The organism is Desulfosarcina variabilis str. Montpellier (assembly GCF_048565275.1).
Lineage (GTDB): Bacteria > Desulfobacterota > Desulfobacteria > Desulfobacterales > Desulfosarcinaceae > Desulfosarcina > Desulfosarcina variabilis.
Map to the genome: position 1 here is coordinate 9,570,446 of NZ_CP159846.1, position 57,671 is coordinate 9,628,116.

Annotated in this window: 55 protein-coding genes (2 of these 55 running past the window's edge); 42 read left to right on the plus strand and 13 right to left on the minus strand. The window is 54.1% G+C overall.

All coding sequences use genetic code 11. The features are described 5' to 3' along the window. The 8 genes from Dvar_RS42965 to Dvar_RS43000 form a co-directional block, all read left to right on the plus strand. A protein-coding gene (locus tag Dvar_RS42965; RefSeq protein WP_419659611.1) for a PAS domain S-box protein crosses the window boundary here: on the plus strand, nucleotides 1–2,322 show its 3' portion. 939 nt of this gene lie to the left of the window's left edge; only the last 2,322 of its 3,261 coding nucleotides appear in the window; its start codon lies off the left edge, out of view; its stop codon occupies nucleotides 2,320–2,322. A gap of 3 nt (nucleotides 2,323–2,325) precedes the next feature. Beyond that, nucleotides 2,326–3,726, plus strand: coding sequence for a sigma-54-dependent transcriptional regulator (locus Dvar_RS42970; RefSeq protein WP_419659612.1), 1,401 nt, complete (start codon nucleotides 2,326–2,328; stop codon nucleotides 3,724–3,726). Between the two features lie 247 nt (nucleotides 3,727–3,973). Continuing rightward, nucleotides 3,974–4,342 carry a hypothetical protein gene (locus Dvar_RS42975; RefSeq protein WP_419659613.1) on the plus strand — a complete coding sequence of 123 codons (369 nt, stop codon included), beginning with the start codon at nucleotides 3,974–3,976 and terminating at the stop codon, nucleotides 4,340–4,342. Between the two features lie 117 nt (nucleotides 4,343–4,459). Continuing rightward, the gene (locus Dvar_RS42980) at nucleotides 4,460–6,160 is read left to right on the plus strand and encodes a methyl-accepting chemotaxis protein (protein WP_419659614.1); all 1,701 of its coding nucleotides are present in this window, start codon (nucleotides 4,460–4,462) and stop codon (nucleotides 6,158–6,160) included. 83 nt (nucleotides 6,161–6,243) lie between these two features. Continuing rightward, entirely contained in the window at nucleotides 6,244–6,657 is a 414-nt protein-coding gene (locus tag Dvar_RS42985; protein ID WP_419659615.1) for a hypothetical protein, read from the plus strand. Between the two features lie 114 nt (nucleotides 6,658–6,771). Then, complete coding sequence (locus Dvar_RS42990; protein WP_419659616.1) at nucleotides 6,772–7,422, plus strand: PAS domain S-box protein; 651 nt, start codon at nucleotides 6,772–6,774, stop codon at nucleotides 7,420–7,422. Nucleotides 7,423–7,551: 129 nt separating this feature from the next. Then, nucleotides 7,552–8,361 carry a substrate-binding periplasmic protein gene (locus Dvar_RS42995; protein WP_419659617.1) on the plus strand — a complete coding sequence of 270 codons (810 nt, stop codon included), beginning with the start codon at nucleotides 7,552–7,554 and terminating at the stop codon, nucleotides 8,359–8,361. A gap of 792 nt (nucleotides 8,362–9,153) precedes the next feature. Further along, the gene (locus tag Dvar_RS43000; protein ID WP_419659618.1) at nucleotides 9,154–9,951 is read left to right on the plus strand and encodes a substrate-binding periplasmic protein; all 798 of its coding nucleotides are present in this window, start codon (nucleotides 9,154–9,156) and stop codon (nucleotides 9,949–9,951) included. A gap of 452 nt (nucleotides 9,952–10,403) precedes the next feature. On the opposite strand, the gene Dvar_RS43005 is transcribed toward Dvar_RS43000, so the two are convergent. Next, on the minus strand, nucleotides 10,404–11,849 hold the full coding sequence (locus tag Dvar_RS43005) for a PLP-dependent aminotransferase family protein (protein WP_419659619.1): 1,446 nt from the start codon (nucleotides 11,847–11,849) through the stop codon (nucleotides 10,404–10,406). A 104-nt stretch (nucleotides 11,850–11,953) separates the two neighbouring features. Here Dvar_RS43005 and Dvar_RS43010 point away from each other — a divergent pair, with 104 nt between their 5' ends. Further along, a complete protein-coding gene (locus Dvar_RS43010; protein ID WP_419659620.1) occupies nucleotides 11,954–12,139 on the plus strand; it encodes a hypothetical protein in 186 nt (61 codons plus the stop codon). A 48-nt stretch (nucleotides 12,140–12,187) separates the two neighbouring features. On the opposite strand, the gene pyk is transcribed toward Dvar_RS43010, so the two are convergent. Together pyk and Dvar_RS43020 are read right to left on the minus strand one after the other, a co-directional pair. Next, entirely contained in the window at nucleotides 12,188–13,615 is a 1,428-nt protein-coding gene (gene pyk / locus Dvar_RS43015; protein WP_419659621.1) for a pyruvate kinase, read from the minus strand. Between the two features lie 32 nt (nucleotides 13,616–13,647). Continuing rightward, nucleotides 13,648–14,997 carry a glycerate kinase type-2 family protein gene (locus Dvar_RS43020; RefSeq protein ID WP_419659622.1) on the minus strand — a complete coding sequence of 450 codons (1,350 nt, stop codon included), beginning with the start codon at nucleotides 14,995–14,997 and terminating at the stop codon, nucleotides 13,648–13,650. A gap of 687 nt (nucleotides 14,998–15,684) precedes the next feature. On the opposite strand from Dvar_RS43020, the gene Dvar_RS43025 reads away from it, so the two are divergent. From Dvar_RS43025 to Dvar_RS43045, 5 genes are all read left to right on the plus strand, one after another. After that, nucleotides 15,685–16,113, plus strand: coding sequence for a hypothetical protein (locus tag Dvar_RS43025; RefSeq protein WP_419659623.1), 429 nt, complete (start codon nucleotides 15,685–15,687; stop codon nucleotides 16,111–16,113). Between the two features lie 30 nt (nucleotides 16,114–16,143). Continuing rightward, nucleotides 16,144–17,115: a TAXI family TRAP transporter solute-binding subunit gene (locus tag Dvar_RS43030; RefSeq protein ID WP_419659624.1), complete on the plus strand. Its 972-nt coding sequence runs from the start codon at nucleotides 16,144–16,146 to the stop codon at nucleotides 17,113–17,115. A gap of 6 nt (nucleotides 17,116–17,121) precedes the next feature. Further along, the gene (locus Dvar_RS43035) at nucleotides 17,122–17,658 is read left to right on the plus strand and encodes a DUF1850 domain-containing protein (protein ID WP_419659625.1); all 537 of its coding nucleotides are present in this window, start codon (nucleotides 17,122–17,124) and stop codon (nucleotides 17,656–17,658) included. Between the two features lie 139 nt (nucleotides 17,659–17,797). Then, nucleotides 17,798–19,765, plus strand: coding sequence for a TRAP transporter permease (locus tag Dvar_RS43040; protein WP_419659626.1), 1,968 nt, complete (start codon nucleotides 17,798–17,800; stop codon nucleotides 19,763–19,765). A 131-nt stretch (nucleotides 19,766–19,896) separates the two neighbouring features. Beyond that, nucleotides 19,897–21,303, plus strand: a complete 1,407-nt coding sequence (locus Dvar_RS43045) for an amidophosphoribosyltransferase (RefSeq protein ID WP_419659627.1) — start codon at nucleotides 19,897–19,899, stop codon at nucleotides 21,301–21,303. 148 nt (nucleotides 21,304–21,451) lie between these two features. On the opposite strand, the gene Dvar_RS43050 is transcribed toward Dvar_RS43045, so the two are convergent. Continuing rightward, nucleotides 21,452–21,721 (minus strand): response regulator, encoded by a 270-nt coding sequence (locus Dvar_RS43050; protein ID WP_419659628.1) that lies wholly within the window; start codon nucleotides 21,719–21,721, stop codon nucleotides 21,452–21,454. 271 nt (nucleotides 21,722–21,992) lie between these two features. Between Dvar_RS43050 and Dvar_RS43055 the strand changes: the two genes are divergently transcribed. From Dvar_RS43055 to Dvar_RS43075, 5 genes are all read left to right on the plus strand, one after another. Then, on the plus strand, nucleotides 21,993–22,604 hold the full coding sequence (locus tag Dvar_RS43055; RefSeq protein ID WP_419659629.1) for a TetR/AcrR family transcriptional regulator: 612 nt from the start codon (nucleotides 21,993–21,995) through the stop codon (nucleotides 22,602–22,604). Between the two features lie 50 nt (nucleotides 22,605–22,654). After that, a complete protein-coding gene (locus Dvar_RS43060) occupies nucleotides 22,655–23,713 on the plus strand; it encodes a DUF362 domain-containing protein (protein ID WP_419659630.1) in 1,059 nt (352 codons plus the stop codon). A gap of 92 nt (nucleotides 23,714–23,805) precedes the next feature. Next, nucleotides 23,806–24,234: a ubiquinol-cytochrome c reductase iron-sulfur subunit gene (locus Dvar_RS43065; RefSeq protein ID WP_419659631.1), complete on the plus strand. Its 429-nt coding sequence runs from the start codon at nucleotides 23,806–23,808 to the stop codon at nucleotides 24,232–24,234. 9 nt (nucleotides 24,235–24,243) lie between these two features. Continuing rightward, on the plus strand, nucleotides 24,244–25,359 hold the full coding sequence (locus tag Dvar_RS43070; RefSeq protein ID WP_419659632.1) for an NADH:flavin oxidoreductase: 1,116 nt from the start codon (nucleotides 24,244–24,246) through the stop codon (nucleotides 25,357–25,359). Nucleotides 25,360–25,700: 341 nt separating this feature from the next. Beyond that, the gene (locus Dvar_RS43075; protein WP_419659633.1) at nucleotides 25,701–27,509 is read left to right on the plus strand and encodes an acyl-CoA dehydrogenase; all 1,809 of its coding nucleotides are present in this window, start codon (nucleotides 25,701–25,703) and stop codon (nucleotides 27,507–27,509) included. Between the two features lie 76 nt (nucleotides 27,510–27,585). Here Dvar_RS43075 and Dvar_RS43080 read toward each other — a convergent pair whose 3' ends face one another. The 4 genes from Dvar_RS43080 to Dvar_RS43095 form a co-directional block, all read right to left on the minus strand. Next, nucleotides 27,586–28,068 carry a PaaI family thioesterase gene (locus Dvar_RS43080; protein WP_419659634.1) on the minus strand — a complete coding sequence of 161 codons (483 nt, stop codon included), beginning with the start codon at nucleotides 28,066–28,068 and terminating at the stop codon, nucleotides 27,586–27,588. A gap of 271 nt (nucleotides 28,069–28,339) precedes the next feature. After that, nucleotides 28,340–28,828, minus strand: coding sequence for a GGDEF domain-containing protein (locus tag Dvar_RS43085; protein WP_419664242.1), 489 nt, complete (start codon nucleotides 28,826–28,828; stop codon nucleotides 28,340–28,342). Next, entirely contained in the window at nucleotides 28,720–29,679 is a 960-nt protein-coding gene (locus tag Dvar_RS43090; RefSeq protein WP_419659635.1) for a 7TM-DISM domain-containing protein, read from the minus strand. Before Dvar_RS43090 ends, Dvar_RS43085 begins: the two co-directional genes overlap by 109 nt. A 140-nt stretch (nucleotides 29,680–29,819) precedes the next feature. After that, entirely contained in the window at nucleotides 29,820–31,013 is a 1,194-nt protein-coding gene (locus Dvar_RS43095; protein WP_419659636.1) for a hypothetical protein, read from the minus strand. 264 nt (nucleotides 31,014–31,277) lie between these two features. On the opposite strand from Dvar_RS43095, the gene Dvar_RS43100 reads away from it, so the two are divergent. From Dvar_RS43100 to Dvar_RS43185, 18 genes are all read left to right on the plus strand, one after another. Then, nucleotides 31,278–31,559, plus strand: coding sequence for a DUF5818 domain-containing protein (locus Dvar_RS43100; RefSeq protein WP_419659637.1), 282 nt, complete (start codon nucleotides 31,278–31,280; stop codon nucleotides 31,557–31,559). A gap of 234 nt (nucleotides 31,560–31,793) precedes the next feature. Further along, nucleotides 31,794–33,332, plus strand: coding sequence for an aldehyde dehydrogenase family protein (locus Dvar_RS43105; protein ID WP_419659638.1), 1,539 nt, complete (start codon nucleotides 31,794–31,796; stop codon nucleotides 33,330–33,332). A 175-nt stretch (nucleotides 33,333–33,507) separates the two neighbouring features. After that, nucleotides 33,508–33,870 (plus strand): winged helix-turn-helix domain-containing protein, encoded by a 363-nt coding sequence (locus Dvar_RS43110; RefSeq protein WP_419659639.1) that lies wholly within the window; start codon nucleotides 33,508–33,510, stop codon nucleotides 33,868–33,870. A gap of 192 nt (nucleotides 33,871–34,062) precedes the next feature. Next, the gene (locus Dvar_RS43115; RefSeq protein ID WP_419659640.1) at nucleotides 34,063–35,067 is read left to right on the plus strand and encodes a P1 family peptidase; all 1,005 of its coding nucleotides are present in this window, start codon (nucleotides 34,063–34,065) and stop codon (nucleotides 35,065–35,067) included. A gap of 43 nt (nucleotides 35,068–35,110) precedes the next feature. Next, nucleotides 35,111–36,610 (plus strand): ABC transporter substrate-binding protein, encoded by a 1,500-nt coding sequence (locus tag Dvar_RS43120; RefSeq protein WP_419659641.1) that lies wholly within the window; start codon nucleotides 35,111–35,113, stop codon nucleotides 36,608–36,610. 18 nt (nucleotides 36,611–36,628) lie between these two features. Next, entirely contained in the window at nucleotides 36,629–37,576 is a 948-nt protein-coding gene (locus tag Dvar_RS43125; RefSeq protein WP_419659642.1) for an ABC transporter permease, read from the plus strand. Further along, nucleotides 37,573–38,397: an ABC transporter permease gene (locus tag Dvar_RS43130; protein WP_419659643.1), complete on the plus strand. Its 825-nt coding sequence runs from the start codon at nucleotides 37,573–37,575 to the stop codon at nucleotides 38,395–38,397. The genes Dvar_RS43125 and Dvar_RS43130 overlap by 4 nt, the downstream gene beginning before the upstream one ends. Nucleotides 38,398–38,434: 37 nt before the next feature. Then, entirely contained in the window at nucleotides 38,435–39,721 is a 1,287-nt protein-coding gene (locus tag Dvar_RS43135) for a M20 family metallopeptidase (RefSeq protein WP_419659644.1), read from the plus strand. Further along, nucleotides 39,714–40,685 carry an ABC transporter ATP-binding protein gene (locus tag Dvar_RS43140; protein WP_419659645.1) on the plus strand — a complete coding sequence of 324 codons (972 nt, stop codon included), beginning with the start codon at nucleotides 39,714–39,716 and terminating at the stop codon, nucleotides 40,683–40,685. Before Dvar_RS43135 ends, Dvar_RS43140 begins: the two co-directional genes overlap by 8 nt. Next, nucleotides 40,675–41,658, plus strand: coding sequence for an ABC transporter ATP-binding protein (locus Dvar_RS43145; protein WP_419659646.1), 984 nt, complete (start codon nucleotides 40,675–40,677; stop codon nucleotides 41,656–41,658). Before Dvar_RS43140 ends, Dvar_RS43145 begins: the two co-directional genes overlap by 11 nt. A 51-nt stretch (nucleotides 41,659–41,709) precedes the next feature. Continuing rightward, on the plus strand, nucleotides 41,710–42,621 hold the full coding sequence (locus tag Dvar_RS43150; RefSeq protein WP_419659647.1) for a ketopantoate reductase family protein: 912 nt from the start codon (nucleotides 41,710–41,712) through the stop codon (nucleotides 42,619–42,621). 230 nt (nucleotides 42,622–42,851) lie between these two features. After that, entirely contained in the window at nucleotides 42,852–43,712 is an 861-nt protein-coding gene (gene panB / locus Dvar_RS43155; RefSeq protein WP_419659648.1) for a 3-methyl-2-oxobutanoate hydroxymethyltransferase, read from the plus strand. Nucleotide 43,713: 1 nt separating this feature from the next. Continuing rightward, nucleotides 43,714–44,352, plus strand: a complete 639-nt coding sequence (locus Dvar_RS43160) for a YceH family protein (RefSeq protein ID WP_419659649.1) — start codon at nucleotides 43,714–43,716, stop codon at nucleotides 44,350–44,352. 10 nt (nucleotides 44,353–44,362) lie between these two features. Beyond that, the gene (locus Dvar_RS43165; RefSeq protein ID WP_419659650.1) at nucleotides 44,363–44,593 is read left to right on the plus strand and encodes a hypothetical protein; all 231 of its coding nucleotides are present in this window, start codon (nucleotides 44,363–44,365) and stop codon (nucleotides 44,591–44,593) included. Between the two features lie 241 nt (nucleotides 44,594–44,834). Continuing rightward, the gene (locus tag Dvar_RS43170; protein WP_419659651.1) at nucleotides 44,835–45,557 is read left to right on the plus strand and encodes a flagellar brake protein; all 723 of its coding nucleotides are present in this window, start codon (nucleotides 44,835–44,837) and stop codon (nucleotides 45,555–45,557) included. Between the two features lie 15 nt (nucleotides 45,558–45,572). Further along, nucleotides 45,573–45,962 (plus strand): YebG family protein, encoded by a 390-nt coding sequence (locus Dvar_RS43175; protein WP_419659652.1) that lies wholly within the window; start codon nucleotides 45,573–45,575, stop codon nucleotides 45,960–45,962. A gap of 9 nt (nucleotides 45,963–45,971) precedes the next feature. Then, nucleotides 45,972–46,172, plus strand: coding sequence for a YebG family protein (locus Dvar_RS43180; protein WP_419659653.1), 201 nt, complete (start codon nucleotides 45,972–45,974; stop codon nucleotides 46,170–46,172). Nucleotides 46,173–46,235: 63 nt separating this feature from the next. Then, entirely contained in the window at nucleotides 46,236–46,583 is a 348-nt protein-coding gene (locus Dvar_RS43185) for a phenylpyruvate tautomerase MIF-related protein (RefSeq protein WP_419659654.1), read from the plus strand. A gap of 76 nt (nucleotides 46,584–46,659) precedes the next feature. Here Dvar_RS43185 and Dvar_RS43190 read toward each other — a convergent pair whose 3' ends face one another. Next, nucleotides 46,660–47,061 carry a hypothetical protein gene (locus Dvar_RS43190; RefSeq protein WP_419659655.1) on the minus strand — a complete coding sequence of 134 codons (402 nt, stop codon included), beginning with the start codon at nucleotides 47,059–47,061 and terminating at the stop codon, nucleotides 46,660–46,662. A 242-nt stretch (nucleotides 47,062–47,303) separates the two neighbouring features. Between Dvar_RS43190 and Dvar_RS43195 the strand changes: the two genes are divergently transcribed. Then, nucleotides 47,304–48,107 carry a CheR family methyltransferase gene (locus Dvar_RS43195; RefSeq protein WP_419659656.1) on the plus strand — a complete coding sequence of 268 codons (804 nt, stop codon included), beginning with the start codon at nucleotides 47,304–47,306 and terminating at the stop codon, nucleotides 48,105–48,107. Between the two features lies 1 nt (nucleotide 48,108). Beyond that, entirely contained in the window at nucleotides 48,109–50,058 is a 1,950-nt protein-coding gene (locus Dvar_RS43200; protein ID WP_419659657.1) for a Clp1/GlmU family protein, read from the plus strand. An 85-nt stretch (nucleotides 50,059–50,143) separates the two neighbouring features. Here Dvar_RS43200 and Dvar_RS43205 read toward each other — a convergent pair whose 3' ends face one another. The 3 genes from Dvar_RS43205 to Dvar_RS43215 form a co-directional block, all read right to left on the minus strand. After that, nucleotides 50,144–50,548: a pyridoxamine 5'-phosphate oxidase family protein gene (locus Dvar_RS43205; protein ID WP_419659658.1), complete on the minus strand. Its 405-nt coding sequence runs from the start codon at nucleotides 50,546–50,548 to the stop codon at nucleotides 50,144–50,146. A gap of 153 nt (nucleotides 50,549–50,701) precedes the next feature. Further along, entirely contained in the window at nucleotides 50,702–52,513 is a 1,812-nt protein-coding gene (gene pepF / locus Dvar_RS43210) for an oligoendopeptidase F (RefSeq protein ID WP_419659659.1), read from the minus strand. 23 nt (nucleotides 52,514–52,536) lie between these two features. Beyond that, nucleotides 52,537–53,592, minus strand: coding sequence for an ADP-ribosylglycohydrolase family protein (locus Dvar_RS43215; RefSeq protein WP_419659660.1), 1,056 nt, complete (start codon nucleotides 53,590–53,592; stop codon nucleotides 52,537–52,539). A 98-nt stretch (nucleotides 53,593–53,690) separates the two neighbouring features. Between Dvar_RS43215 and Dvar_RS43220 the strand changes: the two genes are divergently transcribed. The 3 genes from Dvar_RS43220 to Dvar_RS43230 all read left to right on the plus strand — a co-directional run bounded on the left by Dvar_RS43220 (nucleotide 53,691) and on the right by Dvar_RS43230 (nucleotide 57,137). After that, entirely contained in the window at nucleotides 53,691–54,998 is a 1,308-nt protein-coding gene (locus tag Dvar_RS43220; RefSeq protein WP_419659661.1) for a hypothetical protein, read from the plus strand. Between the two features lie 526 nt (nucleotides 54,999–55,524). Continuing rightward, nucleotides 55,525–55,887 carry a hypothetical protein gene (locus Dvar_RS43225; protein ID WP_419659662.1) on the plus strand — a complete coding sequence of 121 codons (363 nt, stop codon included), beginning with the start codon at nucleotides 55,525–55,527 and terminating at the stop codon, nucleotides 55,885–55,887. Between the two features lie 47 nt (nucleotides 55,888–55,934). Continuing rightward, entirely contained in the window at nucleotides 55,935–57,137 is a 1,203-nt protein-coding gene (locus Dvar_RS43230) for a Tm-1-like ATP-binding domain-containing protein (protein ID WP_419659663.1), read from the plus strand. 45 nt (nucleotides 57,138–57,182) lie between these two features. Here the strand turns inward: Dvar_RS43230 and Dvar_RS43235 are convergent, their stop codons facing one another. After that, nucleotides 57,183–57,671, minus strand: the 3' portion of a protein-coding gene (locus Dvar_RS43235; protein WP_419659664.1) for a Tm-1-like ATP-binding domain-containing protein. Its footprint extends 711 nt past the window's final position; 489 of the gene's 1,200 nt are visible here — the last part of the coding sequence; its start codon lies beyond the right edge, outside the window; the stop codon is at nucleotides 57,183–57,185.

The window sequence follows — 57,671 nt, forward strand, 5'->3', positions numbered from 1 at the left end:
AAGGTGGTGCGGCTGCAAAAAGCACAGGACGTAATCACCAAAAGCGAAGCCCGCTACCGGTCATTTTTCGAAAACGCCCCGTTGCCGATGGTCGAGTTGAACACAACCAACGGGCAGGCCCTTTTAAACAGAAGTTTTACCAACACGTTTGGCTATTCCGAAGAGGATATAGCCACGCTTGAGGACTGGCGACTCCTGGCCTATCCTGATCCTGAATACCGGGAAGAGGTCCATCGGGAGTGGGAGCAACTCGTACAGGAAGCGATTCAGTCCGGTACGCCAATAAAGGGCAAAAAATACAAGGTGACCTGCAAAGACGGAACCGTTCGTACCATAAGCGTCCGGGCAACCCTTGTCGACGAAAGCATATTGGTCAACCTTATTGATCTCAGCGATATCATCAAAACGAAAGCCGAACTGAGAGCCAGCTTGGAACGATTCCAGGCGCTCTTCAACCTTCTTCCGTTCTCGTGTGTGATCAGCGACATGAACGGACGCTACCTCATGGCCAACCAATATTTCTGTAAGAAAGCAGGCAAAACTCAAGAGGAGCTTGCTGGCCGCACCTTGGAGGAGTTTGGCCGGATAATCAATCCGGACGACAAAAAGAGGATTACCGCAGAATTGATAGAGAAAGGCGAGATACATGACGTTGAGATTGCCGTGACGCAGGGTCAAAAGCGCGAACATATTCTTTTTTCCAGTCGGATTATTGATTGGGAGGGAGAAAAAGCCATATTGACAGCAACGCTCGATGTCACGGATCGTAAAAATGCGGAGGCGCAGTTACGACAATCCGAAGAAAAGTTTTCAAAGATTTTTGCCATGGCCCCGTCCATCGTCGCTATCTCCCGGATGGAGGATGGATGTTTCGTTGATGTCAACGACGGCTTCGAAGAAATTACAGGGTGGGAAAAAAGCGAGGTTATCGGATTGACGTCCACAGAAATTCGTTTCTGGGCGAAACCGACGCTTCGGTCGGACTTGATAAAAGAGCTGGAGGCCGGGCGGGATCTGTTGAATTTGGAGGTGAATTTTCGGCGCAAGGACGGCACCGTTCGTATGGGACTGTATTCAGCGCGGCCCATCAACTTATCGGGTGAATTGTTTATCCTCTCTGTCGTGCAGGACATCACGGAAATAAAAAAGATAGAAAAGGAACGGCAAGAATTACAGAAGCAGCTTTTGCAAACCCAGAAAATGGAAGCCATCGGTGTGCTGGCCGGCGGGATCGCTCACGATTTCAACAATATCTTGTCCGCCCTAATGGGGTTTACCGATTTGGCCAAAATGGAAGCGGAAGGGAACGACGCGCTTATGGGATATCTGGATGAAGTCAGTGCTGCGAGTTTTAGGGCCAGGGATCTTGTCAGGCATATCCTGACCTTCAGCAGAAAAGCTGATTCAAAGACGCAAATTTTCTCCCTGAATCCCCTGGTTAAGGAAACTCTGAAATTCATCCGGGCGTCCATACCGGCCAACATTGAAATTCGATCGGAGCTGAATACCAAAGCCGACCAGGTGCTGGGAGACCCGACGTTTTTCCACCAGGTCCTGATGAATTTGTTTACCAACGCCGCCCACGCCATGAAAAAAAAAGGCGGGTTACTTGACGTCAGCCTGGACGTCATCAATATCACGATGGATGAGTCAGCCCAATCTAAAAGCATAAAACTCGGCAAATACCTTCAACTCATCGTTTCGGATACGGGCTGCGGCATTCCCAATGCCTTGGTAGACAGGATTTTTGAACCGTTCTTTACCACAAAGGAGCGCGGCGAAGGCACCGGAATGGGCCTTTCGACCGTTTATGGAATTCTTAAAAAAATGGGCGGCAGCATATCCGTTTACAGTGAAGAGGGGCTTGGCACCACCTTTAAAATCCTGTTGCCGTTACAAGAGGGCGCCGCTGAACGCAAAAAAGCCAAAACAAAAGAACCGCTGGTGAAGGGGAGTGGAAGGGTTTTGGTCGTGGACGATGAAGAATCCATCGTCAAGGGAACATGCGGCATCCTAACCAAGCTGGGGTATGAGACAAGGGGCATGATTTCAAGTACCGAGGCCTTGGAGCATTTTACCAGCGCCCCCTCTGGCTACGACCTGGTTTTGACCGATATGACCATGCCGCAAATGACCGGACTTGATTTTTCAAAGGAGATTAAACGACTCAACCCGGATATCCCCATTATCCTTTGCACGGGGTTCAGCCATGGTTTGACCAAAGAGATCTGCCGTTCGATAGGAATTGTCGATTTGGTAATGAAGCCCATAATAGCCAGTCAGCTATCCAGAACCGTGCACCGTGCGCTGAATAAAGAGTAAGCTATGGCCCGAATTTTAATTATCGATGACGATTCGAAAATATGCCTTTTTTTAAAAACCCTTCTTCATAAAATGGGGCATGAGACCTTCATGGCAAACCGGATCGACAAGGGGAAAAAACTAAGCCAAGCCAACAAATTCGATCTTGTGTTGCTGGATCTTGAACTTCCGGACGGTAACGGGCTGGATATCATGGCGGATCTTATCAACGCCCCTTATTCCCCTGAAGTGATTATCATAACCGGGACCGGGGACGTCAGGGGCGCGGAGATGGCATTCAAGTACGATGCCTGGGACTATGTTCAGAAGCCCTTCAATATGGATGAGGTGGCATTGCCCATAAAACGGGCACTGGCATACCGGAGAGAAAAATTATCGAGCCGCCAGCTGGTACCCCTGGTTCGGACTGGCATCGTTGGCGAATCAGCGGCCATTAGAAAGTGTCTGGAGGAAGTTGCCAATGCCGCATCAACGGATGCCAGCATCCTGATCACCGGAGAAACAGGGACCGGCAAAGAGCTCTTTTCAAGGGCGATTCATGAAAACAGCAGAAGAGTCTCCGGGCCGTTTATTGCTGTGGATTGTGGCGCACTTCCCGACACGTTGATCGAAAGCACCCTGTTTGGTCACGAAAAAGGCGCTTTTACCGGTGCCGCTGCCAGGCAGGATGGCCTTGTGGTCCAAGCCAATGGTGGGACACTGATGCTTGATGAAGTCGGCGACATGCCCCTATCCGTCCAAAAAACGTTTTTACGGACGCTTCAGGAAAGGAAAGTCCGACCCATCGGCGGAAAAAAGGAAATCGCAGTCGATATCCGGCTGGTGGCCGCGACCAACCTCGACCTTGATCAGATGGTTGAAAATAGCTTGTTCAGGGAAGATTTATTATACCGCATCCGGGCGATTGAAATTAAACTGCCGCCTTTACGGGAACGCGGGGAAGATATTAAAGAAATCGTTTATAAAAAAATCCATGAACTTTCTAATCATTACAACATTGAGGCCAAGGCCGTTTCACCGGATTTTATGGCCATGCTTACCAATCACGAATGGCCGGGCAATGTGCGCGAGCTGATCAACGTACTGGAACATTCATTGGCTTCAGCCGGTAAGGTCCCCACATTGGTACCCAAACATTTGCCACCTCAATACCGGCTTAAAAGTATTTCCTTCAAATCCCCTCAACAGGATAATGCCGCCACGTTGCCCGATGTCGCACTAAATAGTGAAAGCAATTTTCCAAAGCTGTATGATCTACGAGAGAAACTTGAAAAAGAGTACCTTACCGAGCTACTTGATCTGGCTAAGGGGGATCGTAAAAAAGCGTCTCGCCTGTCTGGTGTCTCTCAGTCCAGGCTGTATTCCCTGCTAAGGAAATACAATCTTCCTGGTTTTGGTTCCTGAAAAGCGATTTTTAAACCCATCGCGCTGCTACCGTTCTTCATTCCTGTAATGAGGAATGACTTGCGTTCCCGGATCCAGTAACACCTTCCAACAGCCCTCACTGCCACAACTCCGATATTACCTCAACCTTCAGAATTAATTAAAAAAAAATGAATTTGTTTTTTTGGCATTCTTTCTGCTGTCCATTTTCGCAATCAGTCAAATTGAAAACAGCAAATTCATTAGAAAGGCCTTAAAGGCGGATACAATGAAGCTTTTACTTTTCGGGGATACACCAACCGGACAGATCAGACGGCTCCAAAGCCTGGTAAACGATCATCTACCAGGTATCCAGACACAGACGATCATCTCATTTGAGCATTTATTACAGCATCTGCGCAAGCCGTTAAATCGAACCGAAGCAATCGTCATGTTTCTTTCGTCTCAGGAGGCAATCGGCCAAGCGCTTGGTTTGAAACCATTTTTGTATGATACCCGGCGGATTCTGGTGCTGCCCAACAACTACCAAACAACTTTTTCGATGGCCGTCCATTTAATTCCAAGTTTCATCACATACCCAGAGATGGGCTTGAACGATATTTTAGCTGTATTAGAGAGAATACTTATTAAAACTTAATATTTATCAAAACTACAGGGGGTAAAGAACAAAAAAAAGAGTCGCATAGGAAATATTAAGCACTGAGAACAGTTTTGCTGACTGAAGATTGAATAACTACTGATTTTGGAGGCGATAATGAAGTTCAATTTTATTAATAATTTGTCTATTTATAAAAAAATTGTGGGTGGCTTTCTGATCACCACCCTGATCACAGCAATCGTGGGCGGAATCGGCTACCGGATCATATCCAGCAACATGACAACCTTGGATGCTCTGGTCGCTGAAGATTTGCATTTCCTGGAAGATACAAACACCCTCAGCATCAAGGCCCTGGAGCATCGCCGATACGAAAAGGACTTTTTCCTCAACATCGGCAACCTGGAAAAGCAGAACGGCTATGTAGATCAGTTCAAAAAGGTCGCGATCGAAACATCCGAGAAAATAAAAATCTTAGCCGAAACTGTGGCAAAGGATGCCCACCTGTCCAAGGATGTTAAGACGGCAGTGAAAGATGTCTCCCTCGCCCACGAAAAGTACGTTGCCGGTTTTCTGAAACTGGTGGCCGAGGTGCAGGCCGATGATTCCGTCACCCCCCAAAAGGGCAACCAGCTGATGGGCCCGTTCAAAGACAGCATCTATGAATTAGAAGCCAATGTTAAAAAAATTGAGGAAGCGGCCGTAGAGATGATTGAATCATCGTCTCAAACCGCAATCGCCAAAGGAAACACCTCTCGCACCGTGATTCTGGTGCTGCTGGTCGTGGGTGTCGTAATAAGTGTTCTGCTGGGCATTTTAATTGCCCAAATGATCGTTGCTCCCATCCGAAAGGCTGCCACATTTGCCGAAACCATGGCCACCGGTGATTTTACGCACACCGTTGATGTCGATCATAATGACGAGATCGGTCGTTTTTTGAAATCCCTGAACAAGATGGGCATACAGCTCAAGAAAATGATCACCGAAGTGATTCAGGGGGTCGATACTCTGACGGCTTCTTCAACCGAGCTTTCCGCCATTTCCAACCAAATGTCTTCCAGTGCCGAAGAGACCGCGTCCAGATCCAACCAGGTGGCGGCGGCTGCGGAAGAAATGAGCACCAACATGAACAGCGTAGCGGCGGCATCCGAACAGGCCTCCACGAACGTCCAAATGGTGGCGTCGGCATCGGAGCAGATGAGCGCCACCATTAACGAGATCGCCGGCAATACGGAAAAGGGCCGCCTGATCACCGGGGAGGCTGTCGATCAGGCCAAAACCGTATCCATTCGGGTAGCCGAGCTCGGAAAGGCCGCCACGGTTGTGGGCAAAGTTACCGAAACCATCAATGAAATTTCTGAGCAGACGAATTTGCTGGCCCTCAACGCCACCATCGAGGCGGCCCGGGCTGGCGAGGCTGGCAAAGGATTCGCTGTCGTCGCCAACGAGATCAAGGAATTGGCCAAGCAGACCGCCGAAGCCACTCAGGACATCCGGCTTAAAATCGAGGGCATTCAGGGATCTACCAAAGATACGGTTACCGATATCAGCCGAATCGAGAAGGTGATAGCGGATATCAACGACATTGTCGCCACCATCGCCACGGCTGTCGAGGAACAGTCTACCGCGACGAATGAGATTACGCTCAGCGTCAATCAGGCGGCACAGGGGATTCAGGATGTGAATCAGAACGTGGCCGAAAGTTCCACGGTATCGGCAAGCATTGCCAAGGATGTGGTGGGAGTCCACCAGGCCGCCTCAGAAATTTCCAGCAGCAGCGAGCAGATCAATATCAGCGCCCAGGAACTGTCCAGGCTTTCAGAAAGCCTGAAGCGAATGGTGGGTCAGTTCAGAGCATAACACTAAATGCGGGCAGCGTGGACTTGCGTCCTTTATTTCTGCTGCCCATTTCAATTTCGGAGTGTCCGATTTGGGAGGCCGTCATGTTAGAAGAAGCTTTGAAGCTTTTGCATCCGAAACTTTTGACAATCCTCGACACTACACCCTCCAGCATCGCCATCTGGCTGGATACAAGAGGCCGCTGGAATGTTGAGGATTGTGAAGTCCTGTGGGCAAACAAACGAATGATCTCGATGCTGGGCCATGCGATGAATCGAGGAAGATTTACGCCCCACACCAAACAGACCCATCGCATAGGGCAGGCGATTCTGGACACGATAAAGCAGTGCTACGAAAACACGGGTTGTCATGATGGCTTCCATGGACCGTTTCCTATCGGTTCAGACGTTGAAGATGATAAAATAAAAAAAATGGAGATAAGTGCGATGCTGGCTGGCTTCATCGGCAACAGTCTACCGGTGCTTCTTCAGGTAATACATCAGAAAGCGAATGGGTGAGGAATGAAGACGAAACGTCAGCAGAACACTGTGCAGGCTTACCGTTCGAGAGCACCGGAAACAGATACGGAACCATCTATAGCGGCCTTCCAGAACAAATCAAGGAGAACAGATATGTCCGATATTGAAACAAGAATCAAAAAGCTTGAAAACATCAATCAATTATTGACCGAAAATATATTTGACGCCGTATGGGTGATCGATATTCAGACGCTGACATTCAAATACATCACCCCCTCCATTGAACGGCTCAGTGGTTATCGTGCAGATGAATACATCGGTATGGCGCTGAAAGAACGAATGCCAATAAAAGTTTATGAAGAATTGGTGAACGAACTGAACCAGTCGCTGCTGCAGTTGAAAAAGGTACCCAAACCTATTCATGCCATCGAAGTTGAGATGATCCATAAAAATGGAACGGTCTATTGGGTTGAAATATTTGCCAAACTGATAATGGAAAAGGATGAACCAATAAAGATTGTTGGGGTTAGTAGGGATATTACTGAGCGGAAAAAATTAGAGTTCGGCCAGGAAGAAATGATTCAGCGACTGAACGACGCTCTCATCGAGAAACAAAAGCTAACGATCGAAAACAAACTCCTACGCGAACTTCTGCCCATTTGTAGCGGGTGCAAACGTGTAAGGGACGAAAATGATAGATGGTGGCCCTTGGAAATATACGTTGAGTATCACACTAACTCAAAAATAACCCACACCATTTGTCCGGACTGTAAGGATATAATATACAAAGATTTTAGTAGATAACACGGTTACATTAGAGGGGTTGATAACCGCGATAGAAAAATGAAAATTTCAGCTTCAGCTTCAGCTTCCATGGTAACAAATTAGTGGATCTTTAAGTCACTTAAACGTCATTCTTTTGGAGAGTAAACATTGTTTTTAGAAGTACAATATTTTAAAATACAGCTTTGCGGATCGAGACAAAAAGAATCAGTGGTTCACTGCAGAGCGGCTGGAGTGATCTTTCTATTTTTATTATTGTTTCCAATATTTGTTTTGGCTGAAGAGCAAATACGTTTCGTTTACTATAACGATTATCGACCGCGTTCGTGGATTGAAAATGGTAAAGTTCGTGGCATCCTTGTTGATATTGTTGATGAGGCCGTCGGTACGCGGTTAGGTATTTCTGTTTGCCATTCTGGATATCCATGGAAGCGTGCTCAGCAAATGGTAAAAAATGGTCTGGCAGATGCCTTTGTCACGCTGCCAACGACGGAACGTCGCAGCTACACCGTTGTTGGGAAAGAACCAATTGTCGTATTTACACTTAACATTGCTACCAAACGAGATCATCCAAGGATGAATGATTTAGAAAAAATAGCAAACATCGATCAACTTAAAGACTATACAATCGCAGACTATCTTGGGAATGGATGGGCTCAACAGAATTTAATAAATATGAATGTCCAATGGCTTCCAAATATCGATAATATCATTCCCTTTTTAATTAACGGTCGGGCTGATATATCTATTGTATCCAAACGGACTATTTTTGAAATGCACCGGCAAGGATATGATTCTCAAATTAAAATTCTCCCTAATAACCTATCATCAATATCTTTTTATTTGTGTGTGGGCAAACATTCATTATACAAAGAAAAAATCAATGACATTGATAGCGTCCTTAGAGAAATGCGTAGAGATGGAATTATAGGCCAGATCGAAATGGAGTATTACAAATAAATTTATGCCCGCCAATTAGTTCTGGCTATCCCATAAAAACAGCTCTCACCTGCCCTTGGCATAGCTTGCCAATGTCTGTATTCGAGGCCTTAGATTGATAACCCCAATATGTTGGTGTCGACCATTTTGTCCTGAATTACAGATTTGCGAAAATAAGCTGAACTGCATTTCTTGTCACCGGAACTCATCAGATATAGGAAACGTTCCGTCTCAGAGTCAGTCAAAAACTTGTTTTCCCAGCTATCTACAGAAATGTCAGATCGTGTGGATTATTTGAGCGTATCATTATCAGCGGTTCTCGGTTGATTTGGTATTGGTATCTTTGCCGGCGATGAAGCTCCTTGCGCTTGGGATAAAATCGACAATCCTGCAATAATCAGAAAAAATAGTTTGGCACAACATGTTGTATATGAATTCCTTTTTCTGGCGATTTCACTCATTCCTGGTATACGGCCATATGCCCCTATGTTTGGCTTTTAATGCAGTACGCTTTGGTAACCACTCTATTTCGGATCCCTTTGAATTGGTTAAGAAATCATCGCGCTCTTGTCTAAACTGGTAATTATTGCAGAACTGGTTGAGATGATTCGGGACAGTTATGGATAGATGCTTTATATTATTCCTTTTGTCCACCTTTCTTTTTCCCCGAAAGATAGGTCTTGGCAAAATAAAAAAAAACAGGCTAAATTGTTAACAATCGCCAACGGACTTAATTTTTTCCTGTGAAGACAAATGAAAAAGGTTCTGTTTCTTTTTTCGATTCTGATCCTGCTTTGCTGGGGGGGATGGAATGTGACATCTGCCGCTGCTATTAAAGATGTCAAACCGGTTTCATCGGCCAATGAAGTGCCAAAACATCCTGTCTACGATCCAATAAGAGTCGGCTATTTTTCTGCTCCGCCCCATGTGTTTCTGGATGAAAGAACCCGCAAGTTGAAAGGTGCGATTTATGAATTGCTGGAAAACCATATCTCTCCCGAGATTGGCGTTAAATTCCAATGGGACAACAATCCGACCACTATTCCCAGACAGTTGCAGACCTTGAAATCCCAAAAAAAATATATCGCATGCCTGCTATTGTTGGTGCCTGAGAGGCTTACATATTCCCTTTTTTCCAAGGAACCCTATTTTTACGGGACGTCGGTGATAGTGGTCCATAAAAGCAATCCCTTAAAAGAAGTTAAAAATGCAAGTGACATCAGCCATATGGTTTTCGGCTACTCGCAAAATGCCCATATTACCCCCTTCATGAGGGACCCAGCCATTAGGCTCGACAATGTTGGAAATTCCAACTATCATGAAATAAACATGAAAAAACTCCTCGCACATCGCATCGACGGGATATATGGTCCAGGTAAAGCCTCTACTTTATTGTTTTTAAAAAAACATGGGTTGACCGATGAATTCCGGTTGATCGATCTTCCCGAAAAACCATCCCCTTTTCACGTTGTTTTTTCAAAAAAACTCAAGGAAGAGGTTGAGGAATTTGATCGTGCTTTTGAAAAGCTGGGTGGTAGAAAGTTTTATTTGGAAATTTTGAATAACTACATCGATGTTTCGAAACTCAGGCAAAATACCTATGGAAACTGAATCAGAACAAAATCAGGACGAAGAAAAGGGGTATATCCATGATAAATGAAACGCGAACCAATCTTGAAAACCAATTAAAAGGGAGAGCTGAGACTGATAATGAATCATTCGCAAGCTTTTGAGATGCGCAAGTCTTTTGATTATTGATCCCGGACGCCAGATTCGAATTAATAAAACATCATTAATCCTACATCCTGTGGTCGAACTTTTTGCCTGAAGCACAGATTATCGTAACTAATCTGACTTGGATTTCAGAAATCGAATTTTGAAGATAGGTACAGGGTCTATGGAATCCGTAGACAGCCTCAACTTCTTGGGATTATTCAAGCTTATCAAAAGCCATCAAGGCTATTGTTCAAGTAGCGTAGCTGAATAGTTTTCGCAATTATTTTAAAAACATATCGAAGTGTTTTAATTGATCCACCCAGATTCATAGTGAAACATCTGTCGTCTCAAACCCGGCTGGCCGGATCGGCGATGATCTCGGCCAGGGTCCGGATGCCGACGTCAATTTTCTCACTCCAGGGGTAGCCGCAGCTGATGCGGATAAAATTGTTGTAGCGGTCGGTAGTGGAGCAGATGGCACCGGGGAAGATGGAGATCTTTCTTTCGCGCGCCGCATGAAAAACTTTCAGACAGTCTACCCGCCGGTTCAGCTCCACCCATAGGGTCAGCCCCCCCGCCGGGGCCGTGATACGGGTGTCTTCGGGAAAATAGCGGGCGATGGCCAGGGCCATGTTGGTGATCTGGTTCTTGAGGGCCGTGCGCAGGCGACGCAGGTGGCGATCAAAAGAGCCGTCTTTTAAGAACTGGGCCACCACCTCCTGGTTGAGGGTGGGAGAGGAAATATTGCCATCCATTTTCAGGCGTCTGAGCCGGTCCGCATAGCGTCCAGGCAGGGTCCAGCCCACCCGCAGCCCCGGTGAGAGGGTTTTCGAAAAGGAACCGCAGTGAAGCACCAGCCCTTTACGATCATAGGATTTGAGGGTCGAGGGCCGCTGCCGGCCAAAGTACAGTTCACCGTGAATGTTGTCTTCGATGATGGGAATTTTCTTCTCGGCCATCATCGCCACCAGGGCCTTTTTGTTTTTGTCGGGCATCACAAATCCCAGCGGGTTGTGAAAATTGGGCACCAGCAAACAGGCGGAGACATCATTTTTTTTGAGCGTCTTTTTCAGCTGATCCAGATCGATGCCGGTCTGGGGATCGGTGGGCATCTCCAGGGCAAATTTGTTCTGATCCTCGATGATCTGCAAAAACCAGGGGTAGGTGGGCGATTCCACCACCACGGTATCACCGGCATCGCCAATGGCACGCAAACACAGATTGACCGCCTCGATGCAGCCACCGGTGATGACCATTTCATCCATCATGCTCTGCCTGGCCTGGCCGACCATGCGTTTGGCGATCTGACGTTTCAGCTCGGCATTGCCATAAGGGTCTTCATAGCGCATCAGACTGCGCTTCATCGCTTCCATGGACAGAGCCCGCAGCGTTCGGGCCAATTGCTTGAAGGGCAGCAGTTCGGCCATGACCGTGGATCCGCCCAGTTGGAGAAAATCCGGGTTGGTCATATCATCGATAATGGCATAGGCCAGGGTGTTTACCGTGACCTTTTTGGGCTGGGGTTTCAGCTTCTGGGCCTCGGGTGGAGGCAGGATCCGTCCCAGCAGCGGCTGGACATAGTAGCCGGATTTTTGGCGTGGTTCCACCACACCGCGTTTTTCCAGCTCGATATAAGCCTGGTAGACAGTCGTCATGCTGAGCCCCGTCTGATCCTGGAGTTTGCGTAAAGACGGCATCTTCTCACCCGCCCGATACACCCCATCCCGAATTTTACCTTCCAGATCATCGGCCAGGCGAGCATACCTGAACCCGGAAACTGAACTTGCCGGCATTGTCCCCCTCCATCTGCTATCTATAATTAATCAAAAAACTGTATCTGTTATTTATTAGCCGAATTGCTACAGTTAGGCAACAACGATGATGAATGAGGTGGGATATGAAAAAAGGTTCGAAAAACAGCAGCATGGCGTGGCTGCGGCTTTGCTTCTTACTATCACCCGAGGATTCATCCGGAGGCAGTATTCACCTGCCGCCATGGGTAACCCCCTGTTGCCTGTGGATCAAAACCGCGTTGTGGGTGGTGGTGAGCATTGCGGCGGCTGTTTTAATCGGCCAGCTATAAGGGATATAAAGGGCACGGCGCGCCGTGCCCCTACATGGTTTGACCTTCCTACGGTTGCTTAAGATCAATAATCTCCATGCGATTATTACGGTGGGGATACTTCTCCGATGGACCCTCGGTAAGAATTACGATGTCGCCGGATTCCCCCTGATCGGCCAGCCACGTGTTGATCCACTCCCGCCAGACACCGGGATGATCCGGCTCGAACACCGGCAGCACCCCGTAAGAAAATACCAGTTCCTGGCAGGTTTTTCGCTTGGAGCTGACCGCAGCAACCCACACCGGCAGGCGAAAGCGGGTGATGCGCCGGGCCGTGGTGCCACTGCGCGTGGGCGTGATGATGGCAACCGGCTGGATGCATTTCAATGACTCGGCCACACTGGATGCAATCACCTCGGAAAATGCGACCGGGCAGGCATCGGAAGTAAACGCCCGGTTTTCACCGCGGGCGTAAAGGGGACGGTTGGGCTCGATATCGGTGGCGATCTCGCGCAACATGGAGACCGCATCCAGGGGATATTCACCCACCGCGGACTCGCCCGAGAGCATCACGCAATCGGTGCCGTCCAGAATGGCATTGGCCACGTCCGTGGCCTCGGCCCGCGTGGGCAGCCGGTTGGTGGTCATGGATTCGAGCATCTGCGTGGCAGTGATGATCGGTTTGCCCAACCGATTGGCCAGGTCCATGATTTTCTTCTGCACTGCGGGAATCTTGGCGATGGGGATTTCCACCCCCAAATCACCCCGGGCCACCATGATGCCGTCGGTAACCGCTAAAATGCTGGCCAGATTTTCCACAGCCCGCGAGCGTTCGATCTTGGCGATGATAAACGGGTCAAAGCCTTTTTGTTGGGCCGCGTCCCGGACCGCCTGAATATCGGCGGCGCTTTCCACAAAAGACTGGCTGACCGCATCCACGCCGTTTGCCAGGGCGAACTCCATGCAGCGCCGGTCATGGTCGGTAAAGGCTGAAATGCCCAGATCCACATCGGGAATGTTGAGACCTTTGCGCGAGCGAATCGCACCCCCCACCACCACCTCGCAGTGCACCTGGGGCGGTTCAACACGCAACACCTTGAGCTGAATGAAGCCATCGTTGATGTAGATCCGATCACCGACGCCGACCACATCGGGCAGCTTCTCGAAATTGACACTGATGCGCGCGGTGGTGCCATCCACGGTTTCCGTAGTCAAGGTCACCGGGTTGCCGCTTCTCAGATAAATCGGCTCGTTGGCCAGCTCGCCGATGCGAATCTTGGGGCCCGGCAGATCGGCCATGATCGCCACCGGCCGGCCCACGCGCCGGGCGGCTTCACGGATGGTTTCGATATCCTTGGCATGGCCGCTAAACTCACCGTGGGAGAAGTTCAGCCGGGCGATGTTCATTCCCGCCCGAATCAACTGTTCCAGAACCGCCATTGAACTCGAGGCCGGCCCGATGGTACAGACAATCTTGGTTTTGTTGGCAGGAAACATGGAAGCAATCCTTTCTTTTGCTAAGAGCCTGTTTAGTGTGTATCCACAAGCACAATCTGCAGATCCATCACATTGGTGCGTGTCGGTCCGGTGACGAGAAGATCACCCATTTGTTCAAAAAACCAGTATGAGTCATTATTGGCCAGATAAGCCTCCGGCTTAATACCAATGGCTCTCGCCCGTGCGACCGTGGAACCGTCGGCAAAAGCACCGGCTGCATCAGTGGGGCCATCGGTTCCATCCGTGCCGGCGGACAACAGCAGGGTGCGCTGGACACCGTCCAGTTCCATGGCCGCGGCCAGCGCCAGCTCCATGTTGCGGCCGCCCAAGCCGTTTCCCTTCAGGGTCACGGTGGTTTCCCCGCCGGAAAGCAGACAAGCGGGCACGGCAACCGGCCGATTGAAACGGTCTACTTCCTTGGCCACGGCGCAAAGGACCTTGGCCACATCCGTGGCCTCTCCCTGGATCATGGATGTGAGCACCAGTGGGTTGAACCCCCGCTTGCGGGCCTGGCTTTCGGCGGCCAGCAGGGCCTCGGAAATACTACCGATGATAAAATTCTCGACACGGTCGAAAACAGGATCACCGGGCTTGGGGGTTTCTGCAATCTCTTTTTGTGCACCCCGAAAGAGAAGGTCGGCGACCACCGGCGGAATCTTCTTCTTTAATTCAAAACGCTCGATCAACGCCAGTGCGTCGGCAAAAGTACTCGGATCCGGTGCCGTGGCGCCAGAGGCGATGACATCCAAATTGTCGCCGATCACGTCCGAAAGAATCAAGGAGACCACGGCAGCGCCATTGGCCTGCTCGCACAGCCGTCCCCCCTTGACGCGGGAAAGGTGTTTGCGAACGGCGTTGATTTCATGAATGGTCGCCCCGCATCCCAGCAGCAGCTCGGTCACCGCCTGCTTGTCGGCCAGGCGGATGCCTGGAGCAGGGGCCGGGGTAAGCGCTGACCCGCCACCGGAAATCAGGCAGAGCACCAGATCCTTTGGACCCGCCGTGGCCACCAGATCGAGCATCGCGGCCGTGGCCTTGACGCCGTTTTCATCGGGGACCGGATGGGCTGCCTCCATGACCTGAATGTGTTGTAAAGGCACGGCATGACCGTATTTGGTGATCACCAAGCCATGGTCGATACGATCGCCAAGCACCGCTTCCACGGCCCGGGCCATGGCCGCCGAGGCCTTGCCTGCGCCGATGACGAAAACGCGGCCAATCGTATCCAGCGGATAGGCTGTTTCCCCGACGCGCAGGTGGTTATCGGTGAGGCTTAGGTAACGATCAACACACCTTTCCGGGTCCACGGCCTGGAGACCGGCATTGAAAATTACGGCGGCCATCTGTTTAAGTCGATGGTAATCAGAAACAGTATTCATCATCGCTATTTTGTAACGTATGCAAGACCAAACTGTCAAAGCAAAGGCGTTGCCCAGGAATTTAAAACAGCGGCCAGAAAAGACGTGTCCAGCCATTTACGTTGAACCACCAGGGCAATCACATTTGGATCACTTTGATAATCCAAATCGGGATGGCTATCGAGAAGAAACGATACATGGACATACATGCCTGACGGTCGCTGACTTTCAATTAATAAACAAGGGAACACTGTATATGTTTTCGATACCGAGGAACCTGACTTACATGTGATTGCTCTGGCTGAGACACACCGGCAAGTTGACAAAAAAACCTGCATATGGTCTTTTTTATGAACAACAGCCAGTATATTTATCCTATTTAATCCCAATATTGCAAAAGTCGGAGGGCAACAGAGTCAAGGCGCCAAGGGTGAAGGCTGTAGCCGTCTACCGCAATCCCTTGGCAACGCCGGATCTGGTGGCCTCCGGCTTTCCCGACTCGCCAGGGCGTAGCTATGCGAAGCCTGGAGGAGAAAGAAGATAGAGAAAAATTCGCCCTATCATGGAATGCACCGGAGGTTGAATCTAAAAATGACAGATAGATGTTTCTCATAGAAGGTGGACATGGCAATTGGCGATTTTTCTCAATCTTTTTTATGCAATGTTAGGGTTAATTCACCCTGCACCATAACCGTTGAGGAGGAATACCCCATGAAAAGATTCCAACGTGTTGCCTTGTACTTAGGCATTCTGACGGCGCTGGCCAGCCTGGTGGTTGCTGGTTGTGCCGGCCCCAAGCCGAAACCCGGCGAGGTGTTTCCGTGTACCGCCGACAGCAAAATTGAAAAAAGCATCGCACCGGAAGCCGAGCTGGTCGATTTTTCCTGCATGATGAAAACCTGGGAGGGAAGCGACACCCTGCACTTCAACCTGGCCTTGAAAAACGTCAGTGACCGTCCCCAGCGCTTTAAGGTCAACATTTTCCTGGACAACGGCAAAGCCGTGGGCGGCTTGATTCCGCAAAAGACCAAGGATGGGCTGGTTGGGCCCGGACAAACGGCCAGTTTCGTATATCCGGTCGGCAACATGGCGTGTCCCCCCAAATCGATTGAACTGATGATTAAAACCATCCGCGAATAGATCCAGTCACCCAAACAGGAGGGTTAGGATATGAAACGAATCGGTATTGCAGCATTGTTGATCACCATAACGGCCCTGATCATGGCACCTTGTGCCACGGCCAGAACCACATTTGTCAGCATCGGCACCGGAGGCACCGGAGGAATCTACTACCCTTACGGCGGCGGGGTGGCTGAAATCTGGTCCAAGCATGTCAAAGGCGTCAAGGCGGTGGCCGAAGTCACTGGAGCGAGTGTTGAAAACGTTAAACTGGCGCACAAAGGCGAAACTGTTATTGGCGAGGTCATGGGTGATGTGGCGGTGGCCGGTTACAATGGAACCGGAAAATTCAAGGGCAAGAAAAACGACATTCTCTCCATGGCCATCATGTATCCCAACCTGCTGCAGGTGGTGGCCCTTAAGAGCAGCGGCATCACCGACATCGAACAGGTCAAAGGCCGTAACATCAGCACGGGCAGCCCGGGCAGCGGCACCAATTTCATGGCCGAGGTGGTACTCAAAGCCCTGGGCATCAGTCCGGACAGCTACAAGGACAGCCGCCTCTCCTTTACCGAAAGCGCCAACGCCCTGCGCGACGGCACCATCGACGTGGGCATCTGGTCGGTGGGGCCGGGCACCAGCTCGATTCTGGATCTGGCCACGACCCACGATATCACCATGCTCGGCTTCACACCCCAGCAAACGCAAAAAATCCTGGCGTCCAATGCGACCTATTCGGCCGTGGAACTGGACGGTGGTGTCTACCGCGGCGTCGACCAGCCCGTTGCCACCATCGGTGTGTGGAATGTGATGATCTGCCAGGCATCGTTGGATACGGATCTGGTTTACCGGTTGGCCAAGGCCCTGTTCGAGCACAATGACTACCTGAAAAAAATCCATCCCTCGGCCACCTATACCACGCCGGAGAACGCCGTCAAATACTCGCAGATTCCCCTGCACCCGGGAACCATCAAGTACCTGGAGGAAAAGGGCATCACTGTTCCGGACAAGCTGCGGCCCTGATTTTATATGGCCTTGAACCGGTTTACGCGCACCGTCTTTGTGGCCTTTTTGGTGGCGCTGCTGATCATTGGCAGCGCCATGCAGTTTTCAGGCGAGTTGGAACTTCGTGTGACACCGGTTGACGATGACGGCCCGCTCTTGGTGCTGCCCCTCAAGCCGGGTGAGCCTTTTACCCTGCATTATTATCACTCGGTGGAAAACGCCCCGATCTGGGAGGTGCACACGCTGGATGCAACCGGACGCATTTTTATCGAGGAAGAACGCTATCTCAAGTTCGGGGCGGGCATGGGCAAAATGCCCGGGGTGGGCCGCATGGTCAACCGCGGCCCATTTGAAGCCATCGTGGACATGCACATGCCCACCGGTGATTTTGTGCTGCGCATCGGCAGTCCGGGGGTGGATCATACGGTGATCTGGCGCGGAACGCGCACCAACCTGAGCGCCATGGCGCCCCATCGGGCGGTTCAATTTTCCGGCCGGCCGGTTTCATGGGCCCATGCCTTGTGGCGGCGGATTGCTGCTCACCCGGCAACGCCGGATTGATGGATCCGGTTTTTCGGTAAGCGCCACCTGACATCGGTTGCATCATGGTAGCCTCATCTAAGTGGTCAACGGGACAGTGTTAAGTGTTAAGTTTAAAGTATTAAGAAAATGTATCTTATCGATTTTTAAAAAGGTAGTTATGGCAACAACGGATTCCGATACATTGGCAACTGGCAACGCGACCCTTATCATCCTGACACCCCGCATCGTCACCGTGGTGGCCATTTGCCTCAGCCTTTACCAATTGTACACCGCCGGTATCGCCGCCCTCACGGCGCTGGTGCAGCGGTCCATTCACCTGGGCGCCATCCTGGTGTTGACCTTTCTGCTCAAGCCGCCCTTTGACCGTGCCCGCAAGGACCGGCTGAGCCTTTGGGTCGTCATGGACTGGATCCTGGTGGCCGCATCGATCTACTGCACCGCTTACATCTGCATCAACCTGACCGCCATTTTCGAGCGACAGGGCGACTGGCTGGCCGCTGACCGCATCGTGAGTATCGTCGGCACCATTCTGGTCCTCGAGGCCTGTCGCCGGGTGATCGGTGTCATCATGACCGGGATCTGCCTTCTGGCCATGATCTATGCCTATTTTGGCCCGTATATGCCCGAACTGATCATTCATAAGGGCTATTCGATCGAACGTATTGCCACCACCCTGTGGCTGACCACCGAAGGCATCTTCGGTCTTCCCATCGGCGTGGCGGCAACCTTTGTATTTGTGTTTGTGCTGTTCGGCGCGTTTTTGGAAACCACCGGCGGCGGAGCCTTTTTCATCGAGCTGGCCTATGCCCTCACCGGCCGCTATGCCGGCGGACCGGCCAAAACCTCGGTCGTGGCCTCGGGGTTCATGGGCTCGGTATCCGGTTCGGCCGTGGGCAATGTGGTGGCCACCGGCTCCTTCACCATTCCCATGATGAAAAAAGTCGGCTACCGCCCCCATGTGGCCGGCGCCATCGAGGCCGCGGCATCCACCGGCGGCCAGCTCATGCCCCCGATCATGGGGGCCGGCGCCTTTCTAATGGCCGAATTCACCAACACCAGCTACCTGACCATCATCAAGGCCGCCCTGGTGCCGGCCATCATGTATTACACCACCGTGCTGTTCTTCGTTCATTACGAGGCCAAAAAATATGGCCTCATGGGCCAGCCCAAGGAGAACCTGCCCAAGATCGGCAAGGTCATTCGGGAAGGCCTGCACTTTATCATTCCGGTCATTATTCTCATTTACGTTTTAGTGAACAATTATTCTCCCATGATGGCCGGTTTCGTGGCCGTGGTCAGCACCCTGGCCGCCAGCCTGGCAGCCAACACCATCCGCTGGCGCATGGTCCCTTCCCATGGAGACCAGGCGCGCGCATCGGCCGTGGCCTTTGCCGCCGGAGAATTTAAAGGAATTCTCACGGCGTTGGAAACAGGTGCCAAAAACGCCATCATGGTGTCGGTGGCCTGTGCCGCGGCAGGCATTATCGTGGGCATGGTGACCCTCACCGGCATGGGGCTCAAATTCTCCAGCCTGGTGCTGGACCTCAGTTTCGGCATCGAGGTCCTGGCCATTCTGCTTATCGGCGCCGCATCCCTGGTATTGGGCATGGGGCTGCCGGTCACGGCCAGCTATATTGTCCTGGCGACCCTGGCCGGACCGGCCCTTTTGGACATGGGCGTGCCGCTGATGGTTACCCATATGATCGTTTTCTGGTATTCCCAGGACGCCAACGTGACTCCGCCGGTAAGCCTGGCCAGTTTTGCCGGTGCCGGCGTGGCCGGGGCCAACCCCATGCGCACGGCCTTTACCTCCTGGAAACTGGCCAAGGGCCTGTACATCATCCCCATTGTCATGGCCTATCGTCCGCTTTTGGGCATGGGAGACAGCTATGAGCTGCTGCACTGGCAGGTGGGCTGGACCATACTGGTCACCATGCTGGGACTGATCGCCTTTGCCTCGGCCATCGAACGCTATCTTATCCGCAGCGCCTCCTGGATCGAAACCGTGCTGTTCTGGCTGGCCGCAGCCGGCTTGTTCTGGCCGTCCTACTGGACCGACAGCGTGGGCCTGGTAGCCTTCGTCCTGGCAATCATGCTTCAGAAATGGGGCCGGCACGGCGCCTGATCCCTTTTGTCAACCGCCAGTTCCGCCATGATACGCTTGATTTTAAGTTTATCTTAATTTATTGCGTAGTTTTAATCTGATAAAAACATCGCCGACCGGTTTGAATCATACCAACGAAAAGGGGGCTATCAATGGGCGGATTGTTTGGGGTGGTATCAACCAAGGATTGCGTTGCCGATCTTTATTACGGCACGGACTACCATTCCCATCTGGGCACCCGTCGCGGCGGGATGGCGGTTTGCAATGAAACGGGTATCCAACGGGCCATCCACAACATCGAAAACAGCTATTTCCGAACCAAATTCGAAATCGAGCTGAACCGGTTCAACGGCCACTACGGCATCGGCGTGATCAGCGACACCGATCCCCAGCCTCTGATCGTGGGGTCCCACCTGGGAACCTTCGGCATCGTCACCGTCGGCAAGATCAACAACCAACAAACCCTGATCCAGCGGGCATTTGCCCGCAAAAGTTATTTTTCCGACACCACCGCCGGGGATGCTAATCCCACTGAAGTGGTGGCCATGTTGATCTGTGAAGCCGACAATTACGTGGACGGAATCAAAAACGCTCAGGCAGCCATTGAAGGGTCCTGCTCCCTGCTGCTCTTAACCGATACGGGCATCTATGCCGCCCGGGATCGCCTGGGCCGCACCCCATTGACCATCGGATGCCAAAAAGGCGCCTATGCGGTCAGCTCCGAGACTTGTGCTTTTCCCAACCTGGGATACGAAGTGGACCGCTGTTTAGGCGCCGGTGAAATCATTCACATGACGCCCGATGGCTGGGAGCAGGTAAGCCCGCCTGGCGACCGCATGCAGGTTTGCTCGTTTCTTTGGGTCTATTACGGCTACCCGGCCTCGGAATACGAGGGTATCAATGTCGAGGATGTACGCAACCGCTGCGGTGCGGCGCTGGCCGATCGCGACGATATCAATGTGGATTTCGTGGGCGGTATACCGGACTCGGGCATCGGCCATGGCCTTGGCTACGCCAACCGGCGGCAACTCCCCTACCGGCGGCCGTTCGTAAAATACACGCCCACCTGGCCTCGCAGCTTCATGCCCCAAAATCAGACCATGCGCGATCTCGTGGCCCACATGAAACTCATCCCGGTCCGGCAGCTGATCGAAGACCAGCGCATCCTCTTTTGCGAAGACTCCATCGTCCGTGGCACCCAACTTCGAGACAACGTCCAGATTCTTTTTGATTACGGCGCCCAGGAGGTCCACATGCGCCCGGCTTGCCCCTGCCTGATTTATCCTTGCGAATTTCTAAACTTTTCGACATCCCGTTCAACCCTGGACCTGGCGGGTCGTAAAGCGATCCAGGACCTGGAAGGAACCGAAGACAGAGACCTTGCGTCATATGCCATCGCCGGTTCGGAAAAAAATCTGGCCATGATCGACCGGATTCGCGAGCAACTGCATCTGACGACGCTGAAATACCAGCGCCTGGAGGATCTGGTGACGGCCATTGGCCTGCCCAAGGCGCAGTTGTGTACGCACTGCTGGGATGGCAGCAGCTATAGTTGTTGAACGCGTAAAAGCAGGATGATTGGACCCAACGGACATGTTTGGTATTGAGCAGTTCCTCTAATGCGAAAGGGGCCGTTCATGGAAAAAGCGATAATGCTTTTTTGTGTCGTCTCTCTTGTTTTTTCGGCGGCAGTTGAAAATCTCTCTATCACAGCTGATGGTGCTTCGCATAGGGTAAGTTCTTCCAACAAACGTGTAGGCGGCCTTGATTGCATCTCATCAATATTAAACGCTGCCATTCCATAAAATCTAAAAGCACTAAATCGATATCGGTGCCTTTGCGCCGGACCGTTGCCACGGCAGCCTCGCCGCTGTTCACGGCAAGAACCATATATCCCAGGCGCATTAACAATTCTTTACTGATGTCGATGATCATTTCTTCATCATCAACGATGAGAATTTTTGGTGATCGAGACATTTTATTTCTGGGTAAGCTCCATGAGCGTGTTGGTTAATATGGACAAGCCCCGGTTGAGAGGGCTTGCCCAAAAATAAGACGGAAATTACGATTCCAGTCCAGTTCGTTGCCAAAACAGATCCAAGATCCCGTCCCTGGATGTTTTATTAGTCTATTGTCAGACTTATATCATCACACAAAATATCATTATAATGTCATTTTCCCTGACCACTACACCGAATAGTGAAATGTGCGGGTTGACTAATTATACCGATTGGTATATTCAGGTCTCATGAAAACCGCCTCGACCTCCAGATCCGAACAGACCCGTCGATTCATCATTGAAACCGCAGCTCCCATCTTCAACAAAAAGGGCTATGCGGGCACATCCATGTCCGATTTAACCACCGCCACCGGCTTAACCAAAGGCAGTATCTACGGTAATTTCAAGGACAAAAACGATGTGGCCATCCACGCCTTCAGGCACAACATCGAGCTGATCTTCGACTTTTTTTCAAAGGAGTTGAAAACGGCCGACACGGCCATGCAAAAGCTGCTGGCCTACCCGCGAGGGTTTCGCAAAATCCACCCGATGGTGCTTGCCTACGGAGGCTGTCCCATCGTCAACACCGCCGTGGAGGCCGATGACACCCACCCCACCTTGAGAAAAATGTCCATGGATGTGCTGAACCGCTGGAAGTCGGGAATGGTTTCACTGATCGAGCAAGGCATCGTCGAAGGCGTCATCAAGTCCACGGTGGATGCGGCGAACACAGCTGAAATACTCATCGCCCTGATGGAGGGGGGCATCTTGCTGTCCAAGGTCACCGGTGAAGAATCCTATTTTCTGAACACCATCGATACCGCCGAGAAGATGATCATGGACCTTAGACGGCAGCAATGACGACCAACAATACCAATCGGTATATTTGATTCATTTTACAGGAGAACCGCATGAGCGACATCTACAAGCAACTGGCAACCTTTCTGGACCACCTGCCCGCTGGATTTCCGAGCACGGAAAGCGGTGTTGAACTTAGGATTCTGAAGCGCCTCTTTACCCCCCAGGAGGCCGAGGTGGCCATGACCCTGACCATGATCCCCGAGCTGGATGATGCCATTGCCCGGCGCACCGGCAGGGATGCGGCGGAATTGAGCCCCCTCCTCGAGTCCATGGCCAGCAAAGGACTGATCTTCCGGATTTCCAAAAGGGACCGCAACCTGTACAGCGCGGCCCAGTTTGTGATTGGCATCTGGGAATATCATCTCAACAGCCTGGACGAAGGGCTGGTGCGTGACGTCAATGAATACATGCCCACCCTGCTCAAAAAAGGCTGGTTGGAAACAAAGACCAAACAATTGCGCGTGGTGCCGGTTTCCAAGAGCGTCTCCGCAGAAATGGCGGTTACCCCTTACGAAGCGGCCGAGGAGATTATAAACGCTCAGAAAAAAATCGTGGTCTCCCCCTGCATCTGCCGCAAGGAGCAAAAACTGATCGGCAAAGGCTGCGACAAACCCATGGAAACCTGCCTGTGCTTCGGGGCTGCAGCCTATTTTTATGAGAAAAACGGACTGGGCCGTTCAATCGACAAAGCCGAAGCACTTTCCATTCTCAAGGCCGGCGTCGAGGCCGGCCTGGTGCTGCAACCGGGCAACCAGCAAAAACCCACCAACATTTGTATGTGCTGCGGTTGCTGCTGCGGGATTCTCAAAAATTTGAAAACCCTGGACAAGCCGGCCCAGGTGGTGCACACCAACTATTTTGCCCAAGTGGATGAAGAGGCCTGCATCGCCTGCGAAGCCTGTGCCGAGCGATGCCAGATGGACGCCATCCGCATCGAGGAGGCTGCCCGTATCGATCTGGACAAGTGTATCGGTTGCGGATTGTGCGTGACCGACTGTCCCACCGAGGCGATTCAAATGGTGCAAAAAGCACCCGAAGACCAGTATGAGCCCCCGAAAAACACGGTTGAAACCTATGTAAAGATCGCCCAGGAGCGGGGGCTGATGTAATTGTGTCGACCGACTGACCCAAACCACGAACCGCGATCCATTTGCCGCCACACCGCTGCATCGTTATGTGCTCTACCGGGTGGAAGCGCTTGATGAATAACAATCAAATCGAGGTGATGATGAAATTTTTTAAACGTCTGCTTGGTATTTGTGAGACTCCACTGCCCGCCGATTCCGACGCCTGGGCTGTGCAGGATGGAAACGTTCGCATCAATCTTTCCCGAATGAACGAGTTGAAAAACCCGGGCAGCGGGGTGCGCCTGGAAGGCAAGGGACTGGACCCCCGGCTGCTTGTTTTCCACGGTGACGACGGCCAGTACCATGCCGTGGCCAATCGCTGCACCCACATGGGCCGCCGCATCGATCCCATCGCCGGTGGTAGTGTGATCCAGTGCTGCAGTGTTTCCAAATCCACGTTCACCTATGACGGCCGGCCGGTGGGCGGGGCTGCCCAAAGGCCGCTTAAAACCTATGGCATCAGCCAAGATCAGGAAACCTTGACCATTAAACTTGACGAATAAGGAGCGCCAATGTCTACCGCCCCCCTTTTTGAACCCGGCACCATCAACGGGTTGACCCTTGCCAATCGTTTTGTCCGTTCCGCCACCTGGGAAGGCATGGCCACGAAAGACGGCCGGGTCAAGGATCAACTGATCGACACCATGATCCAATTGGCCCGTGGCGGAATCGGGCTGATCATTACCGGCCACGCCTATGTGACACCTGTCGGTCAGGCCACCCCCTGGCAGTTGGGGATTTACGACGACCAACAGATCGACGGACTCAGATCCATGACCGACGCCGTGCATGCCGCCGGGGGCAAGATTGTCGCCCAATTGGCCCACGCCGGCAACTTTGCCTTGGAGTCTGCCATCGACGGTTCACCGATGGTGGTTTCAGCCTTCACGGGACTGGCCGATACCCCGCGCCGCGAACTGACGCTGGCCGATATCGAAGCGCTTAAAAATACCTTTGTGGCTGCCGCCCGGCGTGCCCAGGCCGCCGGCTTCGACGGCATTCAATTGCACAGCGCCCACGGCTATCTGTTCAGCCAGTTTCTTTCCCCCTGGTTTAACCGCCGCACTGATTCTTATGGCGGGACAATCGACAACCGCGTACGCATCCACGTTGAGACCATCCGGGCCATCCGCAAGGTGTTGGGCAACAACTATCCGCTGCTGGTAAAAATGAACAGCCAGGATGATTCAAAAGGCGGGTTGAATCTTGACGAAAGCATCGCGGCTGCCAGTCAGATGGTCGACGCCGGCCTGGACGCCATCGAACTCAGTGGCGGACTTCTCACCGGCGGAAAGCTTTCTCCCAGCCGCCCCACCATCAATGCGCCGGAAAAAGAGGCCTATTTTCAGGATGCGGCCCGGGCGTTTAAAAAAGCCCTGGATGTTCCCCTGATCCTTGTCGGCGGCATTCGCTCCGTTGAGGTCGCCGAACGATTGCTGACCGAAAAAACAGCCGATTATCTCAGCATGTCACGGCCGCTGATCCGCGAACCGGATCTGATCAACCGCTGGCGATCCGGTGACCATCGCCCGGCCGCCTGTGTTTCGGATAACCTTTGTTTTCGACCCGGCATGCTCGGGAAAGGGGTATACTGCCTTACGAAAGAACGGGAGGACAAAAAAGGATAGCTTAACCACTGAAATTGCCCTGCTGTTGGCCGTATCTGTCGCTATCATTGAATGGCATCTGGAAGTACAACGATCAGTTTCTATAAGAGCCTGTTTGATAAACCCGTCTAAGTCCGTTTCTGTGACCATCTGAATTGGAAACGAAACCACCCAAATGGCGATCTCAGTTGTGCAATGGCCCACTTTGCTACTTGACAACTGCATTATAGCTTTATAATAGCTTAAAGGTATGACAGTAAATGGTTAGACATTATTAATGCATCTGGAACTGATTAACCTAATCGACTTCCGGCCAAAAACGCATATTTTTAAATACATATTAATGCCTTAAGGAGGTACCCATGGCACAGATACTGGCCGACCGGAGAGACATCAGCTTCGTCCTACACGAACTCTATGAGATTGGAAACCTTAGCCAGTACGAAAAGTACGCGGATTTTGGTCCCAAAGTAATGGATATGGTCGTCAACGAGGCAAGAAATTTGGCCGTCAAAGAAATTTATCCCACCTGGAAGACCGGGGATGAAGAGGGCTGCACGTATGCCAACGGCAAGGTGACCACCCCTGAAGGCTTCAAAGCGGCATGGGATCTGCTCGTGGAAGGTGAGTGGCTGGCCATGGACCGCAATGTCGACTGGGGCGGCCAGGGCATGCCGGAAACCCTGGCCATGGCGGCCCGGGAGTACCTGACCGCCGCCAATATGGCCCTGTTGATGATTGCCGTGCTCAACCACGGCAGCGGAAAAATCATCGAAATCTTCGGTAACGACAAGCAGAAAGAACTGTATCTGAAAAAAGTCTACAGCGGTGAGTGGGGCGCCACCATGCTGCTCACCGAAGCCGAAGCCGGATCTGATCTGTCCGCCCTGACCACCACGGCAACCAAGAACGATGACGGCACCTACAGCCTCGTGGGCAATAAACTGTTTATCACCGCGGGAGAGACCGACCTGGCCGAAAACATCATTCATCCGGTGCTGGCACGCATCGAAGGCGCACCTGAGGGCAGCAAGGGCATCTCCCTTTTTCTGGTTCCCAAATTCTGGGTCAATGACGACGGCAGTCTGGGCGAGCGTAATGACATCGTCTGCACCGGTATCGAAGAAAAGATGGGCTTGCACGGCAGCCCCACCTGCACCATGTCTCTGGGCAGCAAGGGCAAATGCATCGGCACGCTGCTGGGCGAGGAAAACAAGGGCCTGATGAGCATGTTCTTCATGATGAACGAGGCCCGCCTGTCAACCGGCACCCAGGGATTGTCCTGCTCCTCGGCCTCCTACCTGCACGCCCTGGATTACGCACGCACCCGGTTGCAGGGACCGATGATGGGCGCCAAAGAAAAGAAGCAGGTGGCCATCATCAACCACCCGGATGTCAGGCGCATGCTGATGAACATGAAAATGTTCGTGGACGGCATGCGCAGCCTGCATTACTACATTGCCAGCCGGGAAGACTTCAAACAGTTTGTCGACGATAAGGCGGAAAAAGAAAAAATGCAGAATGTCATCGACATTCTGATTCCCATCGCCAAGGGGTATGTGACGGACCGCGCCATCGAGGTATGCAATACCGGTATTCAGATCTTCGGCGGTTACGGCTTCACCAAGGAATTCCCGGTCGAGCAGTTGTCGCGTGACGTTCGCATCACGGCCATCTACGAGGGAACCAACGGCATCCAGGCCATTGACCTGCTCGGCAGGAAATTGGGCATGAAAGGCGGTCAACTGCTGACCGACCTGACCACCGAGATGAAAAAGACCATCGATCTGGCCAAGGGCATGGATCAGCTCAAAGCCCTGGGCGAAAAAACCGAAACGGTTATTCAGGAATGGGAAAATGCGGCCCGTCACCTGTCGGAAACCGCATCCGGGCCCAACATGCTCAAAGGGTACGCCCATGCCTGCCCGCTGATGCAGATTACCGGTGATGTGGTCATGGCCTGGTTGCTCTTGTGGCGTGCGGTGGTTGCCAAACAGAAACTCGAAGGCAAGGTCAAGAAAAAAGACATCGCGTTTTATGAAGGCCAGGTTCAAACGGCCGAGTATTTCATCCGTACCGTGCTGCCGATGACCTCGGGTTTGGTGAACACGGTACTTGACACCTGTGGTGTGGCCATCGACATGGCGGATGCATCGTTTGGTGGAAAATAAGTTATAGATTAAGCAATTACATATTTAAAAATCCCGGCGGTTGGTTTCCCGCCGGGATTTTTTTGTTTTAACCATTTCACCCTGCTTTCGACACAGGGGCGCGCCCATTATCAAAATGAACGTCCCTGATCGGTGCATCCCTGGCAATCTTGAACACGGACGTGAATTGCATCACCGATCGCTCGGTGTCATCCAGAATATCGCAGGTCCCCTTTAAAACACGATCCTGACGCTCAACCACGGCTGCCCTGGCGGTAACGATGCCTTTTTTTACCGGATGAAGAAAACGGCTCTCCAGGGCGGTGGTTGCAAAATGGGTTCCCGGCGCCAGGATGCTTTTGATGGCCATCACCACCGCGGTGTCGGCCAGGCTCACCAGGGCGCCGCCGTGCATCAGGCCGGCGCCCTGGGCCAGTGCTTTTAAAAACGGCATGCGTAAAATGGCCTCACCGGCCTCGGCTTTGACGGTTTCCATGCCCAGCAATTGTTCAAAGGGCGCCTGGCTGATCCAGGCCGGCATGTTGAACTGGTGGGGACCGGTATGGGTTGGTGTAGTCATGCCGGCTCTTTTAGCAGAATCGCCAAAAAAATCAAATGCCCTGAAAGCGAACAACTCAACAAATCACCGACCACCCGCAGAGCAGGTGGTTTGATGAAGCCCCCTCGAAGGGGGCTAAAATCCAGACCAATAAACGTCGAACTTCGAACGTCCAACTTCGAACATCGAATAAGGCATTCTGCCGATTTTAATCGTTTTTAGATCCTGCATCACAGGCGCCAACAAATGGTCGGCATTTCTTTTTGTCAAACAATGGCGCGAAGCGACCTCCTTATTCGCCGTTGGACGTTCGATGTTCAGTGTTCGATATTTTTTCATGGGAGGCCACAACCCGATTACGCCCATTTACCTTGGCCCGGTAAAGCGCATCATCCGCAGCCTGGATGAGTCGCGCCGGTGTTTCTCCCGGCGTCGGAATCGATCCCGCCACGCCAATACTCACAGTAAGCGGGATGCGTTTGCCGCCGGCGATGAAGTCGATGGTTTCAACCGCCGATCTCAGTCGATTGGCCACGGTCATGGCCTGGTCCTGGGGCGTTGACGGCAGGATGATGATAAATTCCTCTCCCCCATAGCGGGCCAGAAAATCGGTGGTGCGCCCCATGTGCGTGCGCAATGTATTGGCGACGAGCCGTAAACATTCATCCCCGGTTAAATGTCCATGGGTGTCGTTGACTTTTTTGAAATGGTCGATATCCAACAGTGCCATGGAAACCGGTTGGCCGTTGCGGTGAGCGCGATTGAATTCATCCAGAACAATTTTATCAAAATAGCGACGATTGAAATCGTTGCACTTAAAAAACTGGCGGAAGCAAATAAAAAATAAGCGGTTTGCTTGAGCCATGCTGAAGCGTGCCAGATATAGCGTCCGCCGATACCTGTGGCGGCCAGTTCATATAAAATAATGGTCAGCACATAAAAGGAATAGAACAGGTAGTTCGAATCCCGGACAAAAAGGTAAATGGAAAGGTTATACAGTAACATGACTGCCAGGACGCCGAAAAAAACACCCAGATAGAAGGTATCATGCCGGTCATGAATCCAAAATGCGTCACTATGCCAAAGGGCCAGGCGTAAAAACATGATCTGTTTTGATTCAAGACCGATATAAACCGTGGATCGCTCGTGGGAAGGAAACGCCAGGGGAAACAGAATATATCGATGCCCGGCAAATCGTTTTGCCAGCGGTGCCATGTCACCGCTCTGATAAAGGGGTGACCACGCTTTTCTCGAGTGTTGATATTGAACGACACGGATATGGTTTAAAAGGGGCCAACCAATTTCAAGCAGCCATGACCCATCGGCACCCGAATCGTTGGTTACCTCAAAACGAAGCCAGACCGTGCCGTTAAGCTGCTTTCCATTCAGGTCCTTCAGGGCCATCGGTTGCCAGGGTGATAGATGGAGAATGTCGGCAACATCCATCGCATCCAATGGCGCCTGGGTGGTGTGCACGCGAAGCCCCTTGTCGATGACCAGATGGCGGGTCTCGTCGGTAATGACAAATCGATCTTCTGCGTAGACAGGGGCCGAGACATCAATGCCGACCAGCAAAACCACCAATCCGCAGTAAATGGTGGCCCAAATGGAAATGATCGGCTTCTTTTTCATAATCGTCGATAATGGATCGATTCACTGCCCGCGGTGTGATCGATTTGGCGCTAAAGGCAGGCGGCTGAACATGGCAAAACGGCATTTCCGGGTGAACAACACGATTTCATTCACAGTCGATACTGCCACAAGAAATCCCATCACGCCGCTGCTGTTTGGAACAACTGAACCCCGAACCAGCCCGGTTCTTCCAGATACTTGTCGATGGCCTTCTGGAAGCCAAGCTGGTGAACGAGCCGGATGCCTTCTTCACGATATCGATACTGGGGAAGCGCAGCAATGGCCGAACGCATTTCTTCTTGTAATGGAATAGGCGGGTTCATACCATACTTGGCGCAATACCGCCCCAGAACCGCTTCCACCAATCCCCCGACAACCGCTTCTTCAATGGCCATCCACGCCTGGGCCAATCGTTTGGCTTCGGCCAGGGATTCGGGAGGCTTTTCCTCCAGCGCGTCTGCAATCTGCCGGTCCGTGGCCGTTCCCAACCAGTAATGCAGGCTTTCCTCTACCGGAACCGCCATTAGGGCGGAAAGGCCGCTGCCGGCATTTTGCCAAATGGTAAACGGACTGCGACTCAATCCAAACTGTCCTTGCGCCAGCAACTCGATGTTAAGGTCCACCGCCCCGATGTGGTTGGAAAAAATGGCACCGCTGACTTTGTATTTCACGCTGCGCCCGGATTGGGCCGTGAATCGACAGACCGCCTGATACGCCTTGGCCAGGCGGTGTACCAGAAAAGCGCAGATCCCATCACCGGACACAAAAGGATAGGCCGTGTCGGGACTGATAATACCGGACAGCATATTTTCCTGTTGGCAGATCTCGAAAAGAAAATCGGTAACGTCCAGGCAATAGCGCTGATAGGCCGCCTCCGCAGGCGTCTGCCCCTGCGGAACGAACATCAAACGCACGGTTGTCTCTTCCACACTCAGGCGGATCGGTTGGTCAGATCCGATTTTATCTTTTAGCGTGGTCAACAAATCGCTGCGTTGACGCCATTGACGTTTGATATGTCGCTCCACTTCGTTATCCGCATCGGCCACGAAATCCCGGAACACCAACAGCGGACCGTCTCGCATCTCCATCTGGACCAGGTTCGAAAGGCTCTCCAGATCATCCTTGATATCGACATCAGCACCGCGAGCCCATGGGACCATCATGCCGGTCAGGCCCAGCACCCCCAGCATCATGCATTGCCGCCGTGTCAATCCGTAGTCATTTGCAATTGTTCTAGTTAATCCTGACATGGCGATAATATCGGCATTTTCCTCTGATTCATAAACACCCAAAGCCGTTGAACCGGCAGTGTTGGGCAGGCGACAATCAGGCAACGGGCACCCTGCCGTCGGGTGCGCAATTTTGGTCGATTGGTGCAATAAGCGAACGTTGTTTTTTTTCGAAAAAGAAGCTCAAAGTCAAATAATATCATATAAAATCAAACCATTCTTTCATTGGCACGTCGATTGCTGAAGCAGTATACAACGCACACCGCGGGTCGGTTCCAGCATGGTAAGGGCTTAATATGGGTGTGCAACGGCAAATTCGTCTCCAACGGGCAAAACAGGGGGTCAACAAACAACCAGAAGGAGGTTTTTATGAAATCATCAAAGAAAAACATTATTATCGGTCTAGTTCTGGCCCTGTTCATGGTTGTCGCCACTGCAGGACTGGCGTCAGCCGAAGATAGCGTAACCGGCACCATTGCTGCAAAAGGCGGCATTATTATTCTTGATGCCGCCGACGGCCTTTATCTTCTTGAAGGCAGCGATATGACACCCGACATGGTCGGCAAAAAGGTCACCGTGACCGGCACGATCCAAGTAAAAGACGATCTGAAAGTGATCAATGTGCTCTCCATAGAAGAAATTAGCGAATAGGACGGCAAACGCACGCATGAAAGTGCAGCGCGTCGAGGGCAAACGACAAAACGCTGCACGCTGAAATAAATCCTGCCTCCGGCAAGGACCCCACCGGAGGCAAGAACTTGAACTCTCAAGGCAGGGAAAATCGCTCAAACGCGGTGTTCCCTGTCTTTTTTTTTCGCGCGCCTTCCCATCCATACCGATTTGGGTTTATCATTAATGTGAAACCATTTACAGATGGGAGGCAGCATGGAATTTTTACGGGTGTTGGGGATCGAGAAGGAAAATCCGGGGGTTTGCACCGGCCGTGTTTGGCATGGCAACAAGCAGGGCTCACCGATGGACGTGATTTCACCGGTGGATGGCAAGCGTATTGCCGGCGTTTTCCCGGCCACGGCAGCCGATTATCAAACCGTGGTCGAGACGGCAGCGCAGGCGTTTTTGAAATGGCGACAAGTGCCCGCACCCCAGAGAGGCGACATCGTCCGCCAGATCGGCCAGCGCCTCCGGCACTATAAGGACGCCCTGGGTGCGCTGGTCTCCTATGAGATGGGAAAATCCCTTGCCGAAGGACGGGGCGAGGTGCAGGAAATGATCGACATTTGCGATCTGGCCGTGGGGCAGTCCCGGCAGCTTTACGGGTTCACCATGGCCTCTGAACGTGTCGCGCATCGCATGTACGACCAGTACCACCCGTTAGGCATCATCGGCATCATCACCGCATTCAACTTTCCGGTGGCGCCATGGTCCTGGAATGCCACGCTGGCGAGCGTTTGCGGTAACGCCTGCCTGTGGAAACCATCCTCAAAATCTCCGCTGTCCGCCATTGCCGTGCACCATATCCTGGCCGAAGTGGTTGAGGCCAACGCCGATGTGGTGCCCGAAGGCGTGTTCTGCCTGGCCGTTGGCAGTGGCCGCGACGTCGGTCAGCAGTTGTTGGAAGACCGCCGGGTCCCGCTGGTTTCGATCACCGGTTCGACCCAGGTGGGCCGCCATGCCGCCCAGGTGGTTGCCGGCCGGTTCGGCCGGACCATCCTGGAACTGGGCGGCAACAACGCCATTATCGTCACCCCGGCCGCCGACCTGGCCCTGGCCGTACCAGCCATCGTCTTCGGGGCCGTGGGAACCGCCGGGCAGCGCTGCACCACCACCCGGCGGATTATCATTCACGAATCCATCTACGATCATCTGGCTGAATCCCTTGTAAAAGCCTATGCCAGCCTGCGCATCGGGAATCCGCTGGATGAAAAGAATCATATGGGACCACTGATCGACGCCCAGGCGGTAACCGCGTATAAAAACGCCCTGGCCGACGTGGTAGACCAGGGCGGTAAGATTCTTTGCGGCGGGCAGATCCTCGAAGGAGAGGCGTATGCCTCCGGCTGCTATGTTCAACCGACAATCTGCGAGGTGAAAAACGAGTATCCCATCGTGCAGACCGAAACCTTCGCCCCCATCCTTTATCTGATCCGTTACCAGGGCGAAGTAGAAGCGGCCATCGCCATCCATAACGACGTCCCCCAGGGGCTGTCTTCAGCCATTTTCACCACCGATATGCGCGAAGCCGAGCTGTTTCTCTCCGCCTCCGGGTCGGACTGCGGTCTGGCCAATGTCAATATGGGCACCTCCGGTGCGGAAATCGGCGGCGCCTTTGGCGGTGAGAAAGAAACCGGTGGCGGTCGGGAATCCGGTTCCGACGCCTGGAAAGGGTATATGCGCCGGCAGACCACCACCATCAACTATGGAAGCAGTCTTCCCCTGGCCCAGGGCATTGTTTTTGATATATAGCTGTATTAATTTGATTTATATTGACAATCGGAAATATAAATCGATCTGATCGAATGCGCCCCGGCATGCCCTTGAAAGTGCTGGATATGAACTATTTTTCCCTTGCTGCCATTTCCTGTGCCTGTTATTCTTGCTGCCATCCATTGACCCACATGCTCGACTGCCAGGAGGAGGGATGGCTGCAAAAAAACCAAAAGTCTGTGTCAAATCAAAGGTCTGGTTGGAAGATCGCCAAGGTCGTATCATCTTTGGGCTGGGCCGAATGCGAATTTTAAGAGCCATTGAAAGATGCGGTTCTCTCAATGCAGCGGCCAAAGATCTGAAAATGAGTTATCGGGCGGTGTGGGGTAAAATCAAGGTCACCGAGGATGCGCTTGGCAAACCTCTTTTGGTGAAAAGCCAGGGCGGCAGTGCCGGCGGCGGGTCGACCCTGACGCCCTATGCCTATACCCTGATGGAACGTTATCTGGAACTATCCCGCATTATCGATACCCAGGCCGACGATCTTTTCCAATCCGGGTTTCTCGACACCAAGTAATGCCTGCCCAAAAATGAAGCGTCACAACGTAGCCATTTTTTATAAAAAATGGTATATTCCATCCGTTTCAAGGCAATCGTGCCTTGCGTATTGTATCTTATAAAGCACGGGCTTTTGTCCTGCTGATGGAGCAATACGCACGGGCTTGAGAGCGCCATTCCCAACCCACAATCAAATTGATAACCAAATCCTATGCCACGAACTGGAAAATCCAATGGATTGACCGATGTTGCCGGTCTTTGGCTCGGCCATCATACCGACTTGAAGGCGGCTTCGGGTACCAGTGTCATCGTCTGCCCCGACGGCGCCATCGCCGGCGTGGACGTGCGCGGGGCCGCCCCGGGAACCCGCGAAACCGATCTGCTGGCGCCTGAAAATCTGGTGGAACAGGTGCAGGCCGTCTGCCTGTCCGGCGGGTCGGTCTACGGATTGTCCGCCGCCGACGGCGTGGTCCGGCAGCTGGCCTCACAATCCATCGGTTTTGCCCTGGATGACAAGCACGTGGCGCCGATCGTGCCCGCGGCGGTATTGTATGACCTTGGCCGGGGAACCGATTTCATCCCACCGGTGGATGCGACCTGGGGCGCGACTGCCTGCAACGCCGCCGGTCCCCTGGAAGTGAGCATGGGCTGTGTCGGTGCGGGCACAGGCGCCATGTCCGGCGGCATCAAAGGCGGATTGGGAACCGCCAGCGAAGTCCTGGAATCCGGTGTGACCGTTGCCGCACTGGCGGCCGTCAATTCTTTGGGATCCACCATTGACCCGCAGCGCGGCACCTTCTGGGAAGCGCGCCTTGAAATCGGGGAAGAGTTCACCGGCCTTCGTCATGGGGGCGTGGTCCTGCCACCGCCGCCCGGCGGGGAGCCCGGAAAAAACACGACCCTGGCCGTGGTGGCCACCGATGCCACCCTCACCCCCACCCAGGCCAAGCGCATCGCCATGATGGCTCACGATGGTATGGCCCGGGCCATTCGGCCGGCGCACACCATGTTTGATGGTGATATCGTTTTTTGCCTGGCCACCGGCAAACTGCCGCTGCCGGAAATGCCCGGTTTTTTTGCCGCCCCTGCGGCCCAGGCGGTCAATCTCCTGGGGCATGCGGCGGCCGACTGCCTGAGCCGGGCCATCATTCATGGTATTCTGGCGGCCCACAGCGTCCATGGACTGACAGCCTATCGGGATCTGGACGCACGTTAGTATCATCCATTGCTATGATTCATACGGACTGAAAGGAGCGACAATGAACAAGGCCCTTTGCATGCTGATGTTGATCCTTTGCCTGGTTGGTCTGGCGACGCCGGCCCTTTCGCAAACCCCGGTCAAAGGCGGCAGCCTGACCGTATGCCAGCCGGCCGAGCCCCCAGGCCTGGACCCCACGGCCAATACCGCCGCGGCCATTGATCGGGTAGTCTTTGCCAACATCTATGAAGGCCTGGTCAAGGTGGACAGCCGCGGCATCTTCCTTCCCGGTCTGGCCAACGGTTGGACCTTGTCAACGGATGGCCGGGTTTACACCTTCAACCTGCGAAAAGGGGTGACGTTTCACAATGGCGAGGCATTTGACGCATCCGTGGCCAAATGGAATCTGCAGCGCGCCGCCGATCCCAAAAACGGCAACCCCCATCCCGAATACTTTGGCGGCATCGAAAAAATCGACACCCCGGACAAACACACCCTGGTCATCCATCTCAAGGACGTCGACGCCCTGTTTATCGCCCACATGGCCGAAGGTGACGCGGTGATGCTGCCCAAGGGTGCGTATGCGCAGGCCAAGTTCAAGCCCATCGGCACCGGCCCCTTTCAATTCGTCAAATGGGAGCGGGGCGATCGGGTGGAGATGGTCCGCTTCGACGGTTACTGGAATCCGTTTCTGCCCTACCTGGACCAAGTCACCTTCCGCTTTATCAGTGACCCGGCAGCCCAGATCGCGGCCCTCAAGGCCGGCGACATCGATGTGATCGGCTACATTGCCGCCCCGGAATCAGCCATGCTGCTGGAAAAGGACAGGCGCTTCAAGGTGTATGCGGGCACCACCACCGGTGAGGTGATCATGTCCACCAACAACAAGGCCAAGCCCTTTGACAACCTTCTGGTGCGCCGGGCCATGGCATACGCCATCGACCGCCAGAGTGTGGTGGATCTGGTGATGTTCGGATACGGCACGCCCATCGGCTCCCACTGGTCGCCGTCCACACCGTATTACAAGGATCTCACCGCACGGTTTCCTTACGATCCGGACAAGGCCCGGGCACTATTGAAAGAGGCCGGTTATCCCGACGGGTTTTCCGCCACCATCAAGCTGCCGGCGATCTATTCCTATTCCAAGCGGGCCGGCGAGGTCATCGCCGACATGCTGGCCAAGGTGGGCATCAAGCTGACCATCGAAATCGTTGAATGGGGACAGTGGATCGACCGGATCTTCAAGAAAAAAGAGTACCAGCTGACCATGATCGGCCACGTGGAAGCCTGGGACATCGGCATCTACGCCCGTCCGGACTACTACTTCCAGTATGATTCCAAAGCGTTTCAGGATGCCTATGCCAAGGCCCTGGCCGCTCCCGACGAAGCGGGCAAAGCCGAATGGTTCGGACGCTGCCAGGAGATCATCGCCGATGATGCGGTCAATGGATTTCTCTTTTCCGTGCCCAGTCTACCGGTGATGAAAGCCGATGTCATGGGGTGGTGGGAGAATTATCCCACCATCGCCCTGGACTGCACTGCGGTGTGGTGGAAAAAATAGCCGCGATTTTATCCATCGATGATCGGTTATCTGATAAAAAAAGCGGTTTCCCTGGCCATCGTCCTGGTTCTGGTGTCCCTGATCGTTTTTGCCGTGCTCTTCGTTCTGCCCGGTGATCCGGCCCAGATCATTCTGGGCATCAACGCCTCGCCGGAGACTCTGGCCGCGCTCCGGTCGCGGCTGGGCCTGGATCAGCCGTTCCTGGTGCAGTACACGAGCTGGATGGGCAGTCTGCTGCGCGGCACTGGCGGCCGGTCCATCGCCTATGACATCCCGGTAGCGGAATTGATCGGCTCGCGCCTGTTGGTCACCGGCCCCCTGGCGCTCATGGCCATGCTCATCGCCGTGGTTCTGGCCATTCCCCTGGGCGTTTATGCGGCCCGGCACCAGAACCGGCCCGGTGATGCGGCCGTGATGGCCGGCACCCAATTGGGACTGGCGATTCCCGAATTCTGGCTGGGCATCCTGCTCATGCTGCTCTTTTCTGTTCACTGGGGGATATTTTCAGCCGGCGGGTTTCCCGGATGGCGGGCCGATGCCATCGGCTCGGTGAAAGCGCTTTTTCTGCCGGCCCTTGCCCTGGGGCTGATCCGGGCGGCCATTCTGGCCCGCCTGACCCGCTCGGCCATGCTGGAGGTGTTGCGCGAGGATTATGTGCGTACGGCCCGCGCCAAGGGACTCAAGGAGCGCACGGTGATTTACGGTCATGCACTTAAGAATGCCCTGATTCCGGTGTTGACCATTTTCGGCCTGCAGATGGGCCAGCTTCTGGCCGGGGCCATTATCATCGAGAATGTCTTCACCCTGCCGGGACTGGGACGGTTGGTCTTCCAGGCCATCGGCCAGCGCGATCTGCCCGTGGTGCGTGAAGTGGTGCTGTTCATGGCCGCTGGTGTGGTGATCGTCAATTTTATCGTGGATCTTTCCTACGCCGCCATTGATCCGCGTATCCGGCTGGGGCGATGAGCTGTATGCGCCGCTATTTTAAAAATTTGAATTTCGTTTTGGGATTGACGCTTTGTGCGGTGATTGTGGCCATGGCCCTGACCAGCCTGGTATGGACGCCCCATGCGCCCAACACCATGGACGCCCGCCATCGCATGGAGGCCCCCTCATGGGCTCACCCGCTGGGTACGGACCAGTATGGCCGGGATATCTTATCACGGGTCATGGCCGGCGCGGTCAACTCCATTGTCGTGGGCCTGATTACCGTGGCCATCGGCATGGGAGCCGGGGTGGCCCTGGGATTGATCGGCGCCTGGACCGGACACCTGATGGATGAAGCCATCATGCGCCTGGCCGATCTGTTGTACGGGTTTCCGGCGGTGTTGTCGGCCATTCTGATCACCTCGATTCTGGGACCGTCGGCCGTTAACGCCATGCTGGCCATCGGTATTTATTACATTCCGGTGTTTGCCCGCCTGACCCGCGCATCGACCCTGACGGTCAAACGCCTGGATTACATTGAAGCGGCCCGGTTGGCTGGCCAGGCAGAGCTGACCATCATACGGCGCCACGTGCTGCCCAATATTCTCTCGCCCCTGATCATCCAGGCCACCATCCAGTTTGCCGTGGCGATTCTGGCCGAGGCCGGCCTGAGCTATCTGGGACTGGGCACACAGCCGCCGCATGCCTCCTGGGGACGGATGCTGGGCGAGGCCCAGACCTTTATGGAACTGGCTCCCTGGATGGCCATTTTCCCTGGCCTGGCCATTGCCTGGGCCGTATTGGGATTCAATCTGTTGGGGGACGGTTTGCGGGATATTATGGACCCCCGATTAAGATGATTTGAAATTTCAAATTTGAAAAGATAGGAAAAAAACCATGATACCTGAAAAAGCCATTGAAACGGTACTGGCCCAGATCGATCCGCAAAAGGTCATCGACCTCACCGCCCGCCTGGTACAGTGCAACTCGGTATGGGATCCCCAGGCCGGCACCAATGAAACCGAGGCAGCCGGCGTGGCTGCCGCGTTTGCCCGGGAACAGGGCTTCGATGTCAATGTGGAAACCGTTGTGCCGGGCCGGCCCAATGTGATCGTGCGCTGGACCGCCGGCCCAGGGAAACGCACCCTGATGTTCGAAGGCCATACCGACGTGGTCACCCCCGGCGACCGCTCCAGGTGGCAATACGATCCCTTCGGCGCCCACATCGAAAACGGCCGTATGATCGGCCGCGGCACCAATGATACCAAAGGCAACCTGGCGGCCATGCTGGTGGCCATGGCAGCAATCAAGGCCGCTGGCGTGCCCCTGGCCGGCAGTGTGGTGGGCGGCGTGTTGTGCGACGAAGAGGACATGATGATCGGGGTGCAGGATTTTATCAAACAGGGCCATGCCGATACGGTAACCGCGGCGGTGATTTGTGAACCTCAGGACGGTCTGGTGTGTATCGCCCAGAAAGGGGCGCTGCGTGCACGCTACGTGGTGCACGGGCGCATGAGCCATGGGGCCATGCCCCTGGCCGGGTTGAATCCGGCACCGGCCGTGGCCCAGATCATCAGCGGTCTGGCCGGTCTGGAAGCCGTGGCAATCGAAATCCATGGCCAGGATCCGCTTTTAGGCTGGCCCAGCTTCACCCCTACCGTTATACAGGCACCGGCCCAGGGACCACCGCAACTCAACGTGGTTCCCGGTGAAGCACAGATCCTGGTGGATATCCGCACGATCCCCGGTCAGGATCATGAGACTATTCGCCAGGCGCTTGCCAGCCTTGCCGAGCAGGTGACGGCAACAGTCAATGCGCACTACCGGGATCTGGACGATCGGCTGGGCATCGACCGCCCTTTTGAGATAACGGTAACGGTCGACTTTCTTTCCGACCGGCCCTGCACGCGCACCGACGATACCGATCCGGTCGTGGGCGCAGCGGTCTGGGCCAGCCAGCGGGTCAGCGGCCATAAACCGGATTTCGCCGGGGTGCCCGGCGCCACCGACGGCACCTATCTGTGGGCCCTGAAGGATATTCCCATCGTAACCATGGGGGCCGGGGATCGTCATGTACCCCACCAAGTGGATGAATGGGTGGATCTGGACCAGTTGGTGGATACGGCCCGCATCTATGCCCTGACCGCCCTTGCCTATCTTTATGCGGGCACGGACGATGCCTGACGCCCTTTTGGCAATCCGGGGACTGTCGGTCCATTTTAAAACCAATGGGGGTGTGGGACGGGCGGTGGACACCGTTGATCTTTGCATCGCCCCGGGAGAAACCCTGGGCCTGGTGGGTGAATCCGGGTGCGGTAAAACCGTGACCGCCATGGCGGTGATGGGACTGGTACCGTCCCCGCCGGGCCGGGTGACCGGTGAGGCAATTCGTTTTAACGGCTTGAACCTATTGGATGCCGACAGCGAAACCCGGCGCCGGATCCGCGGCCGGGATATGGGCATGATTTTCCAGGAGCCCATGACCGCCCTGAATCCGGTCCTGACCATCGGCCGGCAGGTGGCCGAGCCCTTGATGGTCCACCTGGGGCTGTCCCGGGGCGATGCCCTGGCAAAGGCGGCCCGCTGGCTGGACCGGGTGCGAATCCCTTCGGCCAAAAGGCGGCTTGCCGCTTACCCCCATGAGTTGTCCGGGGGCATGCGCCAACGGGTCATGATCGCCATGGCCATGATCTGCCGGCCGCGCCTGTTGATTGCCGACGAGCCCACCACAGCCCTGGATGTGACCACCCAGCGCCAGATCCTGGCCCTGATGGCATCGCTCAAGGCCGAGCTGAACACGGCCATGCTGATGATCACCCACGATCTGGGGGTGGTGGCACAGACCGCCGGAGAAATGGCCGTGATGTATGCCGGTCGGATCGTGGAATCCGCCGACGTGGCCAGCCTGTTTGCCACGCCACTGCACACCTATACGAAAGGGCTGTTGCAGTCCATGCCGCGACTGGGCATGCACCAGGAACGGCTCCACGAAATCCCCGGCACGGTCCCGGCCACGACCGAATCGATCGAGGGCTGCGCCTTTGCCGGGCGCTGTTCATCGGCCATGGACCGTTGCCGGCATGCGGCACCGGGGCTGGAGAGGGTCAGGCCGGGGCATAAGGTAAGATGTTGGCAATATGCAAGATAATACGCTACTGACCATAACCGATCTGACCAAACAGTTTCCCATGGGCGGTGGTTTGTTTTCACGGCCCAGAGGGCAGGTGCGGGCGGTCGACGGGGTCACCCTTTCCATTGACCGTGGCCAGCGGTTGGGGCTGGTGGGCGAATCGGGTTGCGGCAAAAGCACCCTGGCCCGTCTGGTGGTGCGACTGCTATCCCCCAGCAGCGGGTCGATCCGGTTCGACGGCCGGGAAATCAGCAAACTGGATCGGCGGGCCTTGCGCCCCTTAAGAAAGCGCATGCAGTTTATTTTTCAGGATCCCTATGCCAGCCTGGATCCACGCATGAGCGTGGCGGCCAGCATTACCGAACCGCTTTTTGGAAACGGCACGCATTCAAAACGAGAGCGCCGCGAAAAGGCTGCCGAACTGCTGTCCTTCGTGGGCCTGAATGCAGGCGACCTGGACCGCTATCCCCACGAGTTCTCGGGCGGCCAGCGGCAACGTATCGGCATTGCCCGGGCTTTGTGCGTCCAACCCGAACTGGTGGTGGCCGATGAACCGGTCAGCGCCCTGGATGTGTCCATCCAGGCCCAGATTTTAAACCTGATGAAAGCGCTGCAACACCAATTCGACCTGGCCTATCTGTTTATTTCCCACGATATTAGTGTGGTGGAGCATTTTTGTGACCGTATCGCCGTGATGTATGCTGGCGGCATTGTGGAAATCGCCCCGGCCAACGGATTTCACGCGCGTTGCCGCCACCCTTATGCCCAGGCGCTGGTGGACGCAGTTCCCCGGCCGGACCCGCAGGATCGCCTGGCCCCGGTACTGGTGGAAGGCGAGCCTCCGGATCCATCGGCCCTGCCATCGGGCTGTGCATTTCATCCCCGATGTCCTTACCGGTCCGCGCCCTGCGTCCAAAAACGGCCGCCGTTGGTCGCCATCGACGACAACCATCTGGCGGCCTGTTGGCGCATTGACGAAATGACGGAATAACGAGATGATGAAATGATTAATTAATGAAAATATCATGAATGGAGGAGGAGCATGAAAATCGCCATGATTGGTGCCGGCGCCATGGGCAGCCTGTTCGGAAGCCTGCTGGCCGAGGCCGGTAAATCAGTGACCTTGCTGGACATCCGCAAAGACCACGTGGATGCCATCAACACCCATGGCTTGACCGTTGAAAAGGGTGGCCAGCAAAAAACGGTTCGCATTTCGGCAACCACGGATGCGGAAACGATCGGCCCCGTGGATCTGGCCCTGGTATTTGTCAAATCCACGCACACCGACGACGCCGCGCAAACCGCGGCCCGGCTGTCCGGCAGCACGGGCCTGGTGCTGACCCTGCAAAACGGTATGGGCAATGCCGACACCCTGGCAAATGCCCTTGATCCCGGTCGGGTCATCGCCGGCACGACGTCCCACGGTGCCACCTTTCTTGGGCCGGGCGCCATCCGTCATGCCGGAGAGGGGGAAACCGTCATTGGTCCATGGACGCCGACCGCCATGGACAAGGCCGAAAGCGTGGCCGACTTTTTCAACCAGGCGGGCATCGTCACCCGGGCGGTACCGGACGTCCACGCCTTGCTGTGGGCCAAGCTGTTCATCAACATCGGCATCAATGCCATTACGGCCCTCACGGGAATCAAAAACGGGCAAATACTGGATCTGGGATCGACTCGCGCATTGGCCCGTGAGGCGGTCAATGAAGCCATGGCCGTGGCCCGTGCCCGGGGCATTGCCATCCAGGGTGATCCAGTGGAAAAGGTGTATCAGGTCGCCGATGCCACCGGCCCCAACCGTTCTTCCATGGGCCAAGATGTGGATCAGGGGCGAGCCACCGAGATTAACGCCATCAACGGCTTTATCGTGCGCATGGCACGCGAGGCCGGAATCCCGGTGCCGGTCAATCAGACGTTGACTACGCTGATCGAAACCTTGCAGGCCCACTATTGACGGATTCGTAAAAAGTCCGATATCGGCGTTACGCTTCATCCTTCGTCACTGCGGAGTACGATCAGTACGCCTCATTTCTCAGGATTCGCAAGCCTTTATCTCGGGCTTTTTACGAATCCGTCTGAACGGCGACTTTTTACGAGTTCATCACTATTGATCCGGCCATCGGATTTTCATGGCCATGTTGCCGGACCCCATGATAGATATAACATTAGAAAAGGAGACGACCGATGACACAACCCATTGTTAGCATTATGGATATCAAGCAGGCCAAGCAAGAAGGTCGCAAGCTGGTGATGGTTACCGCCTACGACTATCCGTTCGGACTGATGGCCGACGAAGCCGGGGTGGACATGGTCCTGGTGGGCGATTCGCTGGGCATGGTGGTTCTGGGGCTGGACAGCACGGTACCGGTAACCGTGGAGATGATGATCCACCATATTCAGGCGGTGGTTCGCGGCTGCAAGCATCCGCTGGTGGTGGGTGACATGCCCTTCATGTCCTATAACACCGGCATTCGGGACGCCATTATCAATTCCGGCCGATTGATGAAAGAAGGTGGCTGCGATGCCGTCAAGCTGGAGGGCGGTGTGGATTTTGCGCCGGTGGTCGAGGCGATTGTCAAGGCCGGGATCCCGGTGCAGGGACATATCGGCCTGACCCCCCAGACCGCCAGCGCCCTGGGTGGATTCAAGATGCAGGGTAAGGATGCGGCTGCCGCCCGCCGGATCGTCGAGGATGCCAAGGCCCTGGAAGCGGCCGGCGCCTTCTCCATTGTTGCCGAGGCCGTGCCCGCGCCGCTGGGCAAGCTTATCGCTGAATCGGTAAACGTGCCGGTGATCGGCATCGGGGCCGGTGTGGATGTGGACGGGCAGGTACTGGTCACCCATGACATGGTAGGCCTTTTCGATAAATTCATTCCCAAATTCGTCAAGCAATACACCAAAATCAGGCCCACGATTATCGATGCCATCAAGGCCTACGGCGACGACGTGCGCGGGGCTTCCTTTCCCACCGATAAGCACAGCTTCGGTATGTCCGACGAGACGCTGGCAGAGTTGAAAAAGTCCCTTGATAAGAAGGACAGTTAGTATGGACATCAGTCTGAATGAAGAGGAAATCCGGGTCCTGGGATGTCTCATGGAAAAATCCATGGCCACGCCGGAGTACTATCCATTATCTCTCAACGCCCTGACCAATGCCTGCAACCAAAAATCCAACCGTGATCCAGTGGTGGCATGGGATGAAGAAACGGTCGAAACGGCTTTGGACAGCCTTGAAACCAAAGGATTGATCAACCGCAGTTCCACCGGCCGCGTTCCGAAATTTGAGGAAACGTTTACACGCCAGTATAACATGGTGGCCGCCGAGGCGGCCGCCCTGTGCATCCTTTTGCTGCGCGGCCCCCAAACACCGGGGGCCATCCGCAGCCGCAGCGATCGCTTGTGCACGTTTGACAGCCTGGAAGCGCTTCAGGAAACCCTCGACCGGCTCAGCGAATGGGGCCTCGTGCGCCGCATGCAGCGGTTGCCCGGCCATAAAGAATCCCGGTACACGCATCTTTTTGCCGATCCATCGGCGATGGACAGCGAGATCCTTTCCACTGACCCGCTGCCTGCGCCAGAGGATGCGGATCGGCTGGACCAGCTGGAAACCCGGATCCAGGCCATTCGTGATGAATTGGCAGACCTTAAAGCCGCCTTTGAATCTTTTCGTCAACAATTTGAATGAGGAGGCACCCATGAACAACGGAATCAAGTGGGTATTGTTCGTCTGTCTGTTAACGCTGACCATGATAGCCGGTGGTTGCGAGGGAACCGATACGCGTGAGCGGGTTGATGACACGGTCGAAGAGATGACCGGAAAAAAAGATGTAGAGCGGTACAAAAAACTTAAAGACGATATTCAAACCATACAAAATCAGCAGGCAGACCGGTATCGTCAGTTGGATGAGGGCCAGGATAAAGAGTAGGCAAGCGGACCGTTAAAGAAACAGCGACGATGGCCGAGAATGAAAGAAGGGTTGCGTTTGATGCAATAGACTGGCAGATTGCATCAGATCCGAAAAATGCCCCATGCATCGCATGGTTCGCGTATAATGGGTTGCCGCTTATAAAACGCACGGTGTGCATCAAAAATCACAAAACCGTTGGAGACAACAACCAGGTCGCTAGACCTGTTGCCACCGTGTTGGTACGTAAGGATTGTTGAATATGGGGGACGCTGTTAAGGTCGAAGGTCAGAAACTTGTTGAGCTGTTCAAGGAAATGATTGAAAAAAAAGTGATCATTTCCATGCACGTCGTGGGCGCCGGAATCGACAGGCTCACCTGCATTACCGGGTTGACGGAATCCCCTGACGATAAACATCTGTTGGTTGACCCGCCGGATGATTTCAAAGAGGCTGCCGCCAATAAAAAACGATGGCATTTACGGTTCAATTTCAACGGGCCGGACCATTTGGAATATCTTTTCAGCACGCGTGGCGGCACGCTGAGCAAAAAGGGCCTGAAAGTCCCCTTTCCAGAATACGTGGAACGGCTGCAACGGCGCCGCTATTTTCGGGTGGACACCCTGACGGGGTCGGAAATGCATTTCCGCATGAAAAAAGTTGAAGGCGTCATCCACCTGATTAATATCAGCGAAGGTGGCGCATACGGCGTACTGGTCAAGCACAATTTCAAGTTCATGCGTGGCTCGGTGCTGAAAACGGAGCAGCATGTCCACGATGTACGCATGCTCTTTCCTGGAGATGAGGAAACGCCTGACGAGACGATTCATGTAAAAAGGGCTGAAGTCGTCAGGGTCGAACACGACCAGGAGCGCGGGTTTTATCGCTACGCCTTCAAGTTCAAGCACATAGAAAAAGAAGAGCAAGATCGACTCATCCAAGTCATTTATGCGCTGCAGCGTAAGTATCTTAGACGTCGCAAATAAGGAGCGTTATTCAATATGGCCGTTATTACCAAGTACGTGGTGGTCCGAAATGGTGTGGAACTGGACAAGGAGTTTCTGGTAAAAAAAGACGCTGACGCTTATGATAAAATGCTGGATGCTGCTGAAAATCTGGCGGCTTTCATCAAACAAGGGGATCTGTCCATCGACCTGGACGACGAGACCATCGACACCCTGTCGATTTTCCTGGCCAAAAACGGCCCCGACGTCACCCGTATCCTCAAGGGAATAAAACCTGTCAAACCCGCTTCATCGAAACCCGCCCTTCCGAAGACAGATGCTGATTCGGATAAAGAATCAGAAAATGATTCTCCGGAGCCCAACCCCACCCCGGCGAAAAAAAAGGCTCCCACAGCCAAGGCCAAAGCCAAACCAAAAGCAAAATAACGGTAGGCCATGGCAACCATTTCTAAACAAGAAGCCGACGCATGGGACCGCGTGCTGGATGCCGCGGCTGAGCTGACGGATCTGATCGAATCCAGCGCTATCGATATTGATGAGTTTGATCTGGAGGAGTTAACTATCTTTTTGGCATCGCACGGGTATACCGTGCGCAGTATGCTCAAGCATCTCAAGCGGTCATGGCCGCCGGAGTGAAGCCGATGCACGGCCCGGCACGGATTGCATTTAACCCTTTTTTTGACCCCCGGAGAAATCAAGATGCCTTATTTTTCAATCCAGACCAACCACCCCATCGCTGAGACTACCGTGACCGATCTGGGCAAAAAAGCGTCCGCCTTTATTGCCGATCTCGTCGGCAAACCCGAAGCCTATGTGATGACCGCCATCAAACCCGACACAGCCATGACCTTCGCCGGCAGCGATGCCCCCACGGCCTTTGTCGAGCTGAAGAGTCTTGGCCTGACCGAGGACCAATGCAACCCGTTTGCCGAGAAGATCAGTGCGTTCATCCAAACCGAACTGGGAATCGAGCCCAACCGGGTCTTCATCGATTTCGCGGAAGCACCACGAACCCGGTTTGCATGGAACGGTAAAACCTTCGCTTGAGGGTGCAGGCAATAACGCGTTATTGCCCATGGGTGACGGGTCAACGGGATGGCCCGTCCATCTTGGCAATGACCGATCACTCAAACTGCGGAGGGCCATCCTTGAGCAGCCATTTCTCACTATCTTCCAGATAATGCCAGGTCTGTTTGTATTCACGATCTTTAATCCGAACATTGTTGAGGAAATGGTAGGACACCTTGATATCCTGGGTCACCTCCATTTTCTCTTCATCCGCCTGCGTATCCATTATTTTGAAATCCACAAGCTTGATATCGCCGAACCGGTTTAAACAGTCTTCCCGGGACATGGCTGATGAATCCACAAAACGGCATACGGCATTTAGATCCGAAATACGCATGGCGATTTGATACGAATCAAAAGTCCGGCCATACTTTTCCATTTTGGCCTTTTTGGAAAACGCCGCGCATCCGATCAACAAACAACAACCGACAGCCACGATAATCGTCAAATTTTTCATTTGCCGCGTCCTTTTGGTATCCTTGTGATAGTGACTCGTGTCACTCCAGACTGGGCGATCACGATGTCGCGGTAAATTTTGGCCCCCAGCGTTGGATAATTAGATTGAGAAAATCACTGCGCATCATATGATTAGGTGATGAATGGGGCGTGGATGGATATAATCAATCGTCATCAAACCACAAAAATGTCTCTTGAGCAACTGTGGTTTGAGTTTGGGATCACCACCATGGAGACGCAATAATGCTCAGTGATCGTGATTTCAGTGACCTGCTCAAGTACCTGAACCGCCCATGGGCCGGTTTCCGAAAAGTGCGCAAAGGCGTTAAAAAGCGAATCCGCCGCCATATGGGCGAATTGGGCTGTTCAACTATTGAACAATACCTACTCGAAATATCCCGGCCGCAGGAAAGAGCCGGGTGTGAACAGTGCCTGATGGTCACCATCAGTCGGCTGTTCAGAGACAGAGGGTTGTGGCAGGCATTGCAGGAGCGGATTCTGCCGGATCTGAGCCGCCAATATTCACCCCCTTTGCGCATCTGGTCGGCCGGCTGCGCTTGCGGAGAAGAAGCCTACAGCCTGGCCATGGTGTGCGATGCATTACACCCGCCGGTCCCCCCGGTCATTTTGGCCACCGATGTCCAACAAGCCTGCCTGAACCGTGCCCAAGTGGGAATTTACAGCCGCACAAGCATCAAGGAGTTGCCGGATGAAATGAAAAAGCGCTATGTTGATATCAAACGAAAAGGCCGGCAGGCGATCATCCGCAAACATCTGCTGCCGTCCATCCGCTGGCAGGTGCACGACCTGATGGATGGACCGGTTGACGAGGATCCCTTTCACCTGATTCTGCTGCGCAACAATTTGTTAACCTACTACCAGGGCCGCGCCTTGCAAGATGCATTTTCAGCACTTCTCTCAAGGCTGACACCTGGCGGCTGTCTGGTGATCGGCAGCCATGAGCACCTGCCCGTCACGGATGTCCCGCTGATAAGAGATGAGAACTGTCCATGGGTGTATTGGAATAAGAAAAAAAAGAAGTGTTAGTATGACTACACGCCAGTGTACATTGAGCGCCGATCAACCGGAGGTCATCGCCAAGCGCCTGTTTGATTGCAGGCGGCGGGTCCTCGTATTTGGAGAAACCGGCACCGGCAAATCAACCCTGGTCACCGGTCTGTCGCGCTGCCTGGAAAAGCGCAGCATGGGTCACCGCATTCTGATTGCCGATCCAGGCTCTCCGGCATTCGGCATCCCCGGCGCGGTTTGCCTGGGCTGGTTTGAAAAGGGACGATTCCGGCTTGTGGCCGCCGAGGCTATCTGCAGCCTGAACGCCGGCCGGTTCCGTCTGCCGCTGATGCAGGCCGTCGGACGCCTCGCCGTGGCCGAAAACGAGGCGGTCCTGTTGATCGATGGCCCCGGCCTGACCCGTGGTATCGCCGCCGCGGAACTGTTGACCGGCTTGATCACCGCAGCGGCTGTGGATACGCTGCTTTTGCTTTCCCGCAAAGAAAAACCAGCTCCCCTGGCCGCTGAATGCAGGGCGGCCGGTATCGAGGTTGTGACGGTACTATCATCCTGCGCTGCCCGAAGCCCAAGCAGCCGGCAGCGGCGGCGGTTCCGGACGGCCTTGTGGGATGCCCATGTATCGACCTTTGCCGTTCAACGGATTTCGCTAGGCGGCCGTCTACTGCTGGGTACCCCACCGGCAATGGACCATCATCAGCAATGGCAGGGCCGGCAGATCGCCCTGGTGGAAAACCAGCGTACTATTGCCATGGGCGAAGTGGTGGCCGTGAAAACCGACCATTTGGTGGTAAAATTGCTCGATATGGGGACTCGATCAGGGGCGTTGTTGGTCCGTGATGCCGGACGCAACAGTGATGGCGAACTGGTCACCATCACGCCTGCCGGAAGGCCAGCGCCAAGACCGGGCATCTGGTCTGTGGGAGCTGTCGCCGGCCCGTCGATCATCAGTCCCGGCATTCCGATCCACTTAGGCCCGCTTAGCGCCACCCTGGTCAACGGCATTTTCGGAGACCCGCTTCTCCATCTTCGCCTTCCTCACCAAAAACGCAGCCTGCTGTTTGATCTGGGCGAGGGCAACCGTCTGCCGGCCCGTATTGCCCACCAGGTCAGCGACGTCTTCATCAGCCATGCCCACATCGACCATATCAGTGGCTTTTATTGGTTGCTGCGTGCCCGCATCGGCGATCTCCCAGTCTGTAAACTCTACGGGACAGCAAGTCTTTCACGCCACATCCAGGGGATGATCCAGGGCATTGTCTGGGACCGCATCGGTGATCGCGGCCCCCGCTTCGAGGTTGTGGAAGTAGATGAGGACCGCATCGTGCGGCGTCACCTGCACGTCGGAAATGATGATAAGCCATCGTGCCAACAGAAGGCCGCATTTCAAGGTATCCTGGTCGATGATCCGGCGTTTACCATCCGCGCCGCCGTCCTCGACCACGGCATCCCGGTACTGGCCCTGGCATACGAGGAAAAACCCCGCTGCCAGGTGATCGAAGCCAGGCTGCGCCAAACCGGTTGGGCACAAGGTCCCTGGCTGGGCGAGCTCAAACGGCAAGTCGCCGCCGGCGCACATGACGCGATGATCGAGCTCCCGGACGGCTCCAGCCAGCCTGTTTCCAGGCTGGCCGCAGACCTGATTCGCATGGCGCCGGGCCGCAAGCTGGTGTATGCCACGGATGTGGCGGATTCACCCGCCAATCGACACAAACTGGTCGACCTGGCCCGTGGGGCAGACCTTTTTCTGTGTGAGGCCACCTATGCTCAAGCCCACCAGCACCTGGCAACAGTCAACGGCCATTTAACGGCCCGGGCATGCGGTGAGATTGCCACGGCCGCCGGTGTCCGGTGCCTGGTTCCTTTTCACCTGTCCCGCCGGTATGAACGGCACCCCGAGCAGGTGTTCACTGAAGTCATCAAATCCTGCCCAGGGGTTCGCTTGATCCCCCCTCGATCGATGACCTCTTAAAACACGGATACAAGTCTCCTCAAGGCGATAGATAAACGTTAATGCCCTTCCAGAAACGGGCAAATTGGTCCTTTCTGGATGGGCATTATTTGGGTGGTGCAATCAACGGGCGTACATCGGTAATCTTAAATCGGATGGCAGCGACAATGGCATCGGCGGATTTATCACCGGCCATTTTGCGAATACCTTCCCGAAAAGAATCCAGCATCTCGCCTTCGCGCTGGATCGTATCCACTTCCAGGTACAGCCGAGCCCCGTTCCAGGCCATGGGGTTGCTTCCCGGTTCCATGACAATAAAACTGGCCTTGGGGTTTTCCTGCAGGTACGCGTAGGAGCGATTGTCGCCGATGGCCATGACCACGGTGTTTTCATCGATCATGCGCGGTGATCCGAATACGGCGACGTCCACATCTCCGTTTTTGTTGCTGGTTGCCAAGGCACCGATACGCGTTGCTTTGTTGAACATTTCCATCAGTTGTTTTCTTTCCATCCAGAATCCTCCTTTTGAGTAACGGCCAAACTATCCCCGGCCTTGTGTGATATGGTTTCACAGGCATGCCCATCGCCTGATCACGGCATTTTTCTATGGGTAGGGGCGAAAAATTTTTCGCCCTTCCCCCCCTACCATCGGATCAAAATAAACCTACGCCTTACCCTCCCGCTCAAACCGATCCACCAACGCTTCAAAATGCGATACTGTTTTGAGAATCGGCTCTGGTATGGCCATGTCGGCCCCGGCTTTGGCAAGGGCCTCAAGGGGGAACATGCTGCCGCCGGCTTTGAGAAAATCCAGATACGCCTGCCTTTGTGCCGGTCCGCCTTCCATCACACGGTCGGCCAGGGTAATGGCCGCCGACAGTCCGGTGGCGTATTTATACACATAAAAAGCACTGTAAAAATGGGGGATGCGCAGGCATTCCAGGTCAAGCTGAGAATCGATGGTCATGGCATCACCAAAATAGGTCTCGAGCAGCCGGTGATAGGTATTCTTCAGCGCATCCACAGTAAGGGGAATTTGCTGCTCCGCATCGCCATGGATCAAGGCCTCGAATTCAGCGAACATGGTCTGCCTGAAAAAGGTGGCACGGATGTTGTCGATCTCGCGGTTGAGAATATAGGCGGTCATGTTTTTATCAGTCTGATACTGGTCCAACAGATACCGGCTGAGCAGCACCTCATTGAAGGTCGAAGCCACCTCGGCGGCAAATATCGTGTACTGGTAATCCACATAGGGCTGGTGCTTTTTCGACAGATAGGAGTGCATGCTGTGCCCGGCCTCGTGAACCAAGGTGTACAGGCTGTTGATGTTGTTGTTTTCGAAATTGAGCAGAATATAAGGCGGTGAGTCGTAGCTGCCTGAAGAGTATGCCCCGCTGCGCTTGCCTTTGTTCTCGTAACGATCCACCCAGCCTTCCAGAAGTCCCTGTTTGAGAATGGTCGTGTACTGCTCACCCAGTGGTGCCAGGGCTGCCATGGCGATCTCGACCGCCTCCTTGTAGGTAAGCTTAAAATCAACGGCCGACACCAGGGGGACATAGGTATCGTAAAAGTGCAGTTCATCGAGCTTCAGCATCCGGCGGCGCAGATCAAGATAGCGAAACAGCGGGGCGGTGTTCTCCTTTACCGTGGCCACCAGGTTGTCGTACACCGACTCGGGCACGTTGTCGGCAAACAGGGCCGCATGGCGGCAGGAGGCATAGTTGCGAACCCGCGCGTAAAACACGTCCTTTTTTACCGAATGGGCCAGGGCGGCGGCAATGCTGTGCTGGTGGGCCTCATAGGTACGGTAGTAATGCATGAATGCATCCCGCCGCAGATCCCGCTGTGGTTTCATCAGAAAGGTAATGAAATTGCCGTGGCTCAGCTCGACCCGCGCGCCGGTTTCATCCTCGATTTCGCCGAAGGTCAGATCGGCGTTGTCCAGTTGGCTGAAGATCTGAGAAGGCGCCCGGGCCACGTCCAGGGACATGGCCAGAATTCTTTCTATGGCCTCATCGTGGGTGTGGGGTTTGGCCCGCAGGATCTTTTCCAGGAAAAAGCGGTATTTCTCGAGCCGGGGGCTTGCGAGAAATTCGCGCTGCTTTTCCTCATCCATGGACTGAATCTCAGGGTCGATAAAACTGCCGCGCTCCGACACTGACGTAAACAATCCCATGGCCCGGTCCATCATGCCGGTGTAGCCGCTGTTGGTTTTGTCCTCATCGTTTTTCAGGTGGGCGTAGGTGTACAGATTTTCAAGAGCCCGGAAAATCTCCATATGAAAGTCAAGCCCGTTGGCAAGCTGCTCCGGTGATTCGAGCAGACGGCCCTTGAATGCCTCGTAGCCGCCCAGTTTCCCGCTGGTTTCGGTAAAGTGCGTTTCCCAGGCCTGATCGCTTTCAAACAGCGGTTTCAAGTCCCATTGATCGCCCTTGGCAATCTCTGACCGAAGGGGTATTTTTTTGGAATCGGACATGGCGATGTCTCCTTATTTTTCATCTATACAAACCGATCAAATAGATCGTTGGCAATCTCCTCGATAAGAGCCCTCATCTCAAGCTCGCCCAGCCAGCCGGCGGGAATCCTCTCCACCCCGCATTGGACACCAATGATATTGCCGGCAATGGATCCGGTCGAATCACTGTCCCCGGAGTGATTGACGGCCAGTAGCACGCCTTTGCCGAAATCATCGCCGGCCACCAGGGCGCAGTACAGTCCGATGGACAGCGCCTCCTCGGCCACCCAGCCGGCGCCCAGACTTTCGAGATTTTCAAGCGATGGGGACTTACGCTGCCACAGGTCCATGGCCCGTTCAATAGCCTGAACGGTTTCATCGTGATTCGCGTGCTGGACAAGAATTCGGGTGGCGTCATCCAATGCCGATGCAAGCGGTTTGTCGGATAACAGGCCGGATATAAGCGCCGCCAGGAAACCGGCCGGCAAAAAGCCCGTAGGATGACCATGGGTAATGGCCGCCGCTTCACACCCCAAACGGAAGGCTTTTTCCACATCATCATCGGCCAGTCCGATGGGCGCCACCCGCATGACGCCACCGCAGCCCTTGCTGTCGTTTATGGGCTGATCCATGCATCCCATCTGGCCCGATCGCAATGCGCCCAAGCAGGTGTTACCCGGCGCCCGACGGGAAAAAAGGCGCTGATGACCGGTCAGGATGCCGTCGATGACCGCACACGTGCCATGGGCGTTGACCAACCGGGTCTGGTGATCGATATCCTGGGTGTAGAGCCACCGCAGGTAGGCATGGTAGACGGCGGTGATCGGCGCTGTCTGGTAGTCCGAGCGGACCGTTGAAAGAATCAGCCCTTCCGCCGTGAACAGGGTCATTTGCGTATCATCGGTAATGGCGCCCTTACGACCATAGGCCGTCTCAAACCGGGTCACGCCGGCAGGGCCATAGCGTCTGCGAATCTCGTGGATGTCCATAAACTCAATCGGCGCCCCAAGGGCATCACCAACGGCACCGCCCAGCAGGCAGCCGCGTATCCGGGACTGCCTGCTGGGGTGATTTTTCGGGTTATCGGGATGATTTTTCATAAGTTGGCATTATACATACGTGATTACGGTTTTCAATTGGTTTATAATACCACTTATCTATGGACTGGTGGCTCACAATAAAAATTCTCTGGGGCGGCATGGGACTCGGGATAATCATCCTGATCTTCATCGTGGTCTGGCGCGCCAAAGGCGTGATTTCCTGGAACCTGGCGATTCATAAAGAACTCAAGGCCTTGGCTGAAGAAGCCGAAAACGCGGCACCGGACCGCCAACAAGCCATTGGCCTGATCGTCGACACCTGTCAGGTGTTTTCCCGGTCATTTTCCCCGCAGCAGGGCGTTAACTTGGAGCGCCTGCGTGACTTTATCCGCTCCATTGCCGCCTGTTTTTATCCGGACGCCAACCAGCCCGAACTTCAGATTTCCCTGGGACAACTGATCAAAAGTCTCGACGCCTCCCTGTACCGTTTCGACCGGATTATTCACCAACCGGGCCTGAAACGCATCAACACGATCAATATCCGAACGATTCATAACCTTTACCAATGGTCGGACGACTTGGTCAGGCACCCCTGGGTGAAGTGGTATATGGCCCATCATTCCAATATACAGCGTTTCACACTGATGCGCCTGTTCATCATTCCCGATCCGCTGTCATGGATTCTGTTTCTTTCACGCAAACTGCTGGTTCTCGTTTTGGTGAAAAACCTTTTGCTGGACATCACGCTTTTCACGGGTAAGTTGGCGCTGGATGCCTTTGACGGGAAAAGCGACGGACCCGTGGAAGCAAACAGACAATCCCCTGAAGCGGTGCTGGAGGATCTGTCGCATCTGGAGATGGCCTCGACCCTGCAAGAAGATCCACAGATCGCCATCATCCGGCAAGACCTGGTCGGATTTTCGACTGTCTTGATATCCACCCCCACCTGGCAGGACTGGAAAACAGCGGTCCGCAAGGCTGCCGAGGTGCTCGCCCGGCGACAGTTTCCAGACTCCGACCGGCCCCTGGAGGAGGCCGCCATCGGTCCGCTATTGGTCCGCACGCGGTCCTGGCTGGGCACGCTGGGCAAGGGCAACGACATCAGGCTGGTCCGCTATTTTTTCCAAACGCGCCTGTCAACCTTGTTTCAGGCCAAGGATCTTTCCGATCTGGTCTTTACCTCAACCGTGCGTGGCATCATGCGCAACTCCCTTGCCGCCTATGGCTGGCTCAAATGGCCGCTTAAAATTTACCGCCGCGTGAAACGCTTCTCGCTTCCCGGTATCGCCGCGGACGTGGGCTGGGTGCTCGGCAAAAAATCAGCCATAGCCCTGATCTATGGCCGCACATTCGATCAGGCTTGCCGGGAGCTGGACTGGGTGTATCGAAACTCTGCCGTTTTGCAGGGAACCAGCGAGCGGGAAGCAGTCGGCAAGGAAGTTTTATCGGATGACGGTTGCGATTGAAACAATCCTTTCAGTTCTTTCCTTTGCGCTTTGGTAGCTTGTGGAACAGGACCGTGAACTTGCCCAAAAGCTCAGAATGGAAAAATATCCTTTAAAACATACAAAATTGACACAAACGCACTCTTGTCGTTTGTCACCGATGTTGCGTTTGTCTGAACTTACAAACCGGCGTTGAGTTTTTTTGGCTATGGAGCAGTTCCTCCTTTTTCAACGCTTCACGTGCAACCTCGCGATTGCCCGCCCATGAATCGGGTCTATGATGGAGCAGTTCTCCTTTCATGTAGGGCTCTTTCATCCCCTACTCTATGCCGGTTTATCCCGGCGCTTTCGGTGCGATGTCATTTCATGAAATCGGAATTGGTTAAAGCCGATGTATGGCCCTTTAACAAAGCCCTTAAACACCGAAGGCTGCCATTCATAAGTTAGCTTTATAAATGGCATAATATTTATGATTTTGACAGTGCCTGCTTTTTGTAGAATTCTCAGGCCATCATGTGGATAGAAGTTATCCAGTCTCATCTGAAGTATGGGCATCAAGGGGATTAAGTCTGTTTACATGCCTCCTGAGGCCTGCGGCCGTTTCTGGGCCATTGTTTCTGTGAAACAGATGTTCTCGGGTCATACCAACCAGGTGACGGCGGCTATGCTTGCCAGCCACACCTACATCTACGGCCTTAAAGGGCTGATCATAGTGGACGATGATATCGCCGCTGACGATCTTCCGCGAGTCTGGTGGGCACTGGCCACCCGCCATGATGCGGTCCGGGGCACTCAGATTATCAACCGTGGACGCTCCACACCGCTGGATCCGGCTCTCAGCAGAGTATCGTCTCTGAAAAACGTTGAACACAGTTTTGAAGATCTTTTATATGACTGGCAGCAGCACTAACTATTAGTCCATGACTGTAGGCATTAAACTCAAAGGGGGTAACATTTATGAGGACAATCCTGGTAGTGGCGGCACTGGACACAAAAGGCCTGGAGATTGCGTTCTGCAAAAAGCGGATTGAGGAACTTGGCGCAAAAGCATTGTTAATTGACGGGGGGGTGCTGGGTGAACCGACTATTCCACCGGATATCACCCGTGAAGAAGTTGCTAAAGCTGCTGGTACAACCATTGAAAATGTCAGAAAAATTCCCGCTGAAGCCGAAGCGCTGGGGCTTCAGACAGAAGGGGCTTCCATTATAGCCCAACGCCTGCTCAAAGAGGGAAAAATTCATGGGGTATTAGGCGTCGGCGGCGGCATGGGCACTGCCCTGGGTACCGGTGTCATGCGCTCTCTTCCCATTGGCGTGCCCAAATTCATGGTATCTTCCCAGGCCGGCAATCCGGCTGTGGTCGGCCCTTCGGTGGGCACAAAAGACATCTGCATGTTCCACTCCGTCACCGATGTTGTGGGCATCAATAATTTGACCAGAACAGTATTTACCAGGGCCTGCGGCGGTGTTGTGGGCATGGCAAATGCGACGGTAACCCAGGACATGGACAAAAAAAAGATTGTGGCCATTATGGCCAAAGGCACCACCGAGCCCACCAACCGCGCCCTGCGGGACCGGGTAGCGGCGGCCGGGTTTCAGCCCATGACCTTCCACTGCTTTGGATATGGTCCTGCCAGCCAGGAACAGGTCATTGCAGACGGTTTCATTGATGGCGGTGTGATAGAGCTGGCCAGTGACTGGCTTGACCATATTGCCGGCGGCGACTCCTTTCCGCCGCCGGACCGTTATGAAAATGCAGGGAAAAAAGGACTTCCACAGGTATTTATTCCAGGTTCCTGTGACTTTGTCGCTGCCGCACCGGGCATGTTTCCCGGCCGGAAAGTTGCGCCCCATAACCGGGCCGTTGCACTTTTCCGCTCCAGCAGGGAAGAGCTTCGCCAGGTGGGAAAAGACGTGGGCAGAAAACTGAGCAGAGCGGATGCGCCGGCAACGGTTGTGATCCCTATGAGGGGGTTTGCCGTGCATGATCAGGAAGGCGGGCAGCTGTGGGATCCGGAAGCTGATATGGGTTTTCTGGAAGGAATCTCTCCTTATGAGGGAAAAATCAAGATCAAGCAGGTGAATGCCCATATATTTGATCCGGAATTTATTGACGTGGTCATGGAATCATTCCTGGAGAATGTTGCCATATGCAGATAATTCCGGATCCGGATGCAAGGGCTGCCTGCTGCCGCCTTACTGGAATCAGGCCTGGGTAACGTTTTTAAGAAATGCGTCCATCACGGCATCGATAAATTTTGAGTCGGTGATATGCGCATCAACCGTATTGATTTTAAGTTGATCCTCGAAAACGGATATACCGTCGATAAATCCCTGGTTGGCCGCAGGATTCCACAGGGGCTCATCTTCCCTGTCGTGCTTACTGAAGCCTTTCAAGGGAATGACAACGGTCACAGGGGAACTGCTTTTAGCCAGTTTTTCACCGATTTGTTTTCCTGCTTGGAAAAGTTCTTCCCGGGATGATCTGAAAAGCGTTACCTGTTTATTGAGGCGGACGGATTTTCGTCCCTCAAACGTTCCCGGTGCGGCGGCAATAAAATCACAGGATGCAGGAACGAAAACTTGGGGCAGGCCCATATTGCCAGCGTTTTCATAACGGTTTCTGGGCGGGGAGAATTCTCCTCCGGCCAGGCGGTCCAGCCAGTCACTTGACAGTTCGATCACGCCGCCGTC

Bases quoted from the DNA above. Each gene is read 5' to 3' on its own strand.
- Dvar_RS42980 (WP_419659614.1), top strand. From the start codon at position 4,460: ATGAAGTTCAATTTTATTAATAATTTGTCTATTTATAAAAAAATTGTG.
- pepF (WP_419659659.1), bottom strand. From the start codon at position 52,513: ATGTCCGATTCCAAAAAAATACCCCTTCGGTCAGAGATTGCCAAGGGC.
- Dvar_RS43195 (WP_419659656.1), top strand. From the start codon at position 47,304: ATGCTCAGTGATCGTGATTTCAGTGACCTGCTCAAGTACCTGAACCGC.
- Dvar_RS43030 (WP_419659624.1), top strand. From the start codon at position 16,144: ATGAAACGAATCGGTATTGCAGCATTGTTGATCACCATAACGGCCCTG.
- Dvar_RS43005 (WP_419659619.1), bottom strand. From the start codon at position 11,849: ATGCCGGCAAGTTCAGTTTCCGGGTTCAGGTATGCTCGCCTGGCCGAT.
- Dvar_RS43180 (WP_419659653.1), top strand. From the start codon at position 45,972: ATGGCAACCATTTCTAAACAAGAAGCCGACGCATGGGACCGCGTGCTG.
- Dvar_RS43070 (WP_419659632.1), top strand. From the start codon at position 24,244: ATGTCTACCGCCCCCCTTTTTGAACCCGGCACCATCAACGGGTTGACC.
- Dvar_RS43105 (WP_419659638.1), top strand. From the start codon at position 31,794: ATGGAATTTTTACGGGTGTTGGGGATCGAGAAGGAAAATCCGGGGGTT.
- Dvar_RS42975 (WP_419659613.1), top strand. From the start codon at position 3,974: ATGAAGCTTTTACTTTTCGGGGATACACCAACCGGACAGATCAGACGG.
- Dvar_RS43175 (WP_419659652.1), top strand. From the start codon at position 45,573: ATGGCCGTTATTACCAAGTACGTGGTGGTCCGAAATGGTGTGGAACTG.
- Dvar_RS43040 (WP_419659626.1), top strand. From the start codon at position 17,798: ATGGCAACAACGGATTCCGATACATTGGCAACTGGCAACGCGACCCTT.
- Dvar_RS43025 (WP_419659623.1), top strand. From the start codon at position 15,685: ATGAAAAGATTCCAACGTGTTGCCTTGTACTTAGGCATTCTGACGGCG.
- Dvar_RS43090 (WP_419659635.1), bottom strand. From the start codon at position 29,679: ATGAAAAAGAAGCCGATCATTTCCATTTGGGCCACCATTTACTGCGGA.
- Dvar_RS43100 (WP_419659637.1), top strand. From the start codon at position 31,278: ATGAAATCATCAAAGAAAAACATTATTATCGGTCTAGTTCTGGCCCTG.
- Dvar_RS43150 (WP_419659647.1), top strand. From the start codon at position 41,710: ATGAAAATCGCCATGATTGGTGCCGGCGCCATGGGCAGCCTGTTCGGA.
- Dvar_RS43230 (WP_419659663.1), top strand. From the start codon at position 55,935: ATGAGGACAATCCTGGTAGTGGCGGCACTGGACACAAAAGGCCTGGAG.
- Dvar_RS43045 (WP_419659627.1), top strand. From the start codon at position 19,897: ATGGGCGGATTGTTTGGGGTGGTATCAACCAAGGATTGCGTTGCCGAT.
- Dvar_RS43060 (WP_419659630.1), top strand. From the start codon at position 22,655: ATGAGCGACATCTACAAGCAACTGGCAACCTTTCTGGACCACCTGCCC.
- Dvar_RS43065 (WP_419659631.1), top strand. From the start codon at position 23,806: ATGAATAACAATCAAATCGAGGTGATGATGAAATTTTTTAAACGTCTG.
- Dvar_RS43010 (WP_419659620.1), top strand. From the start codon at position 11,954: ATGAAAAAAGGTTCGAAAAACAGCAGCATGGCGTGGCTGCGGCTTTGC.
- Dvar_RS43215 (WP_419659660.1), bottom strand. From the start codon at position 53,592: ATGAAAAATCATCCCGATAACCCGAAAAATCACCCCAGCAGGCAGTCC.
- Dvar_RS42990 (WP_419659616.1), top strand. From the start codon at position 6,772: ATGTCCGATATTGAAACAAGAATCAAAAAGCTTGAAAACATCAATCAA.
- Dvar_RS43145 (WP_419659646.1), top strand. From the start codon at position 40,675: ATGCAAGATAATACGCTACTGACCATAACCGATCTGACCAAACAGTTT.
- Dvar_RS43185 (WP_419659654.1), top strand. From the start codon at position 46,236: ATGCCTTATTTTTCAATCCAGACCAACCACCCCATCGCTGAGACTACC.
- Dvar_RS43075 (WP_419659633.1), top strand. From the start codon at position 25,701: ATGGCACAGATACTGGCCGACCGGAGAGACATCAGCTTCGTCCTACAC.
- Dvar_RS43140 (WP_419659645.1), top strand. From the start codon at position 39,714: ATGCCTGACGCCCTTTTGGCAATCCGGGGACTGTCGGTCCATTTTAAA.
- Dvar_RS43190 (WP_419659655.1), bottom strand. From the start codon at position 47,061: ATGAAAAATTTGACGATTATCGTGGCTGTCGGTTGTTGTTTGTTGATC.
- Dvar_RS43130 (WP_419659643.1), top strand. From the start codon at position 37,573: ATGAGCTGTATGCGCCGCTATTTTAAAAATTTGAATTTCGTTTTGGGA.
- Dvar_RS43120 (WP_419659641.1), top strand. From the start codon at position 35,111: ATGAACAAGGCCCTTTGCATGCTGATGTTGATCCTTTGCCTGGTTGGT.
- Dvar_RS43135 (WP_419659644.1), top strand. From the start codon at position 38,435: ATGATACCTGAAAAAGCCATTGAAACGGTACTGGCCCAGATCGATCCG.
- Dvar_RS43205 (WP_419659658.1), bottom strand. From the start codon at position 50,548: ATGGAAAGAAAACAACTGATGGAAATGTTCAACAAAGCAACGCGTATC.
- pyk (WP_419659621.1), bottom strand. From the start codon at position 13,615: ATGTTTCCTGCCAACAAAACCAAGATTGTCTGTACCATCGGGCCGGCC.
- Dvar_RS43170 (WP_419659651.1), top strand. From the start codon at position 44,835: ATGGGGGACGCTGTTAAGGTCGAAGGTCAGAAACTTGTTGAGCTGTTC.
- Dvar_RS43020 (WP_419659622.1), bottom strand. From the start codon at position 14,997: ATGATGAATACTGTTTCTGATTACCATCGACTTAAACAGATGGCCGCC.
- Dvar_RS43125 (WP_419659642.1), top strand. From the start codon at position 36,629: ATGATCGGTTATCTGATAAAAAAAGCGGTTTCCCTGGCCATCGTCCTG.
- Dvar_RS43110 (WP_419659639.1), top strand. From the start codon at position 33,508: ATGGCTGCAAAAAAACCAAAAGTCTGTGTCAAATCAAAGGTCTGGTTG.
- Dvar_RS42985 (WP_419659615.1), top strand. From the start codon at position 6,244: ATGTTAGAAGAAGCTTTGAAGCTTTTGCATCCGAAACTTTTGACAATC.
- Dvar_RS43115 (WP_419659640.1), top strand. From the start codon at position 34,063: ATGCCACGAACTGGAAAATCCAATGGATTGACCGATGTTGCCGGTCTT.
- Dvar_RS43225 (WP_419659662.1), top strand. From the start codon at position 55,525: ATGGGCATCAAGGGGATTAAGTCTGTTTACATGCCTCCTGAGGCCTGC.
- Dvar_RS43055 (WP_419659629.1), top strand. From the start codon at position 21,993: ATGAAAACCGCCTCGACCTCCAGATCCGAACAGACCCGTCGATTCATC.
- Dvar_RS42970 (WP_419659612.1), top strand. From the start codon at position 2,326: ATGGCCCGAATTTTAATTATCGATGACGATTCGAAAATATGCCTTTTT.
- Dvar_RS43220 (WP_419659661.1), top strand. From the start codon at position 53,691: ATGGGACTCGGGATAATCATCCTGATCTTCATCGTGGTCTGGCGCGCC.
- Dvar_RS43080 (WP_419659634.1), bottom strand. From the start codon at position 28,068: ATGACTACACCAACCCATACCGGTCCCCACCAGTTCAACATGCCGGCC.
- Dvar_RS43035 (WP_419659625.1), top strand. From the start codon at position 17,122: ATGGCCTTGAACCGGTTTACGCGCACCGTCTTTGTGGCCTTTTTGGTG.
- Dvar_RS43160 (WP_419659649.1), top strand. From the start codon at position 43,714: ATGGACATCAGTCTGAATGAAGAGGAAATCCGGGTCCTGGGATGTCTC.
- panB (WP_419659648.1), top strand. From the start codon at position 42,852: ATGACACAACCCATTGTTAGCATTATGGATATCAAGCAGGCCAAGCAA.
- Dvar_RS43200 (WP_419659657.1), top strand. From the start codon at position 48,109: ATGACTACACGCCAGTGTACATTGAGCGCCGATCAACCGGAGGTCATC.
- Dvar_RS43165 (WP_419659650.1), top strand. From the start codon at position 44,363: ATGAACAACGGAATCAAGTGGGTATTGTTCGTCTGTCTGTTAACGCTG.
- Dvar_RS43050 (WP_419659628.1), bottom strand. From the start codon at position 21,721: ATGTCTCGATCACCAAAAATTCTCATCGTTGATGATGAAGAAATGATC.